The 54,792-nt window shown below is 72.5% G+C and carries 59 protein-coding genes (2 of these 59 only partly in view); 23 read left to right on the top strand and 36 right to left on the bottom strand.

Annotated elements, in window-relative coordinates; all coding sequences use genetic code 11:
* On the top strand, window positions 1-1,136 hold the 3' portion of the coding sequence (locus DEI96_RS12965; protein ID WP_111022193.1) for a putative hexosyltransferase. 112 nt of this gene lie to the left of the window's left edge; the window shows 1,136 of its 1,248 coding nt (coding positions 113-1,248); the start codon falls outside the window, past its left edge; the stop codon is at window positions 1,134-1,136.
* A 102-nt stretch (window positions 1,137-1,238) separates the two neighbouring features.
* On the opposite strand, the gene DEI96_RS12970 is transcribed toward DEI96_RS12965, so the two are convergent.
* The 3 genes from DEI96_RS12970 to DEI96_RS12980 form a co-directional block, all read right to left on the bottom strand.
* On the bottom strand, window positions 1,239-1,730 hold the full coding sequence (locus tag DEI96_RS12970) for a pyridoxamine 5'-phosphate oxidase family protein (RefSeq protein ID WP_181440427.1): 492 nt from the start codon (window positions 1,728-1,730) through the stop codon (window positions 1,239-1,241).
* Between the two features lie 284 nt (window positions 1,731-2,014).
* Entirely contained in the window at window positions 2,015-2,677 is a 663-nt protein-coding gene (locus tag DEI96_RS12975) for a hypothetical protein (RefSeq protein ID WP_111022191.1), read from the bottom strand.
* A gap of 99 nt (window positions 2,678-2,776) precedes the next feature.
* Window positions 2,777-3,886: an LLM class flavin-dependent oxidoreductase gene (locus DEI96_RS12980; RefSeq protein ID WP_111233255.1), complete on the bottom strand. Its 1,110-nt coding sequence runs from the start codon at window positions 3,884-3,886 to the stop codon at window positions 2,777-2,779.
* A 124-nt stretch (window positions 3,887-4,010) separates the two neighbouring features.
* Between DEI96_RS12980 and DEI96_RS12985 the strand changes: the two genes are divergently transcribed.
* The gene (locus DEI96_RS12985) at window positions 4,011-4,949 is read left to right on the top strand and encodes an SDR family oxidoreductase (protein WP_111022190.1); all 939 of its coding nucleotides are present in this window, start codon (window positions 4,011-4,013) and stop codon (window positions 4,947-4,949) included.
* A gap of 194 nt (window positions 4,950-5,143) precedes the next feature.
* On the opposite strand, the gene DEI96_RS12990 is transcribed toward DEI96_RS12985, so the two are convergent.
* Complete coding sequence (locus DEI96_RS12990; protein ID WP_181440426.1) at window positions 5,144-5,935, bottom strand: NRDE family protein; 792 nt, start codon at window positions 5,933-5,935, stop codon at window positions 5,144-5,146.
* A 64-nt stretch (window positions 5,936-5,999) separates the two neighbouring features.
* Here DEI96_RS12990 and DEI96_RS12995 point away from each other — a divergent pair, with 64 nt between their 5' ends.
* From DEI96_RS12995 to DEI96_RS13025, 7 genes are all read left to right on the top strand, one after another.
* Window positions 6,000-7,268: a bifunctional phosphopantothenoylcysteine decarboxylase/phosphopantothenate synthase gene (locus DEI96_RS12995; RefSeq protein WP_111022355.1), complete on the top strand. Its 1,269-nt coding sequence runs from the start codon at window positions 6,000-6,002 to the stop codon at window positions 7,266-7,268.
* A 79-nt stretch (window positions 7,269-7,347) separates the two neighbouring features.
* The gene (locus tag DEI96_RS13000) at window positions 7,348-7,746 is read left to right on the top strand and encodes a DoxX family protein (RefSeq protein ID WP_152376630.1); all 399 of its coding nucleotides are present in this window, start codon (window positions 7,348-7,350) and stop codon (window positions 7,744-7,746) included.
* A complete protein-coding gene (locus DEI96_RS13005) occupies window positions 7,743-8,534 on the top strand; it encodes a YqjF family protein (RefSeq protein ID WP_181440425.1) in 792 nt (263 codons plus the stop codon). The genes DEI96_RS13000 and DEI96_RS13005 overlap by 4 nt, the downstream gene beginning before the upstream one ends.
* Complete coding sequence (locus DEI96_RS13010; protein ID WP_111022187.1) at window positions 8,531-8,998, top strand: DUF1810 domain-containing protein; 468 nt, start codon at window positions 8,531-8,533, stop codon at window positions 8,996-8,998. The genes DEI96_RS13005 and DEI96_RS13010 overlap by 4 nt, the downstream gene beginning before the upstream one ends.
* Window positions 8,999-9,173: 175 nt before the next feature.
* Entirely contained in the window at window positions 9,174-9,824 is a 651-nt protein-coding gene (locus tag DEI96_RS13015) for a GntR family transcriptional regulator (protein ID WP_111022186.1), read from the top strand.
* 176 nt (window positions 9,825-10,000) lie between these two features.
* Entirely contained in the window at window positions 10,001-10,456 is a 456-nt protein-coding gene (locus DEI96_RS13020) for a MarR family winged helix-turn-helix transcriptional regulator (RefSeq protein WP_027466277.1), read from the top strand.
* 334 nt (window positions 10,457-10,790) lie between these two features.
* Window positions 10,791-11,627: an aggregation-promoting factor C-terminal-like domain-containing protein gene (locus DEI96_RS13025; protein WP_258372676.1), complete on the top strand. Its 837-nt coding sequence runs from the start codon at window positions 10,791-10,793 to the stop codon at window positions 11,625-11,627.
* Window positions 11,628-11,795: 168 nt separating this feature from the next.
* Here DEI96_RS13025 and DEI96_RS13030 read toward each other — a convergent pair whose 3' ends face one another.
* Entirely contained in the window at window positions 11,796-12,602 is an 807-nt protein-coding gene (locus DEI96_RS13030; RefSeq protein ID WP_111022184.1) for a family 1 encapsulin nanocompartment shell protein, read from the bottom strand.
* On the bottom strand, window positions 12,599-13,654 hold the full coding sequence (locus DEI96_RS13035) for a Dyp-type peroxidase (protein WP_111022183.1): 1,056 nt from the start codon (window positions 13,652-13,654) through the stop codon (window positions 12,599-12,601). The genes DEI96_RS13030 and DEI96_RS13035 overlap by 4 nt, the downstream gene beginning before the upstream one ends.
* A 263-nt stretch (window positions 13,655-13,917) precedes the next feature.
* On the opposite strand from DEI96_RS13035, the gene DEI96_RS13040 reads away from it, so the two are divergent.
* The gene (locus DEI96_RS13040) at window positions 13,918-15,879 is read left to right on the top strand and encodes a LuxR family transcriptional regulator (protein ID WP_181440424.1); all 1,962 of its coding nucleotides are present in this window, start codon (window positions 13,918-13,920) and stop codon (window positions 15,877-15,879) included.
* Window positions 15,880-16,058: 179 nt separating this feature from the next.
* Window positions 16,059-18,926 (top strand): ATP-binding protein, encoded by a 2,868-nt coding sequence (locus tag DEI96_RS13045; protein ID WP_111022180.1) that lies wholly within the window; start codon window positions 16,059-16,061, stop codon window positions 18,924-18,926.
* Between the two features lie 42 nt (window positions 18,927-18,968).
* Here the strand turns inward: DEI96_RS13045 and DEI96_RS13050 are convergent, their stop codons facing one another.
* Entirely contained in the window at window positions 18,969-19,607 is a 639-nt protein-coding gene (locus DEI96_RS13050) for an acetolactate decarboxylase (protein ID WP_181440423.1), read from the bottom strand.
* A 140-nt stretch (window positions 19,608-19,747) separates the two neighbouring features.
* Between DEI96_RS13050 and DEI96_RS13055 the strand changes: the two genes are divergently transcribed.
* Window positions 19,748-20,107, top strand: a complete 360-nt coding sequence (locus tag DEI96_RS13055; protein ID WP_111022178.1) for a UBP-type zinc finger domain-containing protein — start codon at window positions 19,748-19,750, stop codon at window positions 20,105-20,107.
* A 36-nt stretch (window positions 20,108-20,143) separates the two neighbouring features.
* On the opposite strand, the gene DEI96_RS13060 is transcribed toward DEI96_RS13055, so the two are convergent.
* The 7 genes from DEI96_RS13060 to DEI96_RS13090 all read right to left on the bottom strand — a co-directional run bounded on the left by DEI96_RS13060 (window position 20,144) and on the right by DEI96_RS13090 (window position 25,002).
* Complete coding sequence (locus DEI96_RS13060) at window positions 20,144-20,833, bottom strand: hypothetical protein (protein WP_110863464.1); 690 nt, start codon at window positions 20,831-20,833, stop codon at window positions 20,144-20,146.
* A gap of 15 nt (window positions 20,834-20,848) precedes the next feature.
* Window positions 20,849-22,126, bottom strand: coding sequence for an NAD(P)/FAD-dependent oxidoreductase (locus DEI96_RS13065; protein ID WP_111022177.1), 1,278 nt, complete (start codon window positions 22,124-22,126; stop codon window positions 20,849-20,851).
* Window positions 22,127-22,345: 219 nt separating this feature from the next.
* Window positions 22,346-22,654 carry a hypothetical protein gene (locus tag DEI96_RS13070; RefSeq protein ID WP_110863466.1) on the bottom strand — a complete coding sequence of 103 codons (309 nt, stop codon included), beginning with the start codon at window positions 22,652-22,654 and terminating at the stop codon, window positions 22,346-22,348.
* The gene (locus tag DEI96_RS13075; RefSeq protein ID WP_146246835.1) at window positions 22,651-23,331 is read right to left on the bottom strand and encodes an Asp23/Gls24 family envelope stress response protein; all 681 of its coding nucleotides are present in this window, start codon (window positions 23,329-23,331) and stop codon (window positions 22,651-22,653) included. Before DEI96_RS13075 ends, DEI96_RS13070 begins: the two co-directional genes overlap by 4 nt.
* Window positions 23,328-23,882, bottom strand: a complete 555-nt coding sequence (locus DEI96_RS13080; RefSeq protein WP_027466268.1) for an RNA polymerase sigma factor — start codon at window positions 23,880-23,882, stop codon at window positions 23,328-23,330. The genes DEI96_RS13075 and DEI96_RS13080 overlap by 4 nt, the downstream gene beginning before the upstream one ends.
* A 9-nt stretch (window positions 23,883-23,891) precedes the next feature.
* Window positions 23,892-24,041 (bottom strand): hypothetical protein, encoded by a 150-nt coding sequence (locus DEI96_RS13085; protein ID WP_163342694.1) that lies wholly within the window; start codon window positions 24,039-24,041, stop codon window positions 23,892-23,894.
* A 124-nt stretch (window positions 24,042-24,165) separates the two neighbouring features.
* Window positions 24,166-25,002 carry an alpha/beta fold hydrolase gene (locus DEI96_RS13090; RefSeq protein ID WP_111022175.1) on the bottom strand — a complete coding sequence of 279 codons (837 nt, stop codon included), beginning with the start codon at window positions 25,000-25,002 and terminating at the stop codon, window positions 24,166-24,168.
* Window positions 25,003-25,192: 190 nt separating this feature from the next.
* Here DEI96_RS13090 and DEI96_RS13095 point away from each other — a divergent pair, with 190 nt between their 5' ends.
* Window positions 25,193-25,822, top strand: a complete 630-nt coding sequence (locus DEI96_RS13095) for an MOSC domain-containing protein (RefSeq protein ID WP_209082207.1) — start codon at window positions 25,193-25,195, stop codon at window positions 25,820-25,822.
* Between the two features lie 23 nt (window positions 25,823-25,845).
* Here DEI96_RS13095 and DEI96_RS13100 read toward each other — a convergent pair whose 3' ends face one another.
* On the bottom strand, window positions 25,846-26,229 hold the full coding sequence (locus DEI96_RS13100; RefSeq protein ID WP_111022173.1) for an MmcQ/YjbR family DNA-binding protein: 384 nt from the start codon (window positions 26,227-26,229) through the stop codon (window positions 25,846-25,848).
* Window positions 26,230-26,370: 141 nt separating this feature from the next.
* On the opposite strand from DEI96_RS13100, the gene DEI96_RS13105 reads away from it, so the two are divergent.
* Window positions 26,371-26,670 carry an excalibur calcium-binding domain-containing protein gene (locus DEI96_RS13105; protein ID WP_220039096.1) on the top strand — a complete coding sequence of 100 codons (300 nt, stop codon included), beginning with the start codon at window positions 26,371-26,373 and terminating at the stop codon, window positions 26,668-26,670.
* A gap of 151 nt (window positions 26,671-26,821) precedes the next feature.
* On the opposite strand, the gene epsC is transcribed toward DEI96_RS13105, so the two are convergent.
* The 3 genes from epsC to DEI96_RS13120 form a co-directional block, all read right to left on the bottom strand.
* On the bottom strand, window positions 26,822-27,382 hold the full coding sequence (gene epsC / locus DEI96_RS13110) for a serine O-acetyltransferase EpsC (protein WP_110863472.1): 561 nt from the start codon (window positions 27,380-27,382) through the stop codon (window positions 26,822-26,824).
* 20 nt (window positions 27,383-27,402) lie between these two features.
* Window positions 27,403-28,341 (bottom strand): cysteine synthase A, encoded by a 939-nt coding sequence (cysK, locus tag DEI96_RS13115; RefSeq protein WP_111022171.1) that lies wholly within the window; start codon window positions 28,339-28,341, stop codon window positions 27,403-27,405.
* Window positions 28,342-28,627: 286 nt separating this feature from the next.
* A complete protein-coding gene (locus tag DEI96_RS13120) occupies window positions 28,628-29,665 on the bottom strand; it encodes a dipeptidase (RefSeq protein WP_111022170.1) in 1,038 nt (345 codons plus the stop codon).
* Between the two features lie 144 nt (window positions 29,666-29,809).
* On the opposite strand from DEI96_RS13120, the gene DEI96_RS13125 reads away from it, so the two are divergent.
* The gene (locus DEI96_RS13125) at window positions 29,810-30,319 is read left to right on the top strand and encodes an SRPBCC family protein (protein WP_111022169.1); all 510 of its coding nucleotides are present in this window, start codon (window positions 29,810-29,812) and stop codon (window positions 30,317-30,319) included.
* On the opposite strand, the gene DEI96_RS13130 is transcribed toward DEI96_RS13125, so the two are convergent.
* From DEI96_RS13130 to DEI96_RS13155, 6 genes are all read right to left on the bottom strand, one after another.
* The gene (locus DEI96_RS13130) at window positions 30,286-31,119 is read right to left on the bottom strand and encodes a MurR/RpiR family transcriptional regulator (RefSeq protein WP_110863476.1); all 834 of its coding nucleotides are present in this window, start codon (window positions 31,117-31,119) and stop codon (window positions 30,286-30,288) included. The two genes, DEI96_RS13125 and DEI96_RS13130, sit on opposite strands and share 34 nt — an antisense overlap.
* On the bottom strand, window positions 31,116-32,375 hold the full coding sequence (locus DEI96_RS13135; protein WP_111022168.1) for an allantoate amidohydrolase: 1,260 nt from the start codon (window positions 32,373-32,375) through the stop codon (window positions 31,116-31,118). Before DEI96_RS13135 ends, DEI96_RS13130 begins: the two co-directional genes overlap by 4 nt.
* On the bottom strand, window positions 32,372-33,625 hold the full coding sequence (locus DEI96_RS13140) for a pyridoxal-phosphate-dependent aminotransferase family protein (protein WP_111022167.1): 1,254 nt from the start codon (window positions 33,623-33,625) through the stop codon (window positions 32,372-32,374). The genes DEI96_RS13135 and DEI96_RS13140 overlap by 4 nt, the downstream gene beginning before the upstream one ends.
* A gap of 43 nt (window positions 33,626-33,668) precedes the next feature.
* On the bottom strand, window positions 33,669-35,045 hold the full coding sequence (gene allB / locus DEI96_RS13145; RefSeq protein WP_111022166.1) for an allantoinase AllB: 1,377 nt from the start codon (window positions 35,043-35,045) through the stop codon (window positions 33,669-33,671).
* A complete protein-coding gene (locus tag DEI96_RS13150; RefSeq protein WP_111022165.1) occupies window positions 35,042-35,806 on the bottom strand; it encodes an aspartate/glutamate racemase family protein in 765 nt (254 codons plus the stop codon). The genes allB and DEI96_RS13150 overlap by 4 nt, the downstream gene beginning before the upstream one ends.
* Window positions 35,807-35,965: 159 nt before the next feature.
* Window positions 35,966-37,531: an NCS1 family nucleobase:cation symporter-1 gene (locus tag DEI96_RS13155; protein ID WP_111022164.1), complete on the bottom strand. Its 1,566-nt coding sequence runs from the start codon at window positions 37,529-37,531 to the stop codon at window positions 35,966-35,968.
* A 273-nt stretch (window positions 37,532-37,804) separates the two neighbouring features.
* Here DEI96_RS13155 and DEI96_RS13160 point away from each other — a divergent pair, with 273 nt between their 5' ends.
* The gene (locus DEI96_RS13160) at window positions 37,805-38,368 is read left to right on the top strand and encodes a VOC family protein (RefSeq protein WP_111022163.1); all 564 of its coding nucleotides are present in this window, start codon (window positions 37,805-37,807) and stop codon (window positions 38,366-38,368) included.
* A gap of 51 nt (window positions 38,369-38,419) precedes the next feature.
* On the opposite strand, the gene DEI96_RS13165 is transcribed toward DEI96_RS13160, so the two are convergent.
* Entirely contained in the window at window positions 38,420-39,151 is a 732-nt protein-coding gene (locus tag DEI96_RS13165; protein WP_111022162.1) for a FadR/GntR family transcriptional regulator, read from the bottom strand.
* 86 nt (window positions 39,152-39,237) lie between these two features.
* On the opposite strand from DEI96_RS13165, the gene DEI96_RS13170 reads away from it, so the two are divergent.
* The 4 genes from DEI96_RS13170 (at window position 39,238) to DEI96_RS13185 (ending at window position 43,586) form a co-directional block, all read left to right on the top strand.
* Window positions 39,238-40,143, top strand: coding sequence for a proline iminopeptidase-family hydrolase (locus DEI96_RS13170; RefSeq protein ID WP_258372673.1), 906 nt, complete (start codon window positions 39,238-39,240; stop codon window positions 40,141-40,143).
* A gap of 181 nt (window positions 40,144-40,324) precedes the next feature.
* Complete coding sequence (locus DEI96_RS13175; RefSeq protein WP_111022160.1) at window positions 40,325-41,731, top strand: APC family permease; 1,407 nt, start codon at window positions 40,325-40,327, stop codon at window positions 41,729-41,731.
* Entirely contained in the window at window positions 41,728-42,657 is a 930-nt protein-coding gene (locus DEI96_RS13180; protein ID WP_111022159.1) for an acetamidase/formamidase family protein, read from the top strand. The genes DEI96_RS13175 and DEI96_RS13180 overlap by 4 nt, the downstream gene beginning before the upstream one ends.
* 161 nt (window positions 42,658-42,818) lie before the next feature.
* On the top strand, window positions 42,819-43,586 hold the full coding sequence (locus tag DEI96_RS13185; RefSeq protein ID WP_258372671.1) for an SGNH/GDSL hydrolase family protein: 768 nt from the start codon (window positions 42,819-42,821) through the stop codon (window positions 43,584-43,586).
* A 6-nt stretch (window positions 43,587-43,592) separates the two neighbouring features.
* On the opposite strand, the gene DEI96_RS13190 is transcribed toward DEI96_RS13185, so the two are convergent.
* The 3 genes from DEI96_RS13190 to DEI96_RS13200 form a co-directional block, all read right to left on the bottom strand.
* The gene (locus DEI96_RS13190; RefSeq protein ID WP_111022158.1) at window positions 43,593-44,084 is read right to left on the bottom strand and encodes a GNAT family N-acetyltransferase; all 492 of its coding nucleotides are present in this window, start codon (window positions 44,082-44,084) and stop codon (window positions 43,593-43,595) included.
* 4 nt (window positions 44,085-44,088) lie between these two features.
* Window positions 44,089-45,492, bottom strand: a complete 1,404-nt coding sequence (locus DEI96_RS13195; RefSeq protein ID WP_220039095.1) for an LLM class flavin-dependent oxidoreductase — start codon at window positions 45,490-45,492, stop codon at window positions 44,089-44,091.
* Window positions 45,493-45,629: 137 nt separating this feature from the next.
* Entirely contained in the window at window positions 45,630-45,998 is a 369-nt protein-coding gene (locus DEI96_RS13200) for a VOC family protein (RefSeq protein ID WP_111022157.1), read from the bottom strand.
* A 62-nt stretch (window positions 45,999-46,060) separates the two neighbouring features.
* On the opposite strand from DEI96_RS13200, the gene DEI96_RS13205 reads away from it, so the two are divergent.
* Window positions 46,061-46,513: a MarR family winged helix-turn-helix transcriptional regulator gene (locus tag DEI96_RS13205; RefSeq protein ID WP_111022156.1), complete on the top strand. Its 453-nt coding sequence runs from the start codon at window positions 46,061-46,063 to the stop codon at window positions 46,511-46,513.
* Here the strand turns inward: DEI96_RS13205 and DEI96_RS13210 are convergent.
* Entirely contained in the window at window positions 46,501-47,070 is a 570-nt protein-coding gene (locus DEI96_RS13210) for a uridine kinase family protein (RefSeq protein WP_111022155.1), read from the bottom strand. The two genes, DEI96_RS13205 and DEI96_RS13210, sit on opposite strands and share 13 nt — an antisense overlap.
* Window positions 47,071-47,123: 53 nt before the next feature.
* Here DEI96_RS13210 and DEI96_RS13215 point away from each other — a divergent pair, with 53 nt between their 5' ends.
* Complete coding sequence (locus DEI96_RS13215; RefSeq protein WP_111022154.1) at window positions 47,124-47,579, top strand: GNAT family N-acetyltransferase; 456 nt, start codon at window positions 47,124-47,126, stop codon at window positions 47,577-47,579.
* Here DEI96_RS13215 and DEI96_RS13220 read toward each other — a convergent pair.
* Entirely contained in the window at window positions 47,533-48,108 is a 576-nt protein-coding gene (locus tag DEI96_RS13220; RefSeq protein WP_111022153.1) for a TetR family transcriptional regulator, read from the bottom strand. The two genes, DEI96_RS13215 and DEI96_RS13220, sit on opposite strands and share 47 nt — an antisense overlap.
* A gap of 95 nt (window positions 48,109-48,203) precedes the next feature.
* Between DEI96_RS13220 and DEI96_RS13225 the strand changes: the two genes are divergently transcribed.
* On the top strand, window positions 48,204-49,256 hold the full coding sequence (locus DEI96_RS13225; RefSeq protein ID WP_111022152.1) for a zinc-binding alcohol dehydrogenase family protein: 1,053 nt from the start codon (window positions 48,204-48,206) through the stop codon (window positions 49,254-49,256).
* On the opposite strand, the gene DEI96_RS13230 is transcribed toward DEI96_RS13225, so the two are convergent.
* The 6 genes from DEI96_RS13230 to DEI96_RS13255 form a co-directional block, all read right to left on the bottom strand.
* The gene (locus DEI96_RS13230) at window positions 49,243-49,719 is read right to left on the bottom strand and encodes a GNAT family N-acetyltransferase (protein ID WP_111022151.1); all 477 of its coding nucleotides are present in this window, start codon (window positions 49,717-49,719) and stop codon (window positions 49,243-49,245) included. The genes DEI96_RS13225 and DEI96_RS13230 overlap by 14 nt on opposite strands.
* 27 nt (window positions 49,720-49,746) lie before the next feature.
* Window positions 49,747-50,196: a Fe-S cluster assembly sulfur transfer protein SufU gene (sufU, locus tag DEI96_RS13235; RefSeq protein WP_111022150.1), complete on the bottom strand. Its 450-nt coding sequence runs from the start codon at window positions 50,194-50,196 to the stop codon at window positions 49,747-49,749.
* Window positions 50,193-51,485: an aminotransferase class V-fold PLP-dependent enzyme gene (locus DEI96_RS13240; protein ID WP_111022149.1), complete on the bottom strand. Its 1,293-nt coding sequence runs from the start codon at window positions 51,483-51,485 to the stop codon at window positions 50,193-50,195. Before DEI96_RS13240 ends, sufU begins: the two co-directional genes overlap by 4 nt.
* A gap of 135 nt (window positions 51,486-51,620) precedes the next feature.
* Complete coding sequence (locus tag DEI96_RS13245) at window positions 51,621-51,833, bottom strand: antitoxin (protein WP_111022148.1); 213 nt, start codon at window positions 51,831-51,833, stop codon at window positions 51,621-51,623.
* A gap of 95 nt (window positions 51,834-51,928) precedes the next feature.
* On the bottom strand, window positions 51,929-53,212 hold the full coding sequence (locus DEI96_RS13250) for a chloride channel protein (protein WP_111022147.1): 1,284 nt from the start codon (window positions 53,210-53,212) through the stop codon (window positions 51,929-51,931).
* A 100-nt stretch (window positions 53,213-53,312) separates the two neighbouring features.
* On the bottom strand, window positions 53,313-54,792 hold the 3' portion of the coding sequence (locus tag DEI96_RS13255; RefSeq protein WP_111022146.1) for an alpha-galactosidase. 632 nt of this gene lie beyond the right edge of the window; 1,480 of the gene's 2,112 nt are visible here — the last part of the coding sequence; its start codon lies beyond the right edge, outside the window; its stop codon occupies window positions 53,313-53,315.

The following is a 54,792-nucleotide window of genomic DNA, read 5'->3' on the forward strand; positions in this document are numbered from 1 at the left end:
GGACGGGCGGCCGGGTCCTGTCGACCCTGTGGCTCGCCCTCGCGTACCCGCTCATCGGTCGTGCACTGCCGGGCAACGCGATCTGGGGCAACGAGCACGGGTTCGGCGCGTTCCTGGTGGCCTGGGACGGGCAGTACTACGAGCAGATCTCGCTGCATGGGTACCCCGACGCGCTGCCGCTCGACGCCGCCGGCAACGTCGCGCAGAACGCCTGGGCCTTCCTGCCGGCGTTCCCCTTCACGATCCGGGCGCTGACCGCCTCCACCGGGGTGCCGTTCGAACTCGGCGCACCGCTCGTCGCGATCGTCGCCGGGCTGCTCGCCACCTACCTGCTGCACCGCCTGGTGCGGGACCGCGCCGGGCACGCCGCGGCGATGTGGGCGGTCTTCTTCTTCAGCTGCGGTCCGCTGTCGTTCCTGCTGCAGGTCGGGTACGCGGAGAGCATGTTCCTCGCGCTGTCGTTCGGGGCGCTGCTCGCCCTGGAGCGTCGGCGCTACGGGCTCCTGACGGCACTCGGCGTCGCCGCGGCCTTCACCCGCCCCGGTGCCCTGGCGATCCCGCTCGTGCTCGGCGTCGTCGCACTCGTGCGGTGGGTCCGTGCGCGGCGCGAGACCGGCCGGGTGTTCGAGGGCTTCCCGCTCCGCGAGCAGGTCTGGGTCGTCGCCGCGGGCCTGACCATGGTCCTCGCCGGGCTCGCCTGGCCCGTGATCGCCTCGCACGCCACCGGGACGCCGAACGCCTACCTGGAGACCGAGATGTCCTGGTGGGTGAACTTCATCGGCCGGGTGGACTTCGTGCCGCTGACGCCGTGGTTCCTCATCGCGGGCCGCTGGCTCGGCGTGGGCGGGATCCTGATCGTGGTGTTCCTGCTCGTCACGTACCCGATCTGGCTGCTCCGCCGGTCGACGCTGCGGCTCGGGCCCACGACGGTGCTGTACTCGGCCGCGTACGCGCTGTACATCTTCGCGGTGTCGCTGCCGATGGCCTCGACCCCGCGGCTGCTCATGCCGCTCGCGCCGCTGTTCGGGTCGCCCGAGCTGGTCGCGAAGCCCTGGATGCGGTGGACCTTCGTGACGGCCGCGTTGGCCGGGCAGCCGGTGCTGGTCGCGGTGCTGTGGCTGCTCGGCCCTCCGTGAGCGGCTGACGCGCAGCCCTCGCAGGCACGCGTCCCGACATGACGCGACGCCGCCGTCCGGACAGGACGACGGCGTCGTGCGTCAGGCGTGAGGCGTCGCGCCTCAGAGCTCGACCGTGCCGTGGTCGCCGGTGTCCGGCTGGCTCTGCTTGCCGAGCGCCGCCTTGAACATCTGCACCAGGCTGCCGACCGGCCCGGTGTCCTGGGTCCAGTACTCGACCGAGACCCCCTCGACCGTCAGCAGCCGGATCGACGGGTCCTGGCGGCCCTCGGGGAACCAGGCCTCGGCGAACGGGGACCACAGCTCATCGACGACCGAGTCGTCCCGGGTCACGGTCGCGGTCCCGGCGATGGACAGGTACCCGCCCTGCGACTCGATCGAGACGTTGACGTGCGGGTTCCGCGCGATGTCCTCGACCTTCTCGCTGCCGTCCTGCACCAGGAACCGCAGGGTCCCGTGGAACGTCTTGTCCTGCACCGCGAGGGGCCTGGCGTGCAGGTTCCCGTCCTCGCTCACCGTGGTGAGCAGTGCCGTGTGGGCGCCGTGGACGATGTCCGAGATGGCGGCGCGCTGCTCCGTCTGTGTGTCGGTCATGGTGCTCCTTTGCGTCATGCGCCCCGCTCCTGCCGACGTGCGACCGTCGGTGCACGGGGCCGTACCGTTCCGACCAGTGTGCCCCTCCGGCGCTGGACGCGTCAGCCCGGCGCGTCGACGTGGTCCGGTCGCGGTCGGCCTGGAGGCCCGGTGCACGCCGACCACGCCGCCCCCGCCGGGCGGATGCGCCGTCCACGACGTCAGGATCGTGAGCACACGATGTCGCCTCCGCACCGGCGAACCGACCATTCCTGCTCACGAAGTGGGGCAGGGACCAGCCGGGGTCAGGCGGGTTCGCGGATCGTGGTCTCGACGTCGACGACCTGGGGGATCTTCGGCATCGAGGCGAAACCGAACGCCACGGGCGGGTCGAGCGGCGCCAGGGCCCCGAGCGGCTCCCCCGCCCAGGTCCCCCGCACGCCGGTGACGTCGTGCGCCCCGGTCACGCCGTAGTACTCGCGGCGACCGTTGCCCGCCGACCCCGCCGTGCCGGACCCCGGCGCGAGCAGGCGAGCCACCGGGTCGATCGCGGCGAGCCAGCGCGGATCGCGGGCGATCGGCTTCGGGACGATGCGCAGGATCCGGCCGAGCGGCGAGATGCCGCCGACGTCGATCGAGGCCTGCAGCGCCCCGGCGGACAGCTCGAGGCCGCTGGCGGTGCGCCGGGCGTGGACGTCGACGACCGAGACGGTGTCGAAGCGGTAGGTGCCGGAGACGTACGCGGCGACGATCTCGTCGGGTGCGAGCAGCACGCTGGTGCCGTCGGGGAGCTCGAGGAACACGTCCGTGAACGGCCCGAACGGCGAGCGGTCCCACATGCCGACGACGATGCGGACACCCGAGGTGGTGCCGACGCCCATGATCCGGCCGCGGAACCGGCGTTCGACGACGGAGTCGGAGGCGTGACCAGCAGCGGGACCGGAGGCGTGGTCGGGGCGTGACGACATGCCCTGGACCGTACCCGTGGCCCCCGTGAGCCGATCTCGGCGGCCGCTCCGGGCCTCCCGGCCGTCACCCGCGCCCTGCACGGACCGGGCCGGCGTCCGTCAGGCGACGGGGACGGGCTGCGCCAGCAGCTCGCGCACGCGGGGCGCGACCTCGGTGCCGTAGAGCTCGATCGAGCGCATCATGTCGGCGTGCGGCAGGCGACCCGTGGCGTACCGCATGTCGAAGCGCGAGGCGCCGAGGATCCGCATGTTGCGCGCGACCTTCCGGGCGACGGTCTCCGGCGAGCCGACGTAGAGCGACCCACCGGCCGACAGGCTCGCGCGGTACCCGGCGACGTCGAGGGGCGGCCAGCCGCGCTCCCGGCCGAGCTGGTCGGTGACGGCCTTGTGGTACGGCCAGTAGCGCTCGGCGGCCTCTTCGTCGGTGGCGGCCACGAAGCCCGGCGAGTGCATCGCGATGGGCTGCTGCGGCAGGTCGAGCTGCGCGAGGGCCTGGCGGTACAGGCGCGAGAACGGGGCGAACTGGGCCGGCTGCCCGCCGATGATGGCGAGGAACAGCGGCAGGCCGTACGACGCGGCACGGATGACCGACTGCGGGGAGCCGCCGACACCGATCCACGTCGGGATGGCGCCGTGCTCGAGCTTCGGGAAGACGTCCTGGTCGACCAGGCCCGCACGCTTCGTGCCGGACCAGGTGACGGCGTCGCCGCCGCGCAGGGCCGCCCAGAGCTGGAGCTTCTCCTCGAACAGGACCTCGTAGTCACTCAGCTCGTAGCCGAACAGCGGGAACGACTCGGTGAAGGAGCCACGGCCCAGGATGACCTCGGCGCGGCCGTTCGACAGGGCGTCGACGGTGGCGAAGCGCTCGTACACGCGGACGGGGTCGTCGGAGGACAGCACCGTGACCGCGGAGCCCATCCGGATGCGCTCGGTGCTGGCGGCGATCGCGGCGAGGACGACCTCGGGGGCGCTCACGACGAAGTCGGCGCGGTGGTGCTCCCCGACGCCGATGAAGTCGACGCCGACCTGGTCGGCGAGGACGGCCTGGTCGACGACGTCGCGGATGCTCTGCGCGTCGGACTGCAGGCTGCCGTCGGCGCGCTCGGTGACGTCACCGAAGGTGTCGAGGCCGAGCTGCAGCGGTCCGATCCGGTCGGGTGCGGGCGGCGGGACGTCCGAGGGACGGTCGGTGCCGAATGCGTTGCTCATGGTGTCCTCCTGGTCGCACTTCCATGCGTTTGCATCAACATAGCACGATGATGGCGCGCGCGCACCGGGGCCCGGGCCGGGCCCGGACCGGGGTCGGCCAGCCCGGACGAGTACGGTCACCCGCATGCCGAACCTCCCCGACCAGACCGGACGCCGCATCGTCGTCACCGGGTCCAACAGCGGCACCGGACAGGAGGCCGCCCTGCGCCTCGCCGGAGCCGGTGCCAGCGTCGTGCTCGCCGTCCGCAGCACCGAGAAGGGCGAGACCGCCGCCGCCGGCATCCGCGCCGCCCACCGCGCAGCCGACGTGGAGGTCCGCGAACTCGACCTCGCCGACCTGGCGAGCGTCCGCCGCTTCGCCAGCGGCATCGTCGACGAGGAACGTCCGATCGACGTCCTGGTCAACAACGCCGGCGTGATGGCCCCGCCGGAACGCTTCGAGACCGTCGACGGGTTCGAGCTGCAGTTCGGCACGAACTTCCTCGGCCCGTTCGCCCTGACGAACCTGCTGCTGCCGTCGTTGCTGCGCGCCGGGGCAGCTCGGACCGGTGCCCCCCTCGCCGAGGCACCCCGGGTCGTCACGATGTCGAGCCTCGCTGCGATCCCCGGCCGGATCCGCTTCGCCGACCTGCAGTGGGAGCGCGGCTACAACGGCTGGCGCGCCTACGCGCAGTCGAAGCTCGCCGACCTGCTGCTCGCCCTGCACCTGCACCGCCTGACCGTCGAGGCCGACGTGCCCCTGGTCAGCACCGCCGCCCACCCCGGCTACACCCGGACGAACCTGCAGGCCGCGGGACGCTCGCTCGGTCGGTCGAAGCCGGTGCGGTCGAGCAACCGCGCCCTGCCGTTCACCCAGGCCGTCGAGCAGGGCACCGAGCCGCTGCTGTACGCGGCGGTCGGGCCGAACGCCGTGGGCGGCGCGTACTACGGCCCCTCGGGTCCGTTCGGCATGACCGGTCCGACCACCACCGTGTCGATCCCCGGGTCCGCGCGGAGTGCCGACCTCGCCCGCTCGCTCTGGGCAGTCGCCGAGGACCTCACCGGGACGCGCCCGCCGCTCTAGCCGCGACGCCGGCGTCGCGCTGGCCGCGCCCCTCGCACGGTGCGAGGGGCGCCGCGGCCCGTGCGAGGTTCCGGACGTGGTGCGAGGGGATGCGGGTCGCACCGAGGACGCAACCTCGCACCACTCGGACGTCGTGCGCGTTGGGGCGCGGGCGCGGCCGGGAGGCCCGGGTCGGGTCCGGCGCGTCGCCAACGTCAGGCGCGGTGCAGCTCCACCGACCCGTCCAGCTTCCCGGGTTCGGTCAGGCGTGCGTGCTGCAGGACGGTGCGGCCCGGCGCGATCGCCGCGGCCACGATCGACAGGGTCGTCATGTGCCCCTCGGCCTCGTGCACGTCGCGGAGGATCGCGTCGGGGTGGTCGCTCGGCAGCGCCGCGGACTCCGCCAGCACGCCGAACCAGCCACCCCAGCCGTCCCCGGCGTCGCCACCGGCGTCCACGGTGCGGAGTTCGTCGAACGGGCCGAGCACCGGTGGGCCGGCCGGGGCGTCGACGGCGCGGAAGGCCTCGAGCCACCGACCGATGCGCGGCGCCGCGGGGTCGTCGGCCGCACCGTGCGTGACCATGTGGACGCCGGGGCCGAGGTCGGTGGTGCGGACCTGTTCGCCGTCCCAGGTCAGCACCGAGGCACCCTCGGCCGTGGCGCGCACCAGGTTGAAGGCCCGGGTGGTCGGCAGCGTGCCGTCGTGACCGGGCAGCAGGTCGTCGGCGACCGCGTCCACCGGCACCACGCCGCGGGTCGTCCACGTGCCGTCGACGCTCGTCACGGGTTCGGCGCGGTTGAGCACCACGGCCAGGCCCGCGCGGTCGGACGCGGCGAGCCACGCACCACCGGCGGAGCGGTCACGGACACCTCGGAGGTCCGGGTCCCGGTCCGGCCACCAGGCCGCGGGCGGGTCCCACGGGCGCTCGGGCGACTCGTCCCGCAGGGCGAGCACGGTGACGGGCCACGCGGACCCGGGGTCGACGCGGACGACGACGGTGCACATGCCGTCGATCCTCGCACGTGGCCCCGGTAGCGTGAGCCAGGTGAACGCAGCAGCAGAGCGCGCCCTGACCGTCATCGTGGGGATCACCGGGGGCATCGCCGCCTACAAGGCCGTCGGGGTCGTCCGCGACCTGGTCAAGCGCGGCCACGACGTGCACGTCGTCCCGACCGAGGGCGCCCTGCGCTTCGTCGGACTGCCGACGCTCGAGGCCCTCAGCCGCAACCCCGTCACCACGAGCGTGTGGGACGACGTCGCCGAGGTGCGCCACGTCGCGCTCGGTCGCCGGGCCGACCTGGTCGTCATCGCACCAGCCACCGCCGACTCGTTGGCGCGGATGGCGCACGGCCTGGCGAGCGACCTGCTCGGCACGACGCTGCTCGCGACCGAGGCACCCGTCGTCGTCGCCCCGGCGATGCACCCGCAGATGTGGGAGCACCCCGCGACCCGTGCGAACGTCGCCACGCTGCGTGACCGAGGCGTCCACCTGGTCGGCCCGGTCGTCGGCGCGCTCACCGGCGACGACGCGGGCATCGGTCGGATGGCGGAGCCCGAGGACATCGTCGTCGCCGCACTCGCCGTGCTCGACCAGCACCCCGCCCCGGCTGGCCGCCGCAGTGCGGAGACCGGCACCGCGTCCAGCACCGGGGCCCGTGGTGAACAGGGCGACCTGGCCGGCGTCCGCGTCGTCGTCAGCGCGGGCGGCACCCGCGAGCCGTTCGACCCGGTGCGGTTCGTCGGCAACCGCTCGAGCGGCCGCCAGGGCATCGCGATCGCCGCGGACGCCGTCCGTCGTGGCGCGTCCGTGACGCTCGTCGCCGCGAACGTCGAGGGCTCGCTGACCGCCGGGCTGGACGCGACCGTGGTGCCCGTCGGGTCCGCGCTCGAGCTCGCCGAGGCCGTGCACACCGTCGCCACCGAAGCGGACGTCGTCGTGATGACCGCCGCCGTCGCCGACTACCGTCCGGCCGAGGTGCGCACCGAGAAGCTCAAGAAGGACGCGCAGGGCGAGCGCATGACGCTCGAGCTGGTGCGGAACCCGGACGTGCTCGCCGACCTCGTCGCGGCACGGCGGACCGGGCAGATCATCGTCGGGTTCGCCGCCGAGACCGAACCCGACCGGGACGCGCGGATCGAGCTCGGACGCGCCAAGATCAGCCGGAAGCCCGCGGACCTGCTCGTCGTGAACCACGTCGGCTGGTCGGCCGGCTTCGAGCGCGAGGAGAACGCGATCGAGGTCCTGGTGCCCGGTGGCGAGGTGGTCCGCGAGACCTCCGGCACGAAGGCCGAGGTGGCGACGGCGATCCTCGACCTCGTCGCGACCGCACTGACGTGAATGCACACTGGCGTGGATGCACACTGACGTGAGCAGCGTCTCCGGCTGCTTCCGAGGACGAGCGGGCACGATGGGGCACATGCGACGACGTGAGCGGATCCGACGTGCCAACCGCACGGCCACCATCCTGGCGGTGGCCCTCGGCGCGGCAGGCACCATGCACTTCCTGCGCCCGACCCACTTCGACCGGATCGTGCCGGAGGCCCTGCCCCCGCGGCTGACCACGCTGGCCTCCGGGGTGGCCGAGCTGGGCATCGCCGCCGGGCTCGCGTTCCCCGCCACCCGGCGTGCCTCGGGCTGGGCGGCGGCTGCGCTGTTCGCTGCGGTGTTCCCGGCGAACCTCAAGATGGCGAACGACCTGCTCGACCATCCCCGCTCGAGCCGGGCGATGCGGCTGATCGGGGTCCTGCGGCTCCCCCTGCAGCTGCCGCTGGTCCTCTGGAGCATGCGCGTCGGTCGGCACGCACCGAAGCCGTGACCCAGCCGTCGTGGACCCGGGCGGCGGTGCCGTTGCTGCACCGTCCGGTCACCCAGCACGCCTGGGAGGACATCGTGTTCGCGCACTGGCGGCACGACCCGGCGTCGCTGCAGCGGCTCGTGCCCCGCGGGACCCGTCCGGACGTGGTCGACGGGAGCGCCTGGGTGGGGCTGTCGGCGTACGTGTTCCGGGAGACCCGGGTGCCACCGTTCCCCTCTGCCGGGCGGCTCGGCACCATGACCGAGGTCACGATCGAGGTCCTCACGGTGGACGACCAGGGGCGGCGCGGGGTGACCTACCGCACGGTCGACACCGCGAACGTGCCTGCCATCGTGGCCGCGCACGCACTGCTCGGCGTGCCGTACACGTTCGCCCATGCACGTTCCCGTCGACGCGGTGACGCGGTGGCGCACCGATCCGTCCGGCACCCGACCCGCGTGCTGCACCCGGTGCGGTGGGCGCGGTCGCTCCGGCAGGAACGCCCGACCGGTGCGGTGCGGCCGAAGCACGCGGCCTCGGTGCGGGTGACCGCCGGCGAGGTCGTCGACACCCCGCTGGCCGCCGAGCTCACCACCCGCGCCGGCATCCACGCGCGGTACCTGGCGCAGACCCTCTTCTGGCAGCGGCAGCACCCGGTGCTCACCACCCGTTCGGCCACGCTCGACCGGCTCGAGGGCGACCTGCCCGACGCCGTCGGCATGCCCGGCCTGTTCGACCGGGCGCCGGACTCCCTGCTCGTGGTCGACGGGACGACCGTCCGGTACGGCTGGGGCGGGGTCGTCCGGTGACGCACGAACAGCCCCACGCACCGGCCGACGACCCGTTCGACCTCGACCGCTTCGTCCGGGCTCAGCAGGGTGTGCACGACGTCGCGCTCGACGAACTCCGTCGGGGCCGGAAGTCGTCGCACTGGATGTGGTTCGTGTTCCCGCAGCTGGCCGGTCTGGGGCGGAGCGCCACGGCCGTGCGCTACGCGATCACCGGCGTGGACGAAGCCCGCGCCTACCTGGCGCACCCGGTGCTCGGGCCCCGCCTGCTCACGGCGACCGACGTCGCACACGACGCTCCCGCCCGCTCCGCCGACGCCCTGCTCGGGGGCATCGACTCGGTGAAGCTCCGGTCGTCGATGACGCTCTTCGCCCGGGTCGCGTCCGACCCGCGGCCGTTCGTCGCCGTGCTGGACCGCTGGTACGACGGTGCCGAGGACCCGGCCACCGTCCGCATGCTCGAGGAGCACTCGGGTCGCGAGTGACGCACGCGACGCACGACGCCCGACACGCGTGACCGGCATCTGAACGTCGACACTGACACGCGCTGAGCCGACCGCAACGCCGTTGTCATATCAGGTACGGTGATGCGAGCACGTGCGATGTCGACCGTGCCCGTTCGCCCGGCGCCCCGACGCCGCCGCCCCCGAAGGAGAACGCATGCCGGTCCCCCGCAGCGCCCCGACCGAGCACCAGTTGCTCCGTGACACCGTCCGCCACAAGATCCACGACGCGATCATGGACGGAACGCTGCTCCCCGGCGAACGACTGAACGACGACGAGCTCATCTCGTGGCTCGGCGTCTCCCGGACGCCCATCCGCGAGGCCCTGAGCCAGCTGTCCCGGGCCGGCCTGATCGAGATGGCCCCGAACCGGTACACCCGCGTCACCACGCCGGACCCCGCCGAGGTCATCGAAGCGATGCAGACCCTCGGCGTGCTGTTCGGCGGCGTGGTCCGGCTCGCGGTCCCGCGCCTCGGTTCGGCGAGCCGCAAGAAGATCCTGGCCCAGCTCGACAAGACGATCACCGAGCTCGAGGCCCACGAGGTCGCCGCCGTCAACCACGACGCCCTCGACGTCTTCGGTCTGTACGTCGCCGAGTGCGGCAACGAGAACCTGCAGCGCGTCTGCCGCGACACGATGGACGGCCTGGCGTTCCGGCTGCGACTGCCGAACCTCGACGAACTGGTCGACTGGGACCGGATGACCGAGGACTTCCGGCGTCTCCGGGCGGCGACCGAGTCCGGCGACAACGTCGCGGCCGAGCTCGCGACCGAGGCGATCCACCAGCTGCCGGGCGAGAAGCACTGAGTCCACCTGTACCCGCGTACAGGAACCGCCCGTCTCGCGCACGCGAGGCGGGCGGTCGACGTTCCACGGGCCTCCCGGTCGGTGGCGCGGCCACGCGCGTGACGCTCCCAGTCCCGGGGCCGCGCGGACCGATAGCATCGCTGGCGACCACCTGAACCAGGCACCCGGAGCAGCACATGAACCCCCGCCCGACGGACCGTACCGAGGTCGCCGCACGCCTGGCCGCCGCGGTCGGTCGGATCAACCGACGGGCCCGCACCGACTCGGCCTCGCTCGGGTACGGCATCGTGTCGGCGCTCGCGTCGATCCAGCGGCACGGACCCCTGCGCCCCGGCGACCTGTCGCGGATCGAGGTGGTCACGAAGCCCACGATGACCCGCATCCTGACCGAGCTCGAGCAGCGCGGCTTCATCCAGCGCGAGGCCGACCCGCGCGACGGCCGGGCGTTCATGGTGACGGCCACGCCGGAGGGCATCGAGGCGGTCGAGCAGGCCCGCGCGAACCGCACCGGGATCGTCGCCGAACTCATCGCCGAGCTCGACGAGTCGGACGTCCAGGCGATCGCCGGCGCCCTGGCCGCGCTCGAGCGAGTCGCCCAGGGCGAGCACGCCCAGGAACCTCACACCTTCTAGGCCCCGCACGACCGTTACCGAACCGTTACCAAGCGGTGGACGGACCGTTCTGCCAGCGTTCCTGGACGCGCTGCCCAGTCTGACCGGTCATGGTGTCGGCTCCGCCTGACCGCGGCCACCCCACGGCTGCTCCCGGCGGACGGACGGGCCCCACACCACCGTCCGGTCCTCACCGGCTCGAGGACTCCTCGTCGTCGCCGACGGTGTCACCGACACCGCCAGCCTCCGGCGTGCCCGCACGACCTCGGTCGCGCGAGCGGGAGTCCCTCCCCCACCGAGCCGCCGACCTGCGGAACCGATGCGACACACCCCTGAGCTCCCCACCACGACGGCCTTGACCCGACGTGAAGCCCTGAACACCCCCACCCGCCGGATGCGCCGGGCCCTGCGGCACCGCGCGACGCTGATCGCCGGCGGCGCGGCGGTCCTCGCCGTCGCCGGTGGCGCCCTGACCGTCGGCACGCAGCCCGCCATCGGCGAGGCCCTCGGCATGCCGACCGACACCCCGAGCGCCTCGGCGACCGCGGAGCCCGCCCTGCGCGGCACCGCGCTCGACCGTGCCCAGGCCGCCGCCACGATCACCACGGCGAAGACCGTCATGCAGACCGCGAACCACAAGGTCGACACCTCGGCGCTCGAACAGCGCGTCGACGCGCTGAGCGACTACCCGGACCTGTCCGGCGCTGCGCTGACGAACCGCATCTCGACGACGGTCGCGTCGACCACGCACGTCGCCCAGGCCAGCGCCACGCAGGACAAGCGGGACGTCGACGCGAAGGCCGCGGCCGCAGCGAAGGCCGCAGCCGAGCGGAAGGCTGCCGCCGAGGCAGCGGAGGCCGCCCGGAAGCTCGCCGTCGGCAACACCGTCGCCGGTGCCAAGGCCACGGCGAGCTCGCTCGCGTCGTCGGAGTACGGCTGGGGTGCCGACCAGTTCCAGTGCCTGGACAACCTGTGGACCAAGGAGTCCGGCTGGAACTACCAGGCCGTCAACGCGAACGGCGGCGCGACCGGCATCCCGCAGGCACTCCCCGGCTCGAAGATGGCCACGATCGCCGCGGACTGGCGCACCAACGCCACCACCCAGATCACCTGGGGCCTGAAGTACATCAGCTCGGCGTACGGCACCCCGTGCGCGGCGTGGGGGCACTCGCAGGCGAACAACTTCTACTGATCGGCGCGGGTCGCGACGGCGACCGGCAGACGGACGGGAGGCCCGTGGCGGATCCGCCACGGGCCTCCCGTTGCGTTGCGTGGTCGCGGTCAGCCCGCCCGCGCGACGCGCACGTCGGTGCGGGTGGGCACCGGGTCCGCCCGTCGGGCCGCTCGTCGTGTCGGCTCGTCAGAGTGACCGGCGGAGGACGACGGACGCCTCGGGGGTGTTCACCTGGAACGCGAAGGTCTCCTCGACGTACATCGTGACGTCGACGCCGTCGTGGCCCAGGTAGCCGAGGGCCAGGTCCTCGCCGACGGTGAACACGAAGTCCCCGCCGCGCTGACTGATCAGCAGCGACTCGTCGATGCCGGGCGCTCGCTCGACCTGACCGCCGGTGATGCCCTCGAGCTGCTCACGCAGGGGTGTGCCGGCGTCGTCGGTCTCGACGATGTCCGCCCAGTCACGGGGGCTGCAGGCCAGGGCGTAGGGCCCGGCGACCCCGACGTCGCGGAGTGCGGCGACCGCAGCGGTGACCGCGGCCCGGAACGATGTCGGCGAGCCGTCGTGCGACTGTGCGGGCTGGGTCGACGCGTGTCCGGCTCCGGTGATGCCGCCCTCCGGCCACCCGCGGAGCGTCGCTCGGTTCTCGTGGGCCGCGAGCCGCAGCACGGCCGCGTCGAGGTCGCCCAGGTCGACGTCGGTGGCGCCGCGGGAGGAGTCCACGAGTTCCTCGAGCGCGACGGTGAAGGTCGCACGGACCTCGCAGAGCGGCAGGACCCGGCGGCGCCGTGCGGTGATGCCGTCGGCGACGCCGCCGGTCACCGCGTCGGTGCGGCCGAGGTCGACGGACGACCACTGCCAGCCGCGCGGGCCGTCGAAGTCGACGATGCGCCGCGCGGCGAGCGCCGGGACCAGCCGGTCACGGGCCTCGGCGTCGAGCACCGCCCAGGTGTCGGCACCGAACGGCGCGAGTTCGCGGAGGAGGTGGTTCATGGCGTGTGCCCTTCCGTGCTGCGGAGTGAACCGATGCCGAGGCCGGGACCGGTGGCGTCGGGAGCCGTCACCACGGACGGCGACGGTGGTGTCGCGAGCGCGGCGAGGTCCACCAGACGATCGCGTGCGGGGGCGAAGAACGTCGCCCCGGTGATCGCACGCGAGAAGTCGAGCAGCCGGTCGTACGTCCCGGGAGGATCGCCGACGAACATCCGTTCCAGCATCCGTTCGAGCACCCAGAGCGCACCGCTGTAGCCGATGAAGTAGGTGCCGTACTCCCCGCTGCCGGGTCGACCGAAGGGCATGTTGTCGCGGAGGACGTCGTGCTCGACCCCGTCGTCGTCGACGATGGTCGCGAGCGACTTGTGCGACGGCCGGGCCTCGGTGGCGCTGTCCCGCTCCACGTTGTCCGACTTCGACCGGCCGATGATGCGTTCCTGCGCGTCCGTCCCGAGGGCGTTCCACGCCGCCAGGTCGTGCAGGTACTTCTGGACGACGACGTAGCTGCCACCGGCCCAGTCCGGGTCGTCCGCGCCGACGAGTGCGGAGGCTGCCAGGTCCTGCGCGACCGGGTTCGCCGTGCCGTCGACGAAGCCGAGCAGGTCGCGGGTGTCGAAGTACCGGAAGCCGCTGACCTCGTCGACCACGGTGACGTGGTCCCCGAGCGCGGCCAGCAGCAGGCGCTCGAACTCGAAGCAGACGTCGGTGCGTTCACCCCGGATGTGGAAGAGCAGGTCTCCTCCGGTGGACGGCGCCGAGTGGACCGGCCCGGTCAGGGCGGGGAACGGGTGCAGCGCGTCCGGGCGGGCATGCGGCGAGAACCGGTCCCACGCCATCGCCCCGATCCCGACGACACAGGACAGGTGCGCGTCGAGGTCGCGGAACCCGACCGTCTTCAGCAGGCCGTCGAGGTCGCTGAGCACGTCGCGGACGGCATCGAGGTCGTCGTCGTCCGGCCCGACGTCGAGGGTCAGGAACACCGCCGAACGGGAGAGCGGTGCGTCGACGCTCTGCGCGTCGATGGGGACGCGGCTGCCCGGTGCGCCGGGCATCAGGGTGCGCCGTGGACGGAGGCCATGGTGTCCGCCTTTCCTCCGCAGCCGTCCTGACGGTGCGGTTCGGTGCCGTGGGGTGTCTCCCGTCGAGCATCGCCACCCGGTGCCCCGTCACGCCTGAGTCGGATGACCCGCTCCGCAAGAGGGGATGCCCGGGCGACCACGGGGTGATGTGGTGACCGCGTCGTCGTCGCTAGCGTCCGGAGCAGCCGCCACGGGCCTCCCGGGCGGCGCAGTCGACCGACGATCCAGGAGCGACGATGACGATCAGTATCTCGGACGCACGACCGGCGCACGACGACGGCACCGGGCGGGCGCTGCGCTCGCCGTCCGGCGGCACCGATCCTTTCGTGGTCGTCACCGGACCGGACGCGTCCGCCCGGGCACGGGCGCTCGCGGACATCACGGACGCCGCCCGGGGAGACGGCCACACGGTCGTCCGGTGGCGTGCGGTGGGCGGTGACCCCGTCATCGAGGCCGCGTCGTTGGCCCCGTGGCTCGCGCTCGTCCGGGCGCACGACGCCGGGACAGCGGGGCCCACCCGCAGCGTCGTGCTCGTCGAGGACTTCGACGCGCTCGACGAGGACGCCAGATCCGTGCTGCACGACCTGCTCGCCGCACTGGCGCGGGACCTCGGGACGGTCGTGGTGGTCGCGGTGCGCGAGGGCCGGGGCCTGGCCGGATCGGGCACCCTGCTGCCGTCGGCCGACGTCTCCGTCACGGTCACGGCGGCCTTCACCGGGGACTTCGGTCTCGTCGACACCGAGGCCGAACGGGCCGTCCGCCGGGGCACACGACCGCATCCGTCGCTGGTGGCGGCGGTCGAGTTCGTCCGGGCGGTCCGGTCCGGTGACGTGCACGCCGGCAGGCGGAGCGTCCTGGCCGCGCTCGGGGAGTCCGACCGGGCGGGCGCCGACGACGTCCTGGTCGCGACGCTGCACGTGCTCTGCTACCTGGGCGGGCACGACTCCTGGTGGGACGAGGCGCTGGCGCTGACCGTCGACCTCGACCTCGACCCGGTGCTGCGGCTCGTCGAGGACTGCGTGGACGGCTCCGGCCGGACCGAGCACGAGCGTGCCGCGCTGTACCGCGAGGTGCCCGCATCCGCTGCCGACACGCAACCGTGGAAGGCCGTGGCACTGCACATCGCGTGGACGCTGCTCGACTCGACGGATCCGCGCCGGGACCACGTGGAGGCCGCGCTCCGACGAGCGGGCGACGCCGGGCTCCTCGGCTACTTCAGCTCGTGCCGTGCCGCCGTGACGCACTACCAGGCGGGGCGGCTCGACGCGGCGCGGGCGGCGTTCGACCACGTCCACCGAGCGGCCGAGCGCTGGCAGGCCGGGACGCTCGTCGCGCTGACCGAGGCGCTGCAGGCACTGGTGCTGTCGGTACAGGGCGAGCCGGAGCAGGCGGCGCGGAAGGCCGACCGCGCAGCACGGTGGGCGGCGCAGCACGGCACGCCGCTGGTCGCCCGGGCTGCGGAGCACGCCCGCTCCGCGCTCGACGTCGCGACGGGACGGTTCGAGGAGGCCTACAGCCGCTCGGCGACGGGACCGGGCAGGGCTGGGCGGTGGCTCGAGAGCAGCTACGGACCGATCGAGCTGCTCGACGCGGTGGAGTCGGCTGCGCGGCTCCGCCTGGCCGACCACGGTGCCGCGCTGGTGGCCCGGGCAGAACGGGCGTTCGCCGACCAGCCGACCCCGCGCCGCTCCCTGGTGCTGCTCGCCTGCCGAGCGGTCGTCGACGAGACGCACGGTGCCCGCGCGCTCTTCGAGGACGCGCTGGCCAGCGTCGACGGCGACGTCTCGCCGTTCGAGGCGGCCCGCGTCCGCCTGGCCTACGGCGAGTGGTTGCGTCGTGGGATGCACGCCCTGGAGGCCCGGGGCCAGTTCCGGATGGCGGCGCGTGCCTTCGAGGTGCTCGGTGCCGGTGACTGGCAGGCCCGCGCGGAACGCGAGCTGCGCGCAGCCGGTGCCGCCCGTCCGGTGCCGACGGCGCTGGAGGCGGTCGACCTGAGCGAACAGGAACGCCGTGTGGCGTCCCTCGCCGCGGCCGGGCTGACCAACAAGCAGATCGCCGGGCAGCTGTACCTCTCGCCGCGCACCGTGAGCGGGCACCTGTACCGGCTGTTCCCGAAGCTCGGCGTGACGACACGGGCCGGACTCCGGGATGCACTCCTGCGACTGGGAGACGACGGAACGGACGACGCCCGGACGTGACCCTGTCAGGGACACCCTCGCCGGCCGCCCGCCCCGCGGGCCCCGGATGCCCCGGCCACCACCCGCGACACCCCGGGCGGACGATCCTGGAACGTCATCGGAACTCGTCGCCGGGGTAACGGCAGGGCCCGTCGCGAGCCCGCGGTACGTTCGTAGACTCCAGCCACCGACGAGGACTGGTGGCCGCCGTGTTGACGGACGAGGAGTTGCTCCCCCGCGGAGACGAGGTCTCCGTGCCGGTGTCCGCCGTGCCCCGGAGCGGGCTGCCGATCCGCGGCCGGAGCATCGAGCAGGCCGTCGCCGCCGATGCCCTGGCCGGTCTGGCACGGGGTGCTGGTGACGTGCTCGTCGTCCGCGGAGCAGCGGGGGTCGGCAAGTCGCGTCTGCTCGAGGACGTCGTCGACCAGGCGACCGTGGCCGGCCTCCGCGTGGCCGTCGGTCGCACGGACCGCGACGCACGCCTGATCCCGCTCGCACCGATCATGGACGCGCTCGGCGCCGGGCCCCGGCCGATCTCCGACCGCGTCCGGCTCAGCGCGGTGACGCTGGACCCGGAGGCGCGGTACTGGCTCCTCCAGCAGCTCCAGGACGACCTGGAGCGGGCCGCGGCGTCGGACGGCGTCGTGGTCGTCATCGACGATCTGCAGTGGTGCGACACGACGACCCTGGCGGTGCTCCGATCGCTGTCTCGTCGGCTCGCCGACGTCCCCGTGCTCTGGGTCGTCGCGGTCCGGACCGAGCACCAGGACCCGCCGGTGACGGCGACCGTCGACGAGCTCGCCGCGACGGGACGGATCGTCGACCTCGACCCGCTGGACGAACAGGCCACGGCCGCGATGATCGCCGACCTGGTCGGCGCGACGCCCGACAGCTCGGTCCTGCGTGTTGCCCGACGGACGGAGCACATCCCGATCCTCGTCGCCGAACTCGTGCGCGGGCTCGTGGACGAGGGCCTGTTGGCGATCGTGGACGGCGTCGCCACGATGCCGGGCGCCGCGCTGCCGGCGAGGTTCGGTGCGTCGATCCGCGAGGGCCTCCGACGCCTGTCGAAGCCCACGCAGCAGCTCGTGCAGGTCGGAGCGACCCTGGGACGCTCGTTCTCGGTGCGGTCGTTGTCGGCGATGCTCGACCAGCCGGTGCAGCGACTGCTCCCCGGGCTGCAGGAGGCGATCGAGGCGGGGGTGCTCGTCGACGACGGGACGGACCTGTCGTTCCGCCACGACGTCCTCCGCGAGGCGGCGGAGTCGATGATCCCCGCAGCCGTCCGCGACGACCTGCTCCGGCAAGCGGTGGACGAACTCCTGCGGCAGGGTGTCCCACCGGTCTCGATCGCCGCACGCATCGCCACGGTGGCACAGCGCGGGGACGTCCGCGCCGCCGAGGTCCTGCGCACGGTGGCGATCGACCTCGCGAGCACGGATCCCACCGAGGCGGGCGCGCTCGCCCTCCGCGCCGCCGACGTCGCGCACGGCACCCCGGCGTTGCCCGGCATCGTCGTCGACGTCCTGCCGCTGCTCTGGCACAGCGGTCGGACGGCCGAGGCCCGCGCGCTGCTCGACGACCTGCAGGGCCGCCTCGCTCCGGAGGACGACGCACGCCTGCACCTCACCCTGGCGCGGCTGCAGACCGAGGGCTCGACGCCGGAAGCGCTGCGGACGGTCGAGTCCGCACTGGCCCTGCCCGGAGTGAGCGCCGGTGTGCGGTCCCGTCTGCTCGCCGTCCGCGCGCTGAACCTCGCCCAGGCCGGGCGGCACGCGGACCTCGCGACCGCGCTGCGGGAGGCCCGGGCGACGGTCGACGGTGACGCGGACCCGGTCGCCGTCGCCACCTTCGAGGCCAGCGCGTCCGTGCTCGCCTTCAACGAGGGCCGGTTCGCGGACGCGACGCAGGCGATCACGTCGGCGATGAGCCGGATCGCTGCCACCGGGGGCTCGTCGAGCAGCTGGTTGCCCGAGGGACTCTGGGGGGCGTTCCTCGCGGGTGCACTCGGCGAGACCGACCGAGCCGGACGCATCGCCGAGGCGAACGCCATCGAGACCCGTCGCAACCACCTGGCCCGCCCGACTGCCGCCTGGATGATGCTGCGCACGCGGGTGCTCTTCGACCAGGGCCGTCTGGAGGACGCCAAGACGTCGGCCGAGTCGGTCCTCGACCTGGCCGAGGACCTGGAGCTCGGTCAGTTCGCGGCGCTCACGGCCGGGACGGTCCTCTTCCGCACGGCGCTGCTGCAGGGCGACCGCTCAGCAGCCGACCAGACGCGGCACTTCGCCGAGGCCCTGCACGCCGATCCGGCCTTCGCACGCTCCGGCTCGTGGCTGCTGGCGCTCGAAGCGGACGCACACGGCGATGTCCGGGCCGCCGTCGACCGCAGCGAGGTGGCGTGGCGGAGCCTGGAGGAACCGATCGCGTCGATGTCGAGCCCGGCCGACTTCGCCGACGACGTCCACCTCGCACGCATCGCGATCCGTGGGGCCCGACGGGACCGGCTCGAGCGGATCGAACGAGTGGCACGGCTCCGGGCCACGGCGAACCCGGACAACGACCTGTGCGCCGGGACCTGGCTGCACGTGCACGGACTCGTCCACGACTCCGTGGAGCACCTCGGCGCAGCGGTGGAGCGGCTGCGCCGGGTCGACCGCCGGCTCGTGCTCGCCGCGGCGCTCGAAGACCTCGGGAGCGCCCTGCGACGGCGCTCCGTGCCCGCGGCCGTCGAGGTGTGGCGCGAGGCGACCACGCTGTTCGACAGTGCGGGTGCCCTGCGCGAGGCCGAACGGTCGCGGCGGCACCTGCGGGGCGTCGGCGTGACCCTCCGGGCGGCCACGGCCGACACCGCTGCGTCGGGCGCCTCGGGACGCCCGGGGCTCACCGCCCGCGAGGCCCAGGTCGTCGAACGGGTCGCAGCCGGCCTGACGACGCAGCAGATCGCGTCCGACCTGTTCATCTCGACCCACACGGTGACGAGCCACGTCCGGCACGTCTACACGAAGTGGGGCGTGGCATCCCGCCGGGAGCTCGCGGAGCGGTTCCGGCAGCACCGCTCCGGCTGACCTCCGGGCGGGCCGCACCCGGTCACACCGGGTCGCACCGGATCACACCGGTCCCCCGTCGAACCCGGCACCGAGCGCACGAACCGCCAGGTGCGGCGCGGTGGAGAAGCCGAGCTCGATCCGCCCGGAGAACCCCGCGAACCCGGCGAGCGCGCCGGCGCGGGTGCGGGTGACGTCGAGGAACCCGAGGTGCAGGTCGGCACGGACCCCGCCCGGGCCCGGCGTCCGGAAGCCGACGAGACGACCCGCCACCGCGCGGTGCACCGTCGTCCCGGTCGTGCTGTCCTCGGTCCGGACCTCGTCGAAGACGCCGTCGACCGAGACGGCCACCGCGAAGTCGCGCGGCGGCAGGACGGCGGCGATCCGGGCCTCCAGGTCGGCCACGGAGGCGACCGACGTGACCGTCACCACCAGGTCGGGCGAGAACGTCGAGACGACCGCGAACGCGACCGGGTCGTCCGCGTCCGCGACCGCTGCGGCGCCGTCCAGCAGCATCCGGAAGCACCGGCGGTCGAACACGACCAGGCCATCGGCGGCGCCGGTGCCGGTGCCGGTGAGCGCTCCGAGCCCCAGGGTGCCGTGCCGACCGAGGTCAGCGACGGCGACCGGGACGTGGACGGCCGGTCGTCGGTGCCGAGGATCGTCGACGACCTGCCGCGCCCACGTGGCGAGGGTCGTCAAGGACGTGGTCCTGTCATCCGTCGTCTCCCGCACCACGCACTCCTCGTCCGGCCTCGGTTCGACCGTAGGAAGTCCGCCCGCGCGGTACCAGCGCCGTTTGACTCAAGCGCTCCGGTGGGTCCGCGGCGCACGGTTGGACCATGAGTGCACGCGCGACCATGGTCTCCCCGTCCGTCCCCCCGTCCGGCACGGGGTGCGTGGAGTGCGACGCGACGGGCTCGTGGTGGGTGCACCTGCGTCGGTGCGCCGCCTGCGGGCACGTCGGCTGCTGCGACGACTCCCTGAACCGGCACGCCACCGCGCACTTCGCGGTCACCGGGCACGAGGTCATGCAGTCGTTCGAGCCGGGCGAGGGATGGTTCTGGGACTTCGTCGCGCAGGACTTCGTGGACGGACCCCGCCTCGCCGACCCGCAGGCGCACCCGACGACCCAGTCGGTGCCGGGTCCGGCCGACCGGCTCCCCCGCGACTGGTCGGAGCAGCTGGCCGAGCGACGCTGACACCGGTCGCGGCCGGTCGCGGCCGTCCGCGACCGGTCAGGGCAGCCTGCGGTCGGTGTCGAGCGCTTCCGACCGAGCAATCACCTCGTGCATCGTGGTGTGCGACCGGACCTGGTACGACAGGTGTGCCACGGCCAGCACCACCGCCGATCCGACGCCCCACGCGATCGAACCCGGGTCGTCGACGCCGAGCTGGTCGACCAGGATGGCGACCCCGGCGCCGGCGACGATCGAGTTCACCACCGCGATCGCGGACGACATCGTGAACAGCAGCCGGTACCACGACGGGGCCCGGCCGATGTCGAGCAGCTCGTTCGCCGCGTGCCGCCCGCGGGGCATCGGGAAGTACGTGTCGGCCTCGGGCAGCAGCCGACCGTAGTAGCGACGGATCCGTTGCATCGCGGCGAGCGCCGCGACGTCCTCGAGCGAGGTCTCGACGAGGCGTTCGTAGGTGAACGCGCCGAGCAGGACGATCACCGGGATGATCGCGCCGAGGAACCCGAGCGCGAAGGGCGTGTGCGCGAGGAACCCGAAGGCGACGAGCGAGCTGGAGAGCGTGGTGAGGTACAGCGAGGAGCGACTGCTCGACTCGCTGACCGTGATGCTCCGCGCACTCTCGAGGACGAAGTGCTCGGTCATCAGGGCGTTGAAGAAGGCGGTCGGCCGGTCCAGGGACGTGATCGACTCCGCGGCGGTCGGCAGTGTCGTGTCGGGTTCGTCGGGCATCACGGGACTCCTCGGTCAGTCGCTCGTCGCCAGGTGGCGGTGGACGAAGGTCACGGCCATGGCGCCCTCGCCGACCGCTGCGGCGACGCGCTTGACGGACCCGGCGCGGACGTCCCCGGCTGCGAAGGACCCCGGCACGTTCGTCTCGAGCCAGAACGGACGCCGCTCGAGCGGCCACTGGTCGAGTGAGCCGTCGACGGCGTCCAGGTCCGGGCCGGTGACCAGGTACCCGAGGCGGTCGCGGACCATGGGCGTCTGTTCGGCCCAGCTCGTGTCCGGTCGTCCGCCGATGCAGATGAACAACCGCGTGGCCGGCAGCGACACCGCGGCGCCGTCGCCGTCAGTGACCTCGATCGACTCGAGTCGGGTGTCGCCGTGCAGCGCCGAGACCTGGCAGCCCGTCCGGACCGTCACGTTCGGTGTGGCCGCGATCCTGGCGCTCAGGTACTCCGACATCGTGGCCGACAGTGACGCTCCCCGGACGAGCATCGTGATGTGCGCCGCGGAGCGGGACAGGTTCATCGCCGCCTGGCCCGCCGAGTTCGCCCCGCCGACCACGAAGACCTGTTCGCCGGCGCAGCCGTCCGCCTCGCTCGTCCCGGCACCGTAGTAGACACCGCAGCCGAGCAGCTCCTGCTCGCGCTGCAGCCCGAGCCGACGCCACTCGACACCGGTCGCGCAGATGTTCGCGCGGGCGACGACGTGGCCGCCGTCGGCGAGGTCGGCGTGGATGCGGCCGTCGTGGAAGACCCCGCGCACCCCCTCGCGCATCACGAGGAGTTCGGCGCCGAACCGGACCGCTTGTTCACGGGCACGCTCGGCGAGGTCCGCTCCGGCGATCCCCTCGGGGAACCCCAGGTAGTTCTCGATGAGGCTGCTCGAACCGGCCTGCCCGCCCACGGCGTCCCGCTCGAGCAGGACGACGTCGAGCCCTTCGGAGGCGGCGTACACGGCCGCGGACAGCCCGGCGGGTCCGGCACCGTAGATCGACAGGTCGTACTCCTGGCGGCGCGGTGCGTGGATCCACCCGAGCCGGTCGGCGACCTCGCGCAGGGTCGGTGCGACCAGTTCCGTGCTGTCGGGGAACACCACGAGCGGGAGCCGCGACGGATCGACCCGGTCGGCGGCCGCGACCTGGTCGTCGGGTACCGCCCCACCGACGTCGACCGGGAACCAGTCGAACTGCACCACGGAGCGCGACAGGAAGTCCCGCAGGGCGTAGGAGTCCGCGTCGAACGGCCGTCCGTACACGCGGACGCGACGTGACGGGACCACGGCGGCGTCGGTCTCCATGATTCCTCCGGTCGGTGCGACGACGATCGGTGCGGAACTGCTGCCGCTCCCTCACGAGCACGCTACGGACTGCCGGCGCGCTGCACGTGGTCCTGCGAGGGTCTCCTTCGGTACCGGAGGCGGCGTCGGGTCGCGTCGGGCGGGGTCAGCTGCGCCCACGGCGGACGGGAGGCCCGTGGCGGTGTCGCCACGGGCCTCCCGTCCGGTGTGTGGTCGCGGTCAGCCCACCCGCGCGACGCGCACGTCGACGCGGCTGAGCGCCAGGCCGTGTGCTGCGGCGGTCGCCAGGGCGACGTCGTGGACGGCGCGGGCGACCTCGGGGGCCGGGCGGAAGCCGTCGGTGCCGATGACGACGCGCAGGGCGTCGTCGTCGACGACGATCCGGAGCGGTCCGGTGCTCGTGGCGATGCTGCGGACCGCCTGCACGGCGCTCGCGACCGTCGGGCGGGAGCGGTACAGGTCGGTGACCCCGGGGACCTCGAGGACGGCGGCCTCGATCGCGGCGAGGGTCTCGTCGGTGGTGCTCATCGGGCCTCCTCCGGGTCGGTGCCGGGCTCGTCGGTGCCTGTTTCGTCGGTGCCGGGCTCGGGGTCCGGCAGCAGGTCACGGACGACGACGTCGATCGCCTCGACGAACAGGTCGGTCTGCTCGGCCAGGGCGCCGGCCACGGCGGCGCGGACCAGCTCGGCGGTCGCGGGGATCGACGGACCGGACGCGATCGCGATCTCGACGACCACCCGGATCGGCGACGCGAGTTCGGTGACGTCACCGTCGAGGTGGCAGCGGGCCACCAGGACCCCGGGGACCTCGTCACCGGTGCGGCGGATGAGGGACCGGATGGCGCCCTCGGTCATCACGGGGCGCTCGGTCTCGGACAGGGGGCGGAGCGGGACGTCGCGACCGGAGCGGGACTCGATCGAGATGTTCGCCAGGACGCCGCTGATCCAGGACTCGTCGGCCGGGGCCTCGTCGCGCGCGGCCGCCTCGAGCGAGCGGAGCGACGCGTGGCGGACGCGGATGATCGCGGCCAGGGCGTTCTGGCAGGCGGGCGAGTCGTCGATGCTCGGGTCCGCCGGCTGCATGCCGGCGTCGAGGTAGTCGGCGAGCTCGTCGATCGAGTGGCCGTCGAGGTCACCGGGTTCGAGGGCGTCGAGTGCTTCCGGGCTGTCGGGCAGGTCCGGCCGGATGCCGTCGTGGTCGGTCATCGCCATCCCTCCATGAGTCGGATCATGTTCTTCCTCGCTCGGGACAGCAGTCCCCGGACCGTCGAGGGTGGCAGGTCGAGTTCGGCGGCGATCTCGTCGTACCGGTACTCGAGCACCTCCTTCATGATCCAGCACCGTCGTTGGGCTTCGGGCAGTTCGGCCAGCGCACGTTCGACCGCGTCCTCGCGCGAGCGCGCCTCGGCGACCCGGTCGGGTGCGTCGTCGGCCGGCGCGGCGACCTCGAGCTCGGTGACGTCGTCGTGGACGCGCCGCGCGCGGATCCGGTCGAGGCACTTCCTGCTCAGGATGCGCATCAACCACGACTTCACGCGTGCGAGGTCCTCGAGGGAGTCGAGGCGGTCCCACGCGGTGATGAAGGTCTCCTGCACGACGTCGTCGAGTTCGTCGGTGGAACCGAGGGTCCGACGGGCGTAGGCGCGGAGCAGCGGGGTGTGGCGACGGATCAGGACCTCGAAGGCCCGGACGTCGCCGTCGGACGACCGGCCGGCGAGGACCGCGTCGTCGAGCTCGGCGAGGGACTGGTGGTGCACGCGTTCCTTCTACCGGTGGTGGATGGTGAACGGCTGGGTGCGCCAGCGTGCCGGCACGACCTTGAACGGTCCGGCCGGCCGGGCGGCGAGCGAGCGGACACGCGCCATGGCGAGCACGTGTGCGGGGGCGTTCCTGGGGACAGCAGCGGTGCGGGTCACGTCGGCTCCTCGTGGTGTGGTCACCGATGGGACGTGCGTCGCACCCGATTCGTCACACACGACGTCAGGGGCGCACCCGGACGGTTCCGGTCTGCGCCCCTGACGTCGTGCGTGTCCGCTTGCCCTACTGCTGGATGAAGGCGAGCAGGTCGGGGTTGATGACGTCCGCGTGGGTCGTCAGCATGCCGTGCGGGTACCCCTCGTAGATCTTGAGCGTGGCGTTGCTGAGCAGCTCGGCCTGCTTGATCGAGGCCGCCTTGTACGGCACGACCTGGTCGTCGTCGCCCTGCGTGACGAGGACCGGGACGGAGATCGCCTTGAGGTCCTCGGTCTGGTCCGTCTCGGAGAACGCCTTGATGCCCTCGTAGTGGGCCAGGGCGCTGCCCGTCATGCCCTGTCGCCACCAGTTCGCGACCACCGGGGCGGAGACCTCCACGCCGGGTCGGTTGAAGCCGTAGAACGGGCCCTCGGCGACGGCCTGGAAGAACTCGGCGCGGTTCGCGGCGAGGGCGCTCCGGAACCCGTCGAGCACCGAGATCGGCGTGCCCTCCGGGTTGGTGTCGCTCTGCAGCATGATCGGGGGCACCGACGAGACCAGGACGGCCTTGGCGACGCGGCCCTGGGGCTCGCCGTACTGCGCGACGTACCGAGCGACCTGGCCACCACCGGTGGAGTGCCCGATGTGGACCGCGTTCTGCAGGTCGAGGTGCTGCACGACCGCATCCGTATCGCTGGCGTAGTGGTCCATGTCGTGACCGGTGCCGATCTGCGACGAACGCCCGTGCCCGCGGCGGTCGTGCGCGATCACCCGGTAGCCCTTGCCCAGGAAGAACAGCATCTGCGCGTCCCAGTCGTCCGACGACAGGGGCCATCCGTGGTGGAAGACGATCGGCTGCGCGTCGCGCGGCCCCCAGTCCTTGTAGAAGATCTCTGCACCATCGCTCGTGGTGACGAACGCCATCGTGAACCTCCGTGAGTTTCTGCTCCACATGTGACGCGGACTGGCCGCTGCCTCCCGTTCGGCGGGAGACCGAAGCCCCTTCACCGTAGGACCGGCGCTCCGGCGACCGCTTGGGTCATTCATCCCGATCCGTGGGGCCGCGCGTGGGGCCCCGCTTGGTGCGGGGGCGTGTGTGCGCCAGAGTTGCTCCATGTCGCTCGTCACCGCCGTCTGCCGCGTCGACCGCCTGCTGCCCGACTCCGGCATCATCGGCGTCACCGCCATCGACAAGCGTCCGGTCACCGGCAGCGTCCGGGTCCGGCCGCTCGGGCTGCGCGCCGACGTGCAGGCGAACCGCAAGTACCACGGCGGTGTGGACCAGGCCGTGTACGCCTACGCCGACGAGGACGCCGCGTACTTCGCCGACCTGCTCGAGCGCGAGGTCCCGCCCGGCCTGTTCGGCGAGAACCTCCGCACCAGCGGCATCGACGTCACCGGGGCCGTGACCGGGGAACGCTGGCGGATCGGCGACACCCTCGTGCTCGAGGTGACGGTCCCCCGCACACCCTGCGGCACCTTCGCCCGGCGCATGGGGATCGACGGGTGGGTCAAGCGGTTCGCCGACGAGGGGCGGCCGGGGGCGTACTTCCGCGTGGTCAAGTCCGGTTCGGTCGCCGCGGGTGACCCCATCGAGGTCACCCACCGGCCGGAGCACGGGGTGACCATCGGCGAGATCTTCGGCGACCTGGCGCCCGATCGTGCACGGGCCGTGCTCGAGTCGGGGGAACGGCTGGCACCGAAGGTCGTCCACGACCTGTCGAAGGTCGCCGCGCGAGCCTGAGCCCGTGGAGCCAGTCGAACCGATCAGCTCGGCAGCACGCCGCGCGAGGGGTCGATCGGACGCTTCGCCACGGGCAGCCCGGCCACGACCAGGTCGTAGGCGTTCGCCACGAGGTCCTCGACCAGGGTCTCGTCGATGCCGTCTCCCGGCGTCAGCGTGATCCAGTGCCGCTTGTTCATGTGCCACCCGGGCGTGATCTCGTCGTGGTCCCGCACCAGCGCGGCTCCGTGCGGCGGCGCGCACTTGAGGTTCACGATCGGGGTCCCACGCACCTCGGTCACCATCACGAACATCTTGCCGACGACCTTGTAAACCACCGAGCCCTCGCCGAACGGCTGGGTCTCGACGGCCGCCGGTAGCCCCAGTGCCGTGCGGCTCGCGATGTCGTGCAGCTGCTCGCCGTCCATGCGACCAGGATGCCGCAGGCCGCCGACAGCGCACCCCGTTCGGGGGCAGGTCGTGAGTGTCGATCACGTCGTATGATCACCACGCCGCGCACCCGACGCGGCGGTCGCTCGCGCGATCACCACCAGTTCCAGGGGGAACCCGTGCGCATCATCCGTACCCTCGGCATCGCCGCCGCCACCGCCGTCCTCGCGACCACCGTCGTCGTCGGCGGGACCTCGACCGCGCAGGCCGCGCCGAAGTCCTACGCCAGCTGCACCGCGGTGCACAAGGTGTACTCCGGCGGCATCGCCAAGAAGTCCGTCACGAAGAACAAGGTCGTCTCCGGCGGCAAGACCACCTACCGTGCGCTCAAGGGCACGGTGAAGAAGGACGACGCCCTGTACAAGGCGAACACCAAGCTCGACCGCGACAAGGACGGCATCGCCTGCGAGAAGAGCTGACGCTCTCGCTCGCTCGGTGACACCGCCAAGGCACCGGTGTTCGCGTCCTGAACACCCGCACGCCGGGGTGCGATGCGTGAACACCGGTGTCTTGCGTGGCCGGAACGCCCCGGCGTGCGCCCGCGGCCGGACCCGGGGCGGTGCGACGCGCTCAGAGCGTCGGGACGCCCTCGTGCCCGGAACGGGGACGCGGAGTCCCGGCGACGCCCGTGACGACCGACCCCGCCGGCACGTCCTTCGTGACCACCGTGTTGGCACCGACGACGGAGTCCGGACCGATCGTGATCGCCCCGATCAGCGACGACCCGGCGCCGAGCACCACGCGGTCCCCCACCACCGGGTGCCGTCGGGCTCCCGGCCCGTGGTCTCCGCCGCGTCCGCCCAGGGTGACGCCGTGGAACACGAGCACGTCGTCACCGATGACCGAGGTCTCGCCGATCACGACGCCCATGCCATGGTCGATGAAGAACCGACGGCCGATGCGCGCGCCGGGGTGGATCTCGATGCCGGTGACCGACCGTGCGACCTGCCCGAGCAGGCGGGCCGCGAACCGGGACCCGGGCAGCCCCTGCGCGTTCCAGAGACGGTGGGTCACGCGGTACGTCCAGATGGCGTGCAACCCGGAGTAGACGATCGCGTTCTCCAGGTCACCCCGGGCAGCGGGGTCACCGCGGCGTGCTGCGGACAGGTCCTCCCGGATGGTCCGCAGCACGCCTCGTCGAAGAGGACGACTCACGCAGTGAGCCCCTCGAAGAGCACCGTCGACAGGTAGCGCTCTCCGGTGTCGCACACGATGGCGACGATCCGCTTGCCGGCGTTCTCGGGGCGTGCGGCGATCTCGAGGGCCGCGTGGATGATCGCGCCGGACGAGATGCCCGACAGGATGCCCTCCTGCGTCGCCAGGGCACGGGCAACGCGCAGCGCGTCGTCGAGCTCGACGTCGAACACCTCGTCGATGACGCTCTGGTCGAGGACCTCGGGCACGAAGTTCGCGCCGATGCCCTGGATCTTATGGGGACCGGCCTTGCCCTCGGTGAGCAGGGGCGAGTCCTTCGGCTCGACGGCGACGATCTGCACACCGGGCACGCGCTCCTTGAGCACCTGCCCCACACCGGTGATCGTGCCGCCGGTGCCGACACCTGCGACGAACACGTCGACGTGCTCCTCGGTGTCGCGGAGGATCTCCTCCGCCGTGGTCTTCCGGTGGATCTCGGCGTTCGCAGCCGTCTCGAACTGGTGGGCGAGGATCGCGCCGGGGGTCTCCGCGACGATCGACTCGGCCTTGGCGACCGCGCCCTTCATGCCCTCGGGCCCGGGGGTCAGGACGATCTCGGCCCCGTAGGCACGGATGACCGCACGGCGCTCGACGCTCATCGTCTCGGGCATCGTGATGACGACCCGGTAGCCACGGGCGGCACCGACCAGCGCGAGGGCGATGCCGGTGTTGCCGGACGAGCCCTCGACGATGGTGCCACCGGGCTGCAGCGCGCCGGAGGCCTCAGCGGCGTCGATGATCGCGACGCCCAGACGGTCCTTGACGCTGGCGCCCGGGTTGTAGAACTCGAGCTTCGCGAGCACCTCGGCGCCGCCCGCCTTCGGCAGCCGGTTCAGCTTGACGAGGGGGGTGTTGCCGAACGCCTGGGAGATGTTCTCGTAGATGGTGCCGCTCATCCGGTCCGTCCTTCGCAGCTCAGGTCGCGCATCGCTCTTCCTGGAGGCGCGGTGTGCGCCCGATCCTAGCGACCGGACCCCAGGCGGTCCTGTCCGTGACGGCGCGTGCGCGCCCGGCAATTGGTCCACACGCTGTGGACCAATTGCCGCTTCCTCGGGCCACGCCTCCGCGAACCCACCGCGAGAGCGACAGATGCCCGCGGAAGGTTTGCGGACACCTGTCGCTTTCGCGGGAGTGAGCACGACCAGCGCCGAGGAGAGTCGCTTTGCGACTCGCCCCACCGCGTCAGCGCACGAACGCCGTCCGGGCGAACCGCTCGTCGGTCGCCTCGAGCACCCGCAGCACGTTGCCGCCGGCCAGAGCACGCAGGTCCGGCTCGCCCCAGCCGCGCCGGACGAGCTCCGCCGCGAGCACCGGGTACCGCGACACGTCCCGCAGGTCCGGCGGCAGCACCGGGGTGCCGTCGTAGTCGCCGCCGAGGCCCAGGTGCGCCACACCGGCGACGTCGCGGGCGTGCTCGACGTGGTCGGCCACGTCCGACACCGTGACCAGGGGCGGTTCGCCGGCCATGCCCGACTCCTCCCAGTCCGCCCACGCCCGCGACACGAACTTCGGCACGAAGGTGATCATCACGACGCCGCCGTTGTCGGCCAACCGGGCGAGCACGTCGTCGGGCACGTTCCGCGGGTGGTCGTCGATCGCGACGGTCGACGAGTGGCTGAACACGACGGGCCGGGTCGCCACGTCGAGGGTGTCCCGCATGGTGGCCGGTGCGGTGTGGGACAGGTCGACGAGCATGCCGATCCGCTCCATCTCGGCGACGATCTGCCGACCGCGGTCGGTCAGGCCGCCGTGCGCCCGCTTCCCGGTCGCGGAGTCGGCCCAGGGGGTGTCGTCGTTGTGGGTGAGCGTCATGTAGCGGACCCCCAGCCGGGCCAGGGTGCGGAGGACCGCGAGGTCGTCACCGATCGAGTGCCCGCCCTCGGCGCCCAGCAGCGACGCGATCCGGCCGGAGTCGACGGCGGCACGGACCTCGGCGGCGGTGCGGGCGAGCGCGAGGTCGTCGGGGTAGCGCTCGATGATCCGGTGTGCGAGGTCGACCTGCTGCAGCGTCGTCGTGACGGGGTCCGGGTCGTCCGCGGGCACGAACACCGACCAGAACTGCCCGACGACGCCGCCGGCACGGAGCTTCGGGATGTCGGTGTGCAGCGAGTCGGTCTCGGTGTCGATGCCCTCGACGCCGGAGTCGTGGCTGTCACGGCGCTCCCAGGGCAGGTCGTTGTGGCCGTCGATGACCGGGAACGGGAGCGCGTCGAACGTCATCCCCCGACGCTACCGCCCGCGCCGTCGTGGCTAGGCTCGAACCGTGCAGCCCGTCACCCTCCGCACCGAGCGACTGGTGCTCTCGGCCCCCGAGCTCGGCGACGCCGACGACGACCGGTCCGCCCCGATGGTCTGGCCGACGTCGTGACCGTCTCGTTCCGGGTCGTGACGGACCTGCCGGTTCCGCCGGAGCGCGCCTTCGCGCTGTCGCTCGACATCGGCGCGCACGAGCGATCGATGGCCGCGACCGACGAACGCGCCGTCGCCGGCACGACGGCCGGCACGATCGGCCTGGGCGAGACCGTCACCTGGCGTGCGCGGCACTTCGGGATCGTGTGGCGGATGACGAGCCGGATCACCGCCCTGGAGGCACCCCACTGGTTCGTCGACGAACAGGTGCGTGGGCCGTTCGCCCGGTTCCACCACGAGCACCGCTTCGAGCCGTCGGCCGGCGGCACGCGCATGGTCGACACCATCACGTTCCGCGCACCGCTCGGCCCGCTGGGCCGCCTGGCCGAGGTGCTCGCGCTGGCCCGGTACATGCCGGGGCTCATCGCCGACCGAAACGCCTCGCTCGCCGCCGAACTGCGTGCCGACCAGCGCGCCGGATCCGACGGCGATCAGGGCGCAGCGAGCTCCCCCAGCGCGTCGTAGGCGGCGGCGACGGCGTCGACCCGTACCCGGCCACCCGGGCCCGAGGCGTCGTAGACGTCGTTCGTGATCGCGGCGACGACGGCGAACAGCGCGGCCATCGAGTCGAACGCCGACGGCGAGTCGACCGGGCAGAGGATCGCGGTGGCGGCGGGGGCGGCGATGACCGCGGCCGTCGGGTCGCCGAGGACGATGACGTCCGCCCCGGAGTCGACGCAGTGCCGGACGATCCGTTCGACCCCGGCGGTGTGCCGACGCACGGTCACCAGGATCACGAGGTCGTGCCGGTCGAGGTCGGCGACCTCTTCGCCGAGCCGCTGCCCGGGCGACGGGCCGACCCGGACGTCGGACCGCACCTGCGCCAGCTGGGACCGCAGTTGCAGCGCGATCGGGTACGCGCCGCGTTCACCGAGGACGAGCACGCGGCGGGCACGGACGATCCGACGGGCCAGGCGCGGGCGATCCGCTCGACCGAGGGACGCGAAGGCCGCGTCGAGGTTCCGCGCCTCGACCGCGCGCTGGTCGACGTGGGCGGCGTCCTCGGCGACCCACGGCAGGCCCGAGCCCCGTGCGGACATCAGGTTCTGCCGGACCTCGGCGGCGTCCTGGAACCCCAGCGACCGCACGAGTCGCGAGACCGTGGCCTTCGAGGTGCCGGACTCGGCCGCGAGTTCGGCGGAGGTGCCGACGAGCAGGAGTTCCGGGTCGTGGCGGACCATGGCGGCGACCCGTCGTTCGGCGGGCGAGAGCTGTTCCCACACGGAGTCGATCCGGGCGCGGACGTCGGGGCCGGCGGTGCTCATGCGCGGGCCACCCGGTCGACGGCGACGGCCAGGGCGTCGAGGCCGAGGGCGATGTCCGGCGTCGACACGAACTCGTCGGGGTGGTGGCTGATGCCGTCGGGGTTGCGGAGGAACAGCATCGCCACGTCGGTCACGAGTCCGAGCGACATCGCGTCGTGGCCGGCTCGCGAGAACAGCTCCATCGGCGCGGTCTCACCCGTCGACGCGATCCCGGCGCGGACGGCGTCCATCAGCCGGGGCGAGCAGAACACCGCGGGTGCACGGTGCACCTCGGTCGGGGTGACGCTCACCCCGCGCCGTTCACCGATGAGCGTGAAGGCCTTGGTGAGTTCGTCCCAGACCTCGTCGCGCTCGTCGTCGAACTCGCCGCGCAGGTCGACGGAGAACCGTGCGAGCCCGGGGACGACGTTGACGGCTCCGGGTTCGACGGTCATCGTGCCGACGGTGCCGACCTGGTGCGATGCCCGGCAGATCCGTTCCACCGCGAGCGCGGCCTCGGCAGCGGCGAGCAGGGCGTCGTGCCGGCGCTCGTAGGGTGTGCCGCCGGCGTGCCGGGCCTCTCCCACGGCCTCGACCGAGAACCGGCGGGCGCTCGCGATGCTCGTGACGACCCCGAGGGCCTGCCCGGCCTGCTCGAGGTGCGGCCCCTGCTCGATGTGCGCCTCGAGGTAGCCGACCACCGAGGCCGGGTCGACCGCGGCGTCGCTGACGCGCTCCGGGTCGAGGCCGAAGTCGGTGAAGGCCTGCCGGAGCGTGACGCCGTCACCGTCGGCCAGGTCCCACCAGGCGTCGTCCCAGACCCCGGCCACCGCGGACGACCCGAGCAGGGCCTTGCCGAAGCGCGTGCCCTCTTCGTCGGAGAACGCGATGACCTCGAGCGCGACGGGCAGCGGACCGTCGGCGGTGAGCCGGGCGACCGTGCGGATCGCCATGAGCACCCCGACGACGCCGTCGTACCGGCCGGCGTCGACCACGGTGTCCAGGTGCGAGCCGAGCAGCAGCACGGGGGCGTCGGGCGTCGCGCCCGCGGCCCGGCCGTGCAGGTTGCCGGCGGCGTCCTGCCAGGTGGACAGTCCGGCGTCCTGCATCCAGCCCGCGACGAGGGCGTTCGCCCGGGCGTGCTCGGGTGACAGGTAGACGCGGGTGATGCGGCCGGGTTCTGCGCTGAGGGCGGCGAGCTCGTCGCACCAGCGGGCGACGAGTTCGGCGTCGGCGGCTCCCACGGCGGTGGCGTTCAGGACGGGCACGGCGCTCACGCGAGCACCTCCGCCCCGGCGGGAGCGACCGCTGCGGTGTCGTCGCGGAAGACGTCGAGGGCGGCATCGACACCGCCGCCGTGCGGGACCGCGTGCCCGGCCCGGCGCAGGGTGTGCTCGAGCGCGGCCAGGGTCGTGACGACGGTGTCCTTCCGGGCGTTGTAGCCCATCGTGCCGATGCGCCAGACGCGTCCGTGCAGCGGCCCGAACGAGGTGCCGATCTCGATCCCGTGGTCGTCGAGCATCGCGCCGCGCACCTGATCGCCGACGACGTCGGACGGGATCTCGACGGCGACGACGTTGTGCATCTTGTGGGCGACGTCACCGAAGACCGGGAGCCCGAGGGCCTGCACCCCGGCGAGCATCGCGCGCCCGGCCGTCTGGTGGCGGGCGACGACGGCGTCGCGGCCTTCCTCGAGCAGGATGCGAGCGCACTCGTGGGCGGCGTAGAGCATCGAAGCGGCCTCGGTGTGGTGGTTCAGGCGGCGCGGGCCCCAGTAGTCGAGGATCATCGCGAGGTCGAGGTAGTTCGAGCGGATCGGTTCGTCGGCGACGTCGTCACCGGGTTCGCGGATGCCGGCCTCGACGCTCCGCCGCTCGTCGAGCACGGCCACGGCCTTCGGCGACAGCGTGACGGGTGCACTGCCGGACGGGCCGCCGAGGCACTTCTGCAGCCCGGCGCTCACGGCGTCGAGCCCCCAGGCGTCGACCTCGAGCGGGTTGCCGCCGACCGTCGCAGTGGCGTCGGTGTAGAGCAGGACGCCGTACCGCTCGCAGATCGCACCGAGCTCGTCGAGCGGCTGGTTCATCGTGGTCGAGGTGTCGCCCTGCACGACCGCCAGCACCTTCGGCCGGACGCGGGCGATGGCCGACTCGATCGCGGACGGCGTGAAGACCTGACCCCAGTCGGTCTCGATGGTGTGGACCTCGGCGCCGGCACGGCCTGCGATCTCGGCGAGCAGGTGCCCGAACCGACCGAACACCGGCACGAGCACGCGGTCACCCGGGGCGAGCAGTGACACCAGCACCGCTTCGATCCCCGCGCGCGAGGTGCCGTCCACGAGCAGCGTCGCATCGTTGCGGGTGCCGAACACGCGGCGGTAGAGCGCCTGCGTCTCGTTCATCGTCGAGGTCATCCAGGGGTCGTACTGGCCGACGAGCGGCGTCGACAGGGCACGGAGCACGCGCGGGTCGGCGTCGATCGGACCGGGCCCCATGAGGAGACGGGCTGGTGGGTTCACTGGGAGCATGGTGGTTCCTTCCGTTCCTGATCCGACGATACCGGAACGATCGTTACAGGGGTGTTTCCGCCGCGAGCACGGGCCGTCCGGCCAGCTGCCCCTCGACGCAGACCACGCCGCCACCAGCCGTGGCGATGCGGCGACCGCGGAGCCAGGTCTCGGTGACGCTGCCGCGCACGCGGAGCCCGTCGAACGCGGACACCGGGTTGCGGTGCTCGAGCCCGGCGACGTCGACGACGGACTCGGCGGACGGGTCGAACACGGCGAAGTGCGCCACGGCACCGGGAGCGATCACCCCGCGGTCGCGCAGCCCGACCAGGGCGGCCGGACCGGTCGTGAACAGCGGCAGCAGCACATCGAGCGGGACCCCGCGACGCTCGGCCTCGGTCCACACCGCCCGGAACCCGACCTGCAGGCCGGCGACCCCGCCCCAGGCCAGACCCCAGTCGTCGGTCTTCAGATCGGCGGTGGAGGGCGAGTGGTCCGACACGACGAGGTCGATCGTGCCGTCGAGCACGCCGGCCCACAGTGCGTCGCGGTTGGCGTCGTCGCGGATCGGCGGGCAGCACTTGTAGGCGGTCGCGCCGTCCGGGATCGTGCCCGCCTCGAACGACAGGTAGTGCGGGCAGGTCTCGACCGTGATCCGGACGCCGTCGTCCTTCGCCTTGCGGAGCATCGGCAGCGCGCCCGCGTCGGACAGGTGCAGCACGTGCACCCGCGCACCGGTCGCCCGCGCGCCGTCGATGACCTGCGCGATCGCGGACCGCTCGGCGGCGACGGGCCGGGTGGCCAGGAAGTCGGCGTACCGACCGCCGAGCGCCTGGTGCGGCACGAGGTGCTCCGGGTCTTCGGCGTGCACGATCAGCAGGGCGTCGATACCGGCGACCTCGGCGATCGCGGCGCGGAGCTGCTCGGGGTCGAGGTGCGGGAACTCGTCGACACCGCTCGGCGCCGTGAAGCACTTGAACCCGAAGACGCCGGCATCGTGCAGGGCGTCGAGCGAGCCGAGACTCGCGGGGACCGCTCCGCCCCAGAACCCGACGTCGACCGCCACCCGGCCCTCGGCACTCGCACGCTTGACAGCGAGCGCCTCGACCGTGGTCGTCGCGGGGATGGAGTTGAGCGGCATGTCCACGATCGTGGTGACGCCGCCCATCGCAGCGGCCCGGGTCGCGGACGCGAAGCCCTCCCACTCGGTGCGGCCGGGCTCGTTGACGTGCACGTGCGTGTCCACCAGTCCGGGGAGCAGGACCTGCCCGTCCGGCACGGTGTGGTCCTGCACGGCGTCGACGACCGCGTCGACGGGCAGGACGCAGGTGACCCGGCCGTCGTGGACGACGACCGCAGCCGGGCGGAACGCCCCGTCGACCCAGGCTCGCTGCGCGCGGACGACCAGGTCTGCCGTGTCGCCCGCCGGGAGGCCCGTCACGCGCCCGCCCCGGCCGTTGCGACCGCCGCCGGGTGGCGTTCGAAGCCCGCCAGCAGCCCCGACATCGCCTTCACCGGCGGCAGGGCGTACTCGCCGCGCTTGCCCGTGGACAACCCGAGCCGGACGACCGACTCCGCCAGGACCGTGGCCGCCGCGACGCCGTCGACGACCGGTGCCCCGATGGCCAGCGAGACCTCGGCGCAGAAGTCGGCCATGCCCGCGCACCCGAGCACGACGGCATCGGCTCCGCCGTCGATGACCGCTCGGCACTCCTCGAACACGAGCGCTCGCGCTCCGGACTCGGGGTCGTCGAGCTCGAGCACCGGGACCTCGCACGCTCGGATCTCCGTGACGAGCGGGGCGGAGCCGTAGCGCTGGGCGAGCTCGTGGGCGCGGCCGGTCGTCCGCGCCAGGGTCGTGACGACGCCGAACCGGCGGCCGAGCATCGCGGCGGCGTGGAACCCGGCCTCGGCGATCCCGATCACCGGCACCGTCGCGAGCTCCCGCGCGGCGTCGAGCCCCGGGTCCCCGAAGCAGGCGACGACGAACGCGTCCACCCCGTCCTGCTCGCCGCGCGCGATCTGCTCGAGCAGCCCGGGCACGGCCAGGGCCTCTTCGTAGTGGCTCTCGATCGAGGCCGGCCCCATCGAGGGTTCGACCGCTTCGACCAGTGTGCCGGGAGCGGCGACGGCCTGGGCCGCGACGCCGATCGCTCGCGTCATCGACGCGGTGGTGTTGGGGTTGACGACGCGGATGCGCATCGGGGTCCTTCCGGTGGAGCGAGTGGAGCGGTGGAACCGGTGGTGCTGGGTGGTGACCATCGTGGCGGGGGCGGGGCGGGCCTCCCGGCCGTGGTGTGGATCTGTGGACGACCGAGCGCCGCGACCCGCCCTGTGGAGGACGGGCCGCGACGCCGGCGGTCAGGCGCGACCGACGGCCGCGCCGTCGTCGACCGAGGGGTCCTCCGCGTCGAGCACGGGCATGCTCGGCCGGACACGCTCGAGCGCCCAGAAGACGACGAGGCCCAGTCCGCACCCGATGAACCAGCTGTAGCTCGACAGCCACGGCAGCACGCCGAGTGCCGGGGGCAGGACCGCGCTCGCCACCGAGATCGCGCCGGTGACCACGAGGGTCCAGATGGCGTTCGGGTTGAACCCGCCGCGGTACCAGTACCGGGCGGTGCGGCTCGTGGAGTACATGTCGTCGATCGCGATGCGCTGCTTGCCGACGATGTAGTAGCCCGCGATGAGGATGCCGAACAGCGGGCCGATCAGCGCACCGAGCACCCCGAGCGTGTACAGGATCGCCTGGTCGTTGCCGTACCAGTTCCACGGGGTGAGGAGCACTGAGCCGACCGCGGCGATCATGCCACCGGCCCGCCACGAGATCTTCCGGGGTGCCACGTTCGAGAAGTCGAACGCGGGGCTGATGAAGTTCGCCACGATGTTGATGCCGACGGTCGCCGTGACGAAGGTCAGGCCACCGAGCAGGATCGCGAAGGGTGCTCCGATGGCCTGCACGGTCTCGATCGGGTCGGTGATGAGCTTGCCGAACACCGGCACCGTCGCGCTGGCGCAGAGGACCGTCAGGACCGAGAAGAACAGAAAGTTGATCGGCAGACCCCAGAAGTTGCCGCGCTTGACCGCACGGAACGACCGGCCGTAGCGCGAGAAGTCACCGAAGTTCAGCATCGGGCCGGAGAAGTAGCTGACCACCAGGGCGACCGCGGACAGCATCACCGGGATCGACGCCCCGAACGACAGCGGCTCGCCGGCCGACAGGGTGAACGAGATGTTGCCGATGCCCGCCTGGCTGACCAGGTAGACCGCGAGCACGATCATCACCACGTAGACCGCCGGTCCGGCCCAGTCGATGAACCGCTTGATGGCCTCCATGCCCATCCAGAACAGCGCGCCCTGCGCCACCCAGAGGATCGCGTACGAGATCCAGCCCAGGGCCGACAGCCCGAGGAACGAGTGGTCGAGCAGCCCCGCCGATGCCGGGATGAACTTGAGGAAGATGATGTTCAGCGACTGGGCGGCGAGGAAGGTCTGCACGCCGTACCAGGCCATCGCGATGAGGCCGCGGATGATGGCGGGGACGTTCGCGCCGAGCACCCCGAACACCGCGCGGTTGATCACCGGGTACGGCACGCCGGTGCGCTGCGACGGCTTGGCGACCAGGTTGGCGAAGACCTGCACGATGAGGATGCCGACCACCAGGGCGATGAGCACCTGCCAGCTCGCGATCCCGAGGGCGAAGAGCGACCCGGCGGTGACGTAGCCGCCGACCGAGTGCACGTCGGACATCCAGAAGGCGAAGAAGTTGTAGCTCGTCCAGCGCTGCTCGCGCAGCGGGGCGAGGTCCTCGTTCGTGAGCGCCGGGTCGTACCCGGGCTTGACGACACCGGCACCCGCTGGGGCGGGAGCGGCGGTCGTGGTGGGGGCGTGGGGCGCGGCGACTGGTGTCGCGATGTCGGTAGCCATGGCGTCCTCCGAGGGAGTGGGAAGCGGGGCGGTGCGTGCTTGAGCACGAAGCTACGGAGCGACTTCGCCCCCGCCGTTTCCCTCGTGTAACGGTCGTGTGTCCCGCACCCCGTCCTGGAACGACCGTTCCGGGACGGTGGTCGAGACCGGCGCCGACCGCTCCCGGTGCCGCGCGCGGAGCCGCGGTGCGGCTTGCCGCATCGATGGGCACCGACCCCGCACGGACCTCGCCCCGACCCGAGCCGCGGTGACCGCCGGTGGTACGAATCGACCATGAGCAGGGGAATCAGGATCGACCACGTGGGCGTCACGGTGCCGGACATCGACGCAGCCACGCAGTTCTTCGAGGCGGCGTTCGACGCCGTCGTCCTGTACGACATGCGGCGTCGTGACGAGACGCCGAACAGCAGTTCCGAGGCGCACGGCTACCTCGGCATCCCGAGCACCATGGCGCAGGGGGCCATGCGGATGCTCGCGCTGCCGGAGGGGCCGGGGCTCGAGCTGTTCGAGTACCTGGGGCCCGAGCAGCGGAACGCCGCACACCCGTCCGACCTGGGGTGGCAGCACCTGGCGATGTACGCCGACGACCTGGACGAGACGCTCGCCCGGGTCGAGGCGGCCGGCGGTAGCCGGAACTCCGACCCGCGCGACCTGCGTGGTGACGAGGCGGGGGCCGGCAACCGGTTCGTCTACACCCGCACGCCGTGGGGGTCGACGCTCGAGCTCGTCAGCTACCCGACGCCGCAGCCGTACCTGGTGTACGCGCCGCGGCCGAAGTGGGCGCCGTGGCCGATGCCCGACGACGTCTACCCGGTGCCGGCACCCGCCGTGCACTGACGACCAACCGCCGCACCGACCGACCAACACACCGACCGACAGACCGTCCTCTCAGTGGCGGGGCACCTGCCCCGTCCGCCGCACGGCCCGTTCGAGCAGTTCGACGTCGATCCCGACGTGCTGCCGGGCGATCACGCCCGCCTCGGGCGCCCGCCCCGAACACACCGCGTCCACAAGCAGTTCGTGCTCGTGGAGCGCGCGGGTCTCCATCTCCGCCATGCCCTCGGCCGTGCCCCACAGGTGCGCCGGAGCGGCGATGGAGATCTGCGCCTCCAACCCGGCGAGCGCCGTCCGCAGGGCGTCGTTCCGCGCGGCGTCGATGATCGTCCGGTGCAGCACGGCATCGGCCTGCTGCTTCTCGAGCCCCGAGGTGGCGTCGCGGAACACCTCGAGCCGTGCACGGATCAGGGCGGCGTCGTCCGGGGTGACCCGTTCCGCGGCGGCCGTCGCGAGCGCCCCGTGCAGCAGCGCGATCGCGTCGGCGGTGTCCTGGATCGCCTCCCACCGGGCGAGCAGCACCCGTCCGACGGCGTCCGATGAGTTGTCCGGCCACTCGGTGCGGACGAACGTGCCGCCGCCCCGGCCACGACGGGTCTCGAGCAGCCCCCGTTCGACGAGCCGCGCGATCGCACCGCGCACGGTGACCCGGGCGACGCCGAGCAGGCCGGCGAGTTCGCGTTCCGGCGGCAGGTTCGCGCCCGGCAGGTACTCGCCCACGGCGACGGCGGTCACGAGGCGGTCCTCGACCTCGTCGACGCGCGTCTCGGTCGCACGATCGGACACTCGGACCCCCTTCGCGGTGTTACGACCACGTTAAGGCAGCGGAAAAGGTATTGCGTGGGACCTTTTTCCGCTCCATGCTGACCCCCATGTCCAGCATCACCGAATCCACGATGCCGTTCCGCGACGGCGAGACCTGGTACCGGGTCACCACGCCCGACACCCCGGTCGCCGGCGCGCTGCCCCTCGTCGTCCTGCACGGCGGGCCCGGCATGGCCCACGACTACCTCCGGAACCTCGCGGCCCTGGCCGACGAGACCGGCCGGACCGTCGTCCACCACGACCAGTTCGGCTGCGGCCGGAGCAGCCACCGCCCGGACGCCCCGGTCGACACCTGGCAGCCGCAGCTCTTCGTCGACGAGTACGCCGCCCTGGTCGAGCACCTCGGGCTCGGCGACCACCACGTCCTCGGGCAGTCGTGGGGCGGCATGCTCGGCGCCGAGATCGCCGTGCGGCAGCCCGCGGGCCTCCGCTCGCTGGCGATCTGCAACTCCCCCGCGTCGATGCAGCTCTGGGTCGACGGCGCCGCCGAGCTCCGCGCGCAGCTGCCCGCCGACGTGCAGGACGCCCTGACCCGGCACGAGACGGCCGGCACCGTCGACGACCCCGAGTACCTGGCGGCGACGCAGGTCTTCTACGAGCGGCACGTCTGCCGCGTGGTCCCGAGCCATCCGGACTTCGTCGACTCCGAGGAGCAGATGGAGCGCGAGCCGACGGTCTACCACACGATGAACGGCCCGAACGAGTTCCACGTCATCGGCACGATGCGCGACTGGACCATCGTCGACCGGCTCGACCGTGTCGCAGTGCCGACACTCGTCGTCGCCGGCGAGCACGACGAGGCCACGCCCGCCACGTGGGCACCGTTCGTCCAGCGGATCGCCGACGTCCGGCAGCACGTCTTCCCCGGCGCGAGCCACTGCTCGCACCTGGAGCAGCCGGCGGAGTTCCGCCGGGTCGTCGCGGCCTTCCTGGCCGCGCACGACGACGCCTGACCCGGCCACCTTCGGCCTGGAGGCGCGGGGCGGGCCCGCCCCGCGCCTCCCGGCCGCACAGCGCCTCCCACGCCGCAGTCCCACCCCCACAGCCGCACTCGCCTTCCCGACGACACCACCCGCTCTCCTTCCCCCCAGCACCGCCCCTGCACCCGTCCCTCCACCCGAAACGGAACCCGACATGTCGCAGCAGCACAGCGATCTCTCCGCACAGCAGCAGCTCGAGGCCTACGGCTACAAGCAGGAGCTCAAGCGCTCCGTCTCCACCACCGACCTGCTCATCTACGGCCTGGTCTTCATGGTCCCGATCGCCCCGTGGGCGATCTTCGGGACCGTCTACAACGCCTCCAGCGGCATGGTGCCGCTGGTGTACCTCGTCGGCCTCGTCGCGATGATCTTCACCGCCCTGGCCTACGCGCAGATGGCGAAGTCGATCCCCCTCGCCGGCAGCGTGTTCTCGTACGTCGGCCGCGGCATCCACCCCACCGCCGGGTTCTTCGCCGGCTGGGCGATCCTGCTCGACTACCTGCTCGTCCCGACGCTGCTCTACGTGTTCGCCGCGGAGAGCATGGTCGGCATCTTCCCGGGCACGCCCCGCTGGCTGTGGGCGCTCGTGTTCGTCGCGATCAACACGGTCATCAACCTGGCCGGGGTGTCCTCGCTCAAGCTCGCGAACCGCATCTTCCTGCTCATCGAGCTCGTCTTCGTCGCGATCTTCGTCGTCATCGCGATCGTCGCGCTGACCGGTGGCACGATCCCCGACGCGTCGTTCGGCACCGAGCAGATCTGGGACCCGGCCAAGGTGTCGGCGCCGCTCATCGCCTCGGCCCTGTCGATCGCGGTGTTGAGCTTCCTGGGCTTCGACGGCATCTCGACGCTGTCCGAGGAGTCCACCGGCCGTCGTGGCGGAGCCGGCACGGCGATGATCCTGGCGCTCGTCATCGTGGCGTTCCTGTTCATCCTGCAGACATGGCTCGCCAGCGCCCTCGCCGGGGGTCGTGACGCGTTCCCGAAGGGTGAGGCCGGCAACGCCTTCTTCACCATCGTCGAGCAGGCGTCGTCGAGCGGCTGGGCCACCGCGTTCTTCGCCGTCAACGTGCTCGCCGTCGGCATCGCGAACGCCATGGCCGCACAGGCCGCGACGAGCCGCCTGCTCTTCTCGATGAGCCGCGACCGTCAGCTGCCCGCGTTCCTGCACAAGCTCAACGGACGCCAGGTGCCGCAGAACGCGATCATCGTCGTCTCGGTGCTCTCCGCGATCCTGGTGCTGTTCTTCGTCGGGCAGATCGACACGATCTCGTCGCTCGTGAACTTCGGCGCGCTGTTCGGCTTCATGCTCCTGCACGTGTCCGTCTTCGTGCACCACGTCGTCAGGGGGAAGTCGCGCAACTGGCTGCTGCACCTGGTCGTGCCGCTGATCGGGTTCCTGATCATCGGGTACGTCCTGCTGAACGCCGCGGTCGAGGCGAAGGTCGGCGGGATCATCTGGCTGATCGTCGGCGCGGCCGTGTTCCTGTACTACCGACGCACCGGCCGTTCCACCGAGGTCGGCTCCGAAGCAGAACCGACGACGGAGGACGCCCGATGACCCCGGACCACTTCCTGCCGAACACCCTCGGCCGCCCCGGGTTCTCGGCCGACCGGGAGCCCGTGCTGCGGGTCCGCCCCGGCACCGGCGAGACCATCGGCTTCGAGACCACCGACGCCGTCTACGCCGAACTCGACCAGCACCACGACATGGCGCAGCTGCAGGCACCGATCAACCCGGTGACCGGCCCGGTCTTCGTCGAGGGGGCCGAACCCGGCGACACCCTCGTGGTGACCATCCACGCCATCGAGCTGACCACGCACGGGTGGTCCGTGTCCCTGCCCGGCTCCGGGGCCCTGCAGCACGTCATGGGCGACCGGGTCTTCGCCCGCCGCTGCCCGATCTCGGACGGCACGGTGCAGGTGTCCGACCGGCACCGGTTCCCCGTCCGGCCGATGATCGGGTGCATCGGGACGGCCCCGGCCGAGGGTGAGAACTCGACGATCATGCCGGCCTACCCCGAGGGCGGCAACATGGACGTCACCGAGGCCAGCCCCGGCTCGACCGTGTCCCTGCCCGTCCGGGTCCCCGGTGCGCTGCTGTCGATCGGCGACATCCACGCGCTCATGGCCGAGGGCGAGTCGTCGTTCGTCGCCATCGAGGCCCAGGGCACCGCGATCGTCTCCGTCGACCTGGTCAAGGGCGGCCCGGTGCTCCGCGCACCCCGCATCGAGACCGCCGACGACTGGCTGTTCGTCGGCCTCGGCGACCCCGTGCAGGAGAGCGTCCGGCGCGGGTACGAGGACGCCTTCGTGTTCCTGGTCGACGAGCACGGCTGGACCCCCGAGGACGCCTACGCCGTGCTCAGTGCGGTCGGTGACTCAAAGCTCGGCGGGCCGACCGGCTCCACCGACCCGGACCCGTTGCACCCCTTCGCCGCCGTCGGTGCGGTCACCCTGCACCGGGTGCCGAAGTCGGTGCTGTGAGGGTTCGCTGCGGGTGACGAGCCCTTCGTGAGCAGAAATGGTCGGGTGCCGAACGGTGACCCGACCATTTCTGCTCACGAAACTCACGAAGCGCACGAAGCGCACGAAGCTCGCGCCGGGTGCCGGGAACCTGCACAGGCATGTGCACGATGATGGGGCGCATGCACGACACCATCCGCTACGTCGCGATCGGCGACAGCTTCTCGGAGGGCATCGGCGACGCCGGACCCGCTCCGTTCCCCGGCTGGACCGGACGACTCGCGAGCGCGATGGCGGGCGCCTCGGACGCCCATGTCTCGTACGCGAACCTCGCGGTGCGCGGCCGACTGCTCGCAGGGGTCCTCGACGGTCAACTCGAGGCCGCACTCGCGCTCGACCCGGCGCCGACCCTGATCACCTTCTGCGCCGGCGGCAACGACCTGCTGCGCCCGCGCTTCGAGGTGGACGCGCTGATCGGGCAGGTCGAGGCCGCCGCCGACCGCGTCGAGGCCACCGGGGCGCGCCTGGCACTCCTCAGCCCGGCCGACCCGAGCGCCCGCCTGCCCCTCGGTTCCCTGATCAACCGCCGCGGTGACGCCTGGGCCGAAGCACTCGGCACGCTCGCCCGACGCCGCGGTCTGCCGTTCGTCGACGTCTCCCGCGACCCGCACCTGCGCCGCGCGGAGTTCTGGTCGGACGACCGGCTGCACATGAACGCCACCGGGCACCAGCGTGTCGCGGACCTGGCGCTGCACGCGGTCCTGGACGGCCCTGCGCCGGTCGAGCCCGCGGACCCCGGTGCCGCCCGGGCCCGCCTGGGCGAGGAACTCCGCTACTACCGCGAGTACGTCCTGCCGTGGGTCCAGCGCCGGATCACCCGCACGTCGTCCGGCGACGGGCGCTCGGCGACCTACCCGACGTGGACGCCGGTGCGCGGTCAGGACGCGTAGCCAGCGTCAGCCCGCGACGTACACGCGGGTGGTGACCCCGCTCAGCGCGTGCGCGAACTCGTCGCCCGTCGCCACGAAGCCGCCCGCCTCGTACAGCCGCACCGCCCGGTCGTTGTCGCCGAGCACGTGCAGGACCACGCGGGGGTGTCCGGCAGCCCGGGCGTCGTGCACCGCCTCGGACAGCAGCGACCGTCCGACCCCGCGGGCCTGCACCCCGGGACGCACCGCGAGCAACGACAGGTAGGCGGCGTCCGCCGGGTCCGTCGACCGACCGGTGCCCGGTGCCGTCACGAGCACGAAGCCGTCGACCGCACCGTCCGGGCCGGGAGCCACCAGCCAGGCGACGTGCTCCGCCGCGAACTTCTGCCGTGCGCGCTCCCGCACCGCCGGGTCCTCGGCGGCACCGTCACGGGCAGCCACGGCCGCGGCCCACAGGTCGATGCAGGTGTCGGTCTCGTCCGGGGCCGCAGGACGCACGACCACGGACGACTCGATCACCCGATCAGCCTACGACCGCCCGGCTGCCGATCCTGAACGACGCCCCACGGTGCTCGTCGGGCAGCCGGTCCCCGCGGCCGTGCAGCTTCTGGCGGAGCGACCCCGGCCCGTACTCCTCCGGGTAGGCCCCACGGGCACGGAGCTCCGGGATCACGAACTCGATGACGTCCTCCCACGTGCCCGGGGTCACCGCGTACGCCAGGTTGAAGCCGTCGACGTCGGTCAGCTCCTGGATCTCCTGCAGCCGGTCGGCGATCGTCGCTCCCCCGCCGACCGCGACCGGGCCGAGTCCACCGATCGCCGTCTGCCGCGCCAGGTCACGGATCGTCCACTTCGACCCGTCCTCCCCGGTCGCTGCCGCGATGTTCGCCGCCGCCGACTGGATCGCGTTCGACTCGACGTCACCGAGGGGCTGGTCCGGGTCCCACTGCGACAGGTCGACGCCCATCCAGCCGGAGTTGAGCACCAGCGCGCCGAGCTCCGACGCGTACGACAGGTAGTCCTCGTACTTCGCCTGGGCCAGTTCGTCGGTGGCGTCCGTGATAACGGTGAGCAACGTGTAGACGCGGGCGGCGTACCGGTCGCGACCAGCTGCCTCCAGGGCGTCCCGGACCTTCGCGACGGTCGACGCGAGCTGCTCGACGGTCGGTGCGCCCACGAAGACCGCTTCCGCGTTCTCCGCGGCGAAGCGGATGCCGCGCGGCGACGCGCCCGCCTGGTAGATGACGGGCGTGCGCTGCACGGACGGTTCGGACAGGTGGATGCCCGGCACGTCGAAGTGCGTGCCGTGGTGCTCGATCGGGTGCACCTTCTCCGGGTCCGTGAAGACCCCGGCTTCGCGGTCGGCGACGACGGCGTCGTCCTCCCACGAGCCCTCCCACAGCTTGTAGAGGACCTCGAGGTACTCGTCCGCCACGTCGTACCGGTCGTCGTGCGACAGCTGGTCGGTCTGGCCCATGTTCCGCGCGGCGCTCGGCAGGTACCCGGTGACGACGTTCCAGCCGACCCGGCCCTTGGTCAGGTGGTCGAGCGTCGACATGCGTCGGGCGAACGGGTACGGGTGCTCGTACGCGGTGCCGGCCGTGATGCCGAAGCCCAGGTGCTCGGTCACCGACGCCATCGCCGACACGAGCAGGATCGGGTCGTTCACGGGCACCTGCGACCCGGTGCGGAGCGCGGCCTCGTTCGAGCCGCCGTACACGTCGTAGGTGCCCAGGACGTCGGCGATGAAGATGCCGTCGAACGCCCCGCGCTCGAGCGTCTTCGCCAGGTCCGTCCAGTAGGTCAGGTCGCGGTAGTCCCGCGACCGGTCGCGGGGGTGCCGCCACAGTCCGGAGGACTGGTGCGCGACGCAGTTCATGTCGAACGCGTTGAAGCGGATCTGCCGGTGCTCGCTGCTGGTGGTCACGGGTCGAGACGCTACGTCGGACACCTGCGACCGTCACGGATCGTGACGAAGCGTGACGGTCGCCTCCGGCACCTGCCTGGAGGCCCGCCCCGCGTCCGCCACGTCGCCCGCGCCGGGCGCGTGGCCGGTTCCCGGGCTCAGGCGCGGTCGTGGAGCGTGACGTGGTAGCCGTCGGGGTCGGCGAACGTGAACGTCCGACCGAAGGGACCGTCGATCGGCGCCGAGACGATGCGGTGGCCGTCGGCGACCAGCGCGTCGTGGATCGCCTGCACGTCCGTCGCGTGCAGCCAGACCGCGGCGCCGATGCCGGGCTGCGCCGCCGCGTCGAGGTCCGTGCCGGGCACGAGGTCGCGCAGGGCGAAGGCGATCGGCGTGGTCTCGAACACGACGGCGTGCGGCGGGCCGGCCTGCGAGCGGACGAGGCCGAGGTACCGCTCGTAGAACGCCTGTGAAGCCTCGAGGTCGCGGGTCTGCAGGGAGATGAAGTCGGGGCCGGTGACGGGCATGTGGTGCTCCTTCGGTTCGTGTCAGCCTTCTGACACAGCACAAGCTATGTCAGACTACTGACATGCGTCAAGACGACACCGGTATTCACCTCGAAACGTCGATCGGCTACCTGCTCAAGGAGACCGCGAGCGCCCTCCGGGCGTCGATGGAGGCCGTGCTGCGTCCGCTCGGCATGACGGTGACGCACTACTCCTGCCTCGAACTGCTGGCGCAGCGACCCGGCCTGTCGAACTCCGAGCTCGCGCGCGGCACGTTCGTGACCCGGCAGTCGATGAACGTCCTGCTGCAGGCCCTGGAGCGGGACGGCTTCGTCACCCGTGCCACCGAGCCGTCGGTCGGCAAGGCGCTCCCCACGCAGCTGACCGACAGCGGGCGACGGAGCCTGGCGCAGGCGAGTGCGGCGATCCGCGGGGTCGAGCAGCGGATGCTCGCCGATCTGAGCACGGACCAGCAGACCGAGGCACGTCAGATCCTGCGGAGCATGGTGACGTCGCTCCGCAGTCAGGGCACGTAGCGCACAGAAGCGGCGTCCTTCGGTGCGTACCGTTCCTCGAAGTCACGCTCGTTCGGGATCCACACGTCCCGCCAGAGCGCATCGTGCCTGCGCCCGAGCGCGCGATCACGAGCCGTGCCCCGACGCACCGCCGTGTCGAGGTCGACGTCACACCAGATGCTGACGTCGAGGTGCGGCAGCGCCTCAGGGTGGAAGAGTCCGATCAGGTCGACGACCAGGACGTCCGTCCGCGGCAGCGGCTCGGCCGGGCCGAGGGCTCGCACCGACCAGTCGAACCGCTGGAACGTGCTCGCACGACCGGCTCGGTGCGGTTCGAGCACCGACGACACCAGACGGGGACGATCGACGCCGTCCCAGTCGGAGGACCGCTGGTGGGACCGAACGGGGTCGAGGAAGTCGTCGCCGCGGATGCGGACCGCGCCGGGGAGCCCCTCGGCGAGGGTGCGCGTCAGCGTCGACTTGCCGGATCCGCAGTAGCCGGAGACACCGACGACGATCGGTGCACGGGCCGAGGCACGGTGGGACGCGACAAGGTCGATGACGCCGTCGCGGTCCATCGGGCAAGCGTACGAGGTCGATGACGGTGCACCGGAGTTCGTAGGCTGAGCGGATGGACGTCGCACTGCGGGACAGCACCACCGAGGACCTCGAGTGGCTCGTCGAGCTCCGGGCCGTGGTGCTGCGCGACGACCTGACACGCCTCGGGGTGTTCGACGAGACGCGCGTGCGACAGCGCCTCCGCGACGCGTTCCAGTCGCAGCTGACCCGCATCGTCGTGGTCGACGGCCGCGACGTCGGGTCGGTCACCGTGCGGGTCGAGGACGACGTCCGCTGGGTCGAACACTTCTACCTCGCGCCCGACGTCCAGGGGCGTGGAGTCGGTTCGACTGTGCTGCGCGCCGTCCTCGACGAGCCCCACGACGGCCCGACGCGGCTCAACGTGCTGGTGGGCAGCCCGGCTCGCCGACTCTACGAACGACACGGCTTCGTGCTCGACACCGACGACGGCGTCGACGTGTTCATGACGCTGCGGGCCGCCGATCGAGCACCCCACGGAGTGCACTGAGCTGCTCGTCGACCACGTCGGCCATCCGGCGCTCGGCCGGTCCGGTGAGCCAGGCCTCGAGGGCCAGGTGGAACAGCATCACGGTCGTCTCGGCGATGACCGCTGCCCCGGACGGATCGAGCCCGCGATGGACGAACGCCTCGCGCACGGCGTCCGTCAGGTCGGCACGCTTCCGGGCGTCGCGCTCCCGGAGCGACGACTCGGACAGCACCAGCCGCCGCACCGAGCCGACCTCGCCGTGCCGCCCCTCGAACCGCTCGTCGGCGACGGTGCGAAGGCCGTGCACGACGATGTCGAGCGGGTCGATCCCGGCCGGTGCGCCCTCGATGGCAGCCCGGGCGAGGTCGGGGATCTCGTCGTTGGCGAAGATCACCTCGCGCTTGTCGGCGAAGTACCGGAAGAAGGTGCGGGTCGTCAGACCGGCCCGTGCGGTGATCTGCGGCACGGTCGTCGCCTGGTAGCCCTGCTCGGCGAAGAGCTCGAACGCCGCACGCTCGAGTCGCCCTCGGGCATCCGGAGACCAACGCATGTGTCCACAGTAGTGGTGATGACACGTCGTGTCATGGTTGACTGAGCGATGACACGTCGTGTCATGACTCACTTCGAGCAAGAGATCGGGACACCATGTCGCCATCGGGCAACGCAGCACTCTGGACCACGTCGACCGGGCGGTTCGCCGTCGGGCCCGCCACGGTCCCCCAGCCCGGGCCCGGCGAACTCGTCGTCCGCGCCGAGTCGGTCGCCGTCAACCCGGTCGACGCCGTCGGCGGGCTCTTCCGGCACCTGGTGTTCCCGAAGCTGCGGTTCCCCGCGGTCGTCGGATCGGACGTCGCCGGCACGGTCGTCGCGATCGGCCCGGACGTCGAGCGCTTCCGCGTGGGCGACCGGGTCGTCGGGCACGCCGCGGGGCAGGAACAGCACCGGAACAGTGCTGCCGAGGGCGCCTTCCAGCACCTGGTCCTGCTGCTCGACCGTGTGACGACCCCGGTTCCGGATGCCCTGCCCGCCGAGCAGGCGGCGGTCCTGCCGCTCGCCGTCTCGACCGCAGCGGCAGGTCTCTTCGAGCCGGACCAGCTCGCGCTGTCGCTCCCGACGGTCGACGCGGTCGATCGCGACGGGGTCGTCCTGGTGTGGGGTGCGTCCACGAGCGTCGGCGCCAACGCCGTCCAGCTCGCCCGGGCCGCCGGCTACGCCGTGATCGGCACCGCATCGCCGAAGAACCACGGGTTCGTGCAGGACCTCGGGGCCGAGGCCGTGTTCGACTACCGCGACGACGGTGCCGAACGCCGCATCCTCGAGGCACTCGCCGACCGGGAGCTCGCCGGCACCCTCGCCTTCGGCCAGGGCTCGCTGACCCGCACGCTCCCGATCGTCCGGGCAGCCACCGGCTCCGGTCGGCTCGCGTCGGCGTACCCGACACCGGTGACGACGATCCGGGCGCGGCTCGAGCGCCGACACGGGGTCCACGTCACCGCGATCTGGGGCGGCCGCCCGACGGAGTCCGAGGTCGGCCCGGCGATCTACCGCGACTTCCTGCCCGAGGCGCTCCGCACCGGGAGGTACCGTGCCACCCCGACCGCGTCCGTCGTCGGATCGGGACTCGCCGCGATCCCGGACGCCCTCGCCGAACTCCGCGCCGGTGTCTCCGCCCGGAAGCTCGTCGTCACGCTCCCGTGAGCGACTTGGCGTACCAGCGGTCGGAGTACGGATCGTCGTTGAACGGCGCCACCCGGACGAAGCCGAGCCGTTCGTAGAGCGCACAGGCCTCGGCGAGCTCAGCGCGGGTGTCCAGCCGCAGCGACGTGATCCCGCGTCCCCGGCAGACGTCCTCGACGTGGCGCAGGAGCGCCGAACCGACGCCTCGGCCGCGGTGCTCCGGCAGCGTGAACACCTTCGTCAGCTCGCCGACGGCACCCACGAAGCGCACGCCGGCGCAGGCGACAGCGGCTTCCCCGTCACCCGCGATGACGAACACCCCGGAGTCCCCCTGCAGGTCGTCGTACGGCTCCTCGTCGAGCGCCCGGTCGACCTCGGCCGGCGTCGCCGCCCGCCCGTACCACCGCGACGCGACTTCCGTCAGGTAGGCCCGCACGATCGCGTCGGCCCGGCCTGCGCCGGGTCGCTCCGTCTCGATGATCATCGCGCCCCTTGCACGGCCGCAGCCGGTTCAGCGGGCCGCGGTCGCCTCGCGCGCGGCTGCTTCCGCCGCGACCCAGGCGAGCATGCCGCACTTGACGCGCATGACGAACTTCGAGACGCCGTGGAAGGCGACGAGGTCCTCGAGGACGTCCTCGTCGGGCTCACCGACACCGCGCGAGCGCATCATGGTGCGGAACTCCTCGGTCAGTGCGAGGAACTCGGGCACCGTGCGGCCGACGGCCATGTCGGTGAGGACCGATGCCGAGGCCATCGAGATCGAGCAGCCGTCACCCTGCCAAGCGAGCCCGGCGATGCGGTCGGTGCCGGGTTCGAGCCGCAGGCTGACCGTGATCTCGTCGCCGCACGTGGGGTTCCGCTCGAAGTGCGAGGCATCCGCGTCGGGCATCGCACCGTCGCCGTGCCGCGCCTTCGCGTGGTCGAGGATGACCTGCTGGTACAGGCTGTCGAGGGCGTTCACGCGGTGGCTCCGAAGTAGTCGCGGATCTCGGCGACGGCTGCGAGGAACCGGTCGACGTCGTGCTCGGTCGTGTACACGTACGTGCTGGCACGGCTCGTGGCGACGAGGCCGAGCCGGCGGTGCAGGGGCTGGGCGCAGTGGTGGCCGGAGCGCACCGCGATGCCCTGCGCGTCGAGGTACTGCGAGACGTCGTGGGCGTGCACGCCGTCGACGTCGAAGGACACCAGGCCGGAGCGCGGGACACCGGCGGGCGGGCCGACCAGGCGGATGCCGGGCACGGCGGCGAGACCGTCGAGCATCCGGCGGGCGAGGTGCTCCTCGTGGGCGCGGACGCGTTCCATGCCGATGCCCTGCAGGTAGCGGACGGCCTCGGCGAGGGCGACCGCCTGGGACACGGGCTGCGTGCCGGCCTCGAACCGCTCGGGCGCCGGCATGAACTCGGAGCCCTCCATCGTCACGGTGGTGATCATCGAGCCGCCGGTGCGGAACGGCGGCAGGGCGTCGAGCAACTCCGCACGACCCCAGAGCACGCCGATGCCGTTCGGGCCGAGCATCTTGTGCCCGGAGAACGCGGCGAAGTCGACCCCGAGCTGCTGCACGTCGAGGGGACGGTGCGGCGCGGACTGGCAGGCGTCGAGCACCACGAGGGCACCGCGGGCGTGGGCGAGCCCGACGACCTGTTCGACGGGCGCGATCATCCCGGTGACGTTCGAGACGTGCGAGAACGCGACGACCTTCGTGCGGTCGGTGATCAGCGCCGCGGCGTCGTCGGCGGTCCAGGTGCCGTCGTCGGCGACCGGGATCCAGCGCAGGGTCGCACCGGTCAGTGCGGCGAGCTCCTGCCACGGCACGAGGTTGGCGTGGTGTTCGGCCTCGGTCACGAGGATCTCGTCACCGGCGCCCAGGCGGAAGCGCTCCGCGTCGACACCGCCGCGGCCGTGGCTGGCGTTGGCCATGCCGTAGGCGACGAGGTTGAGGGCGTCGGTGGCGTTCGCGGTCCACACGACCTCGGTCGGGGCGGCGGCACCGATGAAGCCGGCGACGGTGGCGCGGGCGTCCTCGTAGGCGTCGGTGCTGAGGGCCGCGAGCGTGTGGGCCCCGCGGTGGACGGCGGCGTTGTCGTGCTCGAGGAACCGGCGCTCGGCGTCGAGGACCTGGCGCGGGCGTTCAGCCGTCGCCCCGGAGTCCAGGTACGCCAACGGCTGCCCGTTCACGTCCTGCTCGAGGATCGGGAAGTCCCGCTTGATCGCCTCGACCTCGGTCTCGGTGAGCGGCTGGTTCGGCGCCACGACTGTCACGTCTCGTCCTCCTGGTGCTGCTGTCCGGAGCAACCCGTCCATGGTGTCCGTTGTTCCCGACCACGTCCAGTCGGCACGGCGACGGCCCAGGACCACGCCGGGTCCTGGGCCGTCGCACGTCGTCCGCTACTCGTTGCCGATCTTCTTGTCCGCAGCGTCGCGGGCCCCGTCGATCTTGTTGTCGTACTTGCCGCCCGTGGCCTTCTTGACCGCGTCGGCCACGCCGCCGAGCACCTTGTCGCTGACGTCCTCGGCCTTCTCGCTCTGCAGGGCGTCCTGGACCTTGCCGTCCTTCAGGAACTCCTGGGCCTTCTTCGTGATGTCGTCGAACCCCGCCATCGGCTGCTCCTCGTCTCGGTGCGGAGCCCGTCGCTCCGTCCTGGCGCCGACAGTAGGCCGCAGGGCAGCCGTCCGTACCGGAACGCTCGGGGTCTTCACACCATCTGGGCGCTGCGACGGCGCGCGAGCACGTACCCGACGGCGACCGCGCCGGACACCGCGAGCAACGAGGGCACGAGGATGTCGGTGCCCTGCTGGGTGAACTCGACGACGAGCACGAGGGCGGTGAACGGCGCCCGCATGGTGGTGGCGAGGAAGGCCGCCGCACCGACGAAGGCGAAGGCCGCCAGACTCGGACCGTCGGCCGGCCACAGCAGCAGCCACGCACCGCCCAAGCCACCGCCGATCGCCGAACCGATCGCGATCGACGGAGTCAGCGTGCCACCGACCGCACCGGCCCCGATGGTGGCCGAGGTGGTCACGGTCCGCAGGACACCGAGCAGCAGCAGCAGGACGATCGGCGAGAGGCCGGCGAACGAGGCGTCGTCGAGCGTGGTGTTCATCGCGACGAGGCCGAGCGCCCGACCGTTCCCGAGGATCTCGGGGAACGGGATCGCGATGAGCCCCACCATCGCGAAGACCACCGGCAGCACGACGAGCAGGTGCCAGCCCTTCGGCGCGATGCCCTGCAGCCGGTTGGTCAGCTTGACGAACCCGACCCCGGCGAGCCCCAGGACGGGCCCGACGACGACCGCCCAGACGAGCAGCGACGGCGACAGGTGCATCGCGGGCACGTGGTAGAGCACCTCGTCCGGGATCACGAGCCGGGCGGTGATGGCGGCGACGGCACTCGTGGCGAAGGCGGGCAGCGCGGTCGCGAAGCTGATCTCGCCGAGCAGGACCTCGACCGCGAAGAGCGCACCGCCGAGGGGTACGTCGTACACGGCGGCGAGGCCGGCCGCAGCACCGCAGGCGACGAGGATCTTCGTCTCGCGCGCGGTCAGTCCCGCACGACGGGTGACGAGCTGGGCGAGCCAGGCCCCGACCTCGCGCGGCGCCACCTCTTTGCCGATGGACGCGCCGAGCCCCACGGCCAGGATCTGGATGCCGGCGTTCGCGAGCGTCGCCAGGGCCGGCATCCGCTTGCCGTCGACGGCCGCGGTGACCGAGACGATCGAGCGCCCCCACCGACGGAGCGCCCACCAGGCGAACCCGGTCAGGACGCCGGCCGCGGTGAGCGCGAGGAACCGGTTCAGGCCCGACGATGCGTCGGCGGCCTCGAGGTGCCCGCCGAACCCGTACCCGAAGGCGACGAACTGGATGAGCTGGAGCGCGAGCCAGACCGCGATGCCGGCGATGCCGCCGGAGACGCCCACCAGGGCGGTGACGACGGCGAGCTTGAGGGCCCAGACCGGGGTCGCGTGTCCGGAGTGCGGCATGACCGGAAGCCTAACGGGCTGGACGCACCCGATGACGGACCGCGACGGGCCTGCCGGACGCGGGACGGGCCTCCAGGCCGGGAGCCCCGACCACCCGCCGTCAGACGGCCGTCACCCGGAACGGCACCACGCAGTCGGCCGGCATGAGCGGCGGCTGCAGGCCGACGGTGCCGAGCACCCGGCCGCTGAACACCCGCGGGCCGGACCACCAGTCCGGTCGCACCAGGTCGTGGCCGTCGCCGATGACCACCGGGTCGACGCGGTACGAGGTGTCGGGGTCGAGGTCGCGGAAGGTGACCCGGCCGGTGCCGGAGACCTCGGAGCGGCCGATGCTGGCGAGGAAGAAGACGGCCCGCTGCCGGTCCGGCGCGACCGTGCCGTACACGAGCCGTGCATCGTCGACCTCGTCGGAGCGCACCAGGTCGCCGGCGTGCAGGAGCGGGCGGAGCTCCCGGTACAGCGCGATCCACTCGGTCAGCGCGGCGGACTCGTCGGCGGTCGCGCCGGCCAGGTCCCACTCGATACCGAGGTGCCCGACCAGCGCCGTGCCGGCACGGAAGGCGAGGTCGTGGACGCGACCGGTCGTGTGGTTCCGGCCGCTCGCGATGTGCGACCCGAGCAGCTCCGGCGGCAGGAGCTGCTGCGTCCACCGGTGCATCTGCTGGCGCTCCAGCGGGTCGATGTCGTCGGACACCCACACCCGCGCGGTGTGCTCGATGACGCCGAGGTCGACCCGACCGCCACCCGACGAGCACGACTCGATCTCCAGGGACGGGAACCGCTCGCCGAGCGTCGCCATCAACCGGTACGCGGCGAGGGTCTGCTCGTGGACCGCTGCGCCTCCGCCCGGGAACCCCGCCTCGACGAGGTCGCGGTTGTGGTCCCACTTCACGGCATCCACCGCGTACTCGCCGATGATCGCCGTCATCCGTTCGAGCACGTGGTCGAAGGCCTCGGGGATCGCCAGGTTGAGCACCTGCTGGTCGCGGGACCGGGCGGGCAGCCGACCGTCGGCCTGCAGGATCCACTCCGGGTGGGCGCGGGCGAGGTCGCTGTCCTCGTTCACCATCTCGGGTTCGAACCACAGGCCGAACTCCATGCCGAGCGCACGGACGCGGTCGACCAGCGGTCCGAGGCCGTCTGGCCAGACGTCCTCGTCGACGTACCAGTCACCGAGGCCGGCGTGGTCGTCGCGGCGGCCACGGAACCAGCCGTCGTCGAGCACGTAGCGTTCGACGCCGAGGGCCGCAGCACGCTCGGCGAGGTCGACGAGCCGGGCCAGGTCGTGGTCGAAGTACACGGCCTCCCACACGTTGATCGTCATCGGGCGGGGCGTCGTCGGGTGCTGCGGGCGGCTGCGGAGCCAGCGGTGGAACCGTCGGGCCTGGTCGTCGAGGCCGTCCCCGTGGGCGAAGTACACCCACGGCCCCTCGTACGTGGCGCCGGTGCCGAGCCGGACCTCGCCGGGCAGCAGGAGTTCGCCGCCCCCGATGACCTGGCGGCCGGTGGCGAGCCGTTCGGCGTGGTGCCGGTGGTTGCCGCTCCAGGCGGTGTGGACGCCCCAGACCCGGCCGTGGGCG

The organism is Curtobacterium sp. MCLR17_031 (assembly GCF_003234775.2).
Lineage (GTDB): Bacteria > Actinomycetota > Actinomycetes > Actinomycetales > Microbacteriaceae > Curtobacterium > Curtobacterium flaccumfaciens.

What these genes read in the sequence shown, in the direction of transcription:
- DEI96_RS12970 (WP_181440427.1), bottom strand. Translation starts at nt 1,730, where the DNA reads ATGACCGACACACAGACGGAGCAGCGCGCCGCCATCTCGGACATCGTC.
- DEI96_RS12975 (WP_111022191.1), bottom strand. Translation starts at nt 2,677, where the DNA reads ATGTCGTCACGCCCCGACCACGCCTCCGGTCCCGCTGCTGGTCACGCC.
- DEI96_RS12980 (WP_111233255.1), bottom strand. Translation starts at nt 3,886, where the DNA reads ATGAGCAACGCATTCGGCACCGACCGTCCCTCGGACGTCCCGCCGCCC.
- DEI96_RS12985 (WP_111022190.1), top strand. Translation starts at nt 4,011, where the DNA reads ATGCCGAACCTCCCCGACCAGACCGGACGCCGCATCGTCGTCACCGGG.
- DEI96_RS12990 (WP_181440426.1), bottom strand. Translation starts at nt 5,935, where the DNA reads ATGTGCACCGTCGTCGTCCGCGTCGACCCCGGGTCCGCGTGGCCCGTC.
- DEI96_RS13000 (WP_152376630.1), top strand. Translation starts at nt 7,348, where the DNA reads ATGCGACGACGTGAGCGGATCCGACGTGCCAACCGCACGGCCACCATC.
- DEI96_RS13015 (WP_111022186.1), top strand. Translation starts at nt 9,174, where the DNA reads ATGCCGGTCCCCCGCAGCGCCCCGACCGAGCACCAGTTGCTCCGTGAC.
- DEI96_RS13020 (WP_027466277.1), top strand. Translation starts at nt 10,001, where the DNA reads ATGAACCCCCGCCCGACGGACCGTACCGAGGTCGCCGCACGCCTGGCC.
- DEI96_RS13030 (WP_111022184.1), bottom strand. Translation starts at nt 12,602, where the DNA reads ATGAACCACCTCCTCCGCGAACTCGCGCCGTTCGGTGCCGACACCTGG.
- DEI96_RS13035 (WP_111022183.1), bottom strand. Translation starts at nt 13,654, where the DNA reads ATGCCCGGCGCACCGGGCAGCCGCGTCCCCATCGACGCGCAGAGCGTC.
- DEI96_RS13040 (WP_181440424.1), top strand. Translation starts at nt 13,918, where the DNA reads ATGACGATCAGTATCTCGGACGCACGACCGGCGCACGACGACGGCACC.
- DEI96_RS13055 (WP_111022178.1), top strand. Translation starts at nt 19,748, where the DNA reads ATGAGTGCACGCGCGACCATGGTCTCCCCGTCCGTCCCCCCGTCCGGC.
- DEI96_RS13060 (WP_110863464.1), bottom strand. Translation starts at nt 20,833, where the DNA reads ATGCCCGACGAACCCGACACGACACTGCCGACCGCCGCGGAGTCGATC.
- DEI96_RS13065 (WP_111022177.1), bottom strand. Translation starts at nt 22,126, where the DNA reads ATGGAGACCGACGCCGCCGTGGTCCCGTCACGTCGCGTCCGCGTGTAC.
- DEI96_RS13070 (WP_110863466.1), bottom strand. Translation starts at nt 22,654, where the DNA reads ATGAGCACCACCGACGAGACCCTCGCCGCGATCGAGGCCGCCGTCCTC.
- DEI96_RS13075 (WP_146246835.1), bottom strand. Translation starts at nt 23,331, where the DNA reads ATGACCGACCACGACGGCATCCGGCCGGACCTGCCCGACAGCCCGGAA.
- DEI96_RS13090 (WP_111022175.1), bottom strand. Translation starts at nt 25,002, where the DNA reads ATGGCGTTCGTCACCACGAGCGATGGTGCAGAGATCTTCTACAAGGAC.
- DEI96_RS13095 (WP_209082207.1), top strand. Translation starts at nt 25,193, where the DNA reads ATGTCGCTCGTCACCGCCGTCTGCCGCGTCGACCGCCTGCTGCCCGAC.
- DEI96_RS13100 (WP_111022173.1), bottom strand. Translation starts at nt 26,229, where the DNA reads ATGGACGGCGAGCAGCTGCACGACATCGCGAGCCGCACGGCACTGGGG.
- cysK (WP_111022171.1), bottom strand. Translation starts at nt 28,341, where the DNA reads ATGAGCGGCACCATCTACGAGAACATCTCCCAGGCGTTCGGCAACACC.
- DEI96_RS13120 (WP_111022170.1), bottom strand. Translation starts at nt 29,665, where the DNA reads ATGACGTTCGACGCGCTCCCGTTCCCGGTCATCGACGGCCACAACGAC.
- DEI96_RS13130 (WP_110863476.1), bottom strand. Translation starts at nt 31,119, where the DNA reads ATGAGCACCGCCGGCCCCGACGTCCGCGCCCGGATCGACTCCGTGTGG.
- DEI96_RS13140 (WP_111022167.1), bottom strand. Translation starts at nt 33,625, where the DNA reads ATGCTCCCAGTGAACCCACCAGCCCGTCTCCTCATGGGGCCCGGTCCG.
- DEI96_RS13150 (WP_111022165.1), bottom strand. Translation starts at nt 35,806, where the DNA reads ATGCGCATCCGCGTCGTCAACCCCAACACCACCGCGTCGATGACGCGA.
- DEI96_RS13155 (WP_111022164.1), bottom strand. Translation starts at nt 37,531, where the DNA reads ATGGCTACCGACATCGCGACACCAGTCGCCGCGCCCCACGCCCCCACC.
- DEI96_RS13160 (WP_111022163.1), top strand. Translation starts at nt 37,805, where the DNA reads ATGAGCAGGGGAATCAGGATCGACCACGTGGGCGTCACGGTGCCGGAC.
- DEI96_RS13170 (WP_258372673.1), top strand. Translation starts at nt 39,238, where the DNA reads ATGTCCAGCATCACCGAATCCACGATGCCGTTCCGCGACGGCGAGACC.
- DEI96_RS13175 (WP_111022160.1), top strand. Translation starts at nt 40,325, where the DNA reads ATGTCGCAGCAGCACAGCGATCTCTCCGCACAGCAGCAGCTCGAGGCC.
- DEI96_RS13180 (WP_111022159.1), top strand. Translation starts at nt 41,728, where the DNA reads ATGACCCCGGACCACTTCCTGCCGAACACCCTCGGCCGCCCCGGGTTC.
- DEI96_RS13185 (WP_258372671.1), top strand. Translation starts at nt 42,819, where the DNA reads ATGCACGACACCATCCGCTACGTCGCGATCGGCGACAGCTTCTCGGAG.
- DEI96_RS13200 (WP_111022157.1), bottom strand. Translation starts at nt 45,998, where the DNA reads ATGCCCGTCACCGGCCCCGACTTCATCTCCCTGCAGACCCGCGACCTC.
- DEI96_RS13205 (WP_111022156.1), top strand. Translation starts at nt 46,061, where the DNA reads ATGCGTCAAGACGACACCGGTATTCACCTCGAAACGTCGATCGGCTAC.
- DEI96_RS13210 (WP_111022155.1), bottom strand. Translation starts at nt 47,070, where the DNA reads ATGGACCGCGACGGCGTCATCGACCTTGTCGCGTCCCACCGTGCCTCG.
- DEI96_RS13215 (WP_111022154.1), top strand. Translation starts at nt 47,124, where the DNA reads ATGGACGTCGCACTGCGGGACAGCACCACCGAGGACCTCGAGTGGCTC.
- DEI96_RS13220 (WP_111022153.1), bottom strand. Translation starts at nt 48,108, where the DNA reads ATGCGTTGGTCTCCGGATGCCCGAGGGCGACTCGAGCGTGCGGCGTTC.
- DEI96_RS13225 (WP_111022152.1), top strand. Translation starts at nt 48,204, where the DNA reads ATGTCGCCATCGGGCAACGCAGCACTCTGGACCACGTCGACCGGGCGG.
- DEI96_RS13230 (WP_111022151.1), bottom strand. Translation starts at nt 49,719, where the DNA reads ATGATCATCGAGACGGAGCGACCCGGCGCAGGCCGGGCCGACGCGATC.
- DEI96_RS13245 (WP_111022148.1), bottom strand. Translation starts at nt 51,833, where the DNA reads ATGGCGGGGTTCGACGACATCACGAAGAAGGCCCAGGAGTTCCTGAAG.
- DEI96_RS13250 (WP_111022147.1), bottom strand. Translation starts at nt 53,212, where the DNA reads ATGCCGCACTCCGGACACGCGACCCCGGTCTGGGCCCTCAAGCTCGCC.